Source organism: Shewanella sp. CG12_big_fil_rev_8_21_14_0_65_47_15, from assembly GCF_002783505.1.
GTDB lineage: Bacteria > Pseudomonadota > Gammaproteobacteria > Enterobacterales > Shewanellaceae > Shewanella.
Genome location: NZ_PFGL01000033.1, coordinates 1 through 57,671 on the forward strand (window position 1 = coordinate 1; position 57,671 = coordinate 57,671).

The 57,671-nt window shown below is 45.8% G+C and carries 54 protein-coding genes (1 of these 54 running past the window's edge); 23 read left to right on the forward strand and 31 right to left on the reverse strand.

What is annotated here, in order from left to right:
* Positions 1 to 12: 12 nt before the first annotated feature.
* The 5 genes from COW15_RS08975 to COW15_RS08995 are packed head-to-tail and all read right to left on the reverse strand — an operon-like array spanning position 13 to position 3,270.
* The gene (locus tag COW15_RS08975; RefSeq protein ID WP_293631921.1) at positions 13 to 906 is read right to left on the reverse strand and encodes an alpha/beta hydrolase; all 894 of its coding nucleotides are present in this window, start codon (positions 904 to 906) and stop codon (positions 13 to 15) included.
* The gene (locus COW15_RS08980) at positions 893 to 2,041 is read right to left on the reverse strand and encodes a hypothetical protein (protein ID WP_293631922.1); all 1,149 of its coding nucleotides are present in this window, start codon (positions 2,039 to 2,041) and stop codon (positions 893 to 895) included. Before COW15_RS08980 ends, COW15_RS08975 begins: the two co-directional genes overlap by 14 nt.
* The gene (locus COW15_RS08985; protein WP_293631923.1) at positions 2,004 to 2,927 is read right to left on the reverse strand and encodes a hypothetical protein; all 924 of its coding nucleotides are present in this window, start codon (positions 2,925 to 2,927) and stop codon (positions 2,004 to 2,006) included. Before COW15_RS08985 ends, COW15_RS08980 begins: the two co-directional genes overlap by 38 nt.
* 43 nt (positions 2,928 to 2,970) lie before the next feature.
* Positions 2,971 to 3,108, reverse strand: coding sequence for a hypothetical protein (locus COW15_RS08990; RefSeq protein WP_293631924.1), 138 nt, complete (start codon positions 3,106 to 3,108; stop codon positions 2,971 to 2,973).
* Positions 3,109 to 3,126: 18 nt separating this feature from the next.
* Entirely contained in the window at positions 3,127 to 3,270 is a 144-nt protein-coding gene (locus COW15_RS08995; protein ID WP_293631925.1) for a hypothetical protein, read from the reverse strand.
* Positions 3,271 to 3,677: 407 nt separating this feature from the next.
* On the opposite strand from COW15_RS08995, the gene COW15_RS09000 reads away from it, so the two are divergent.
* Both COW15_RS09000 and asnB read left to right on the forward strand, forming a co-directional pair.
* Positions 3,678 to 5,354, forward strand: a complete 1,677-nt coding sequence (locus COW15_RS09000; protein WP_293631926.1) for a M28 family metallopeptidase — start codon at positions 3,678 to 3,680, stop codon at positions 5,352 to 5,354.
* A 555-nt stretch (positions 5,355 to 5,909) separates the two neighbouring features.
* Complete coding sequence (gene asnB, locus COW15_RS09005) at positions 5,910 to 7,574, forward strand: asparagine synthase B (RefSeq protein WP_293631927.1); 1,665 nt, start codon at positions 5,910 to 5,912, stop codon at positions 7,572 to 7,574.
* Positions 7,575 to 7,635: 61 nt separating this feature from the next.
* Here asnB and COW15_RS09010 read toward each other — a convergent pair whose 3' ends face one another.
* A complete protein-coding gene (locus COW15_RS09010; protein WP_293632154.1) occupies positions 7,636 to 9,882 on the reverse strand; it encodes a TonB-dependent receptor in 2,247 nt (748 codons plus the stop codon).
* Positions 9,883 to 10,274: 392 nt separating this feature from the next.
* Complete coding sequence (locus COW15_RS09015; RefSeq protein ID WP_293631928.1) at positions 10,275 to 12,065, reverse strand: acyl-CoA dehydrogenase C-terminal domain-containing protein; 1,791 nt, start codon at positions 12,063 to 12,065, stop codon at positions 10,275 to 10,277.
* A 246-nt stretch (positions 12,066 to 12,311) separates the two neighbouring features.
* Here COW15_RS09015 and COW15_RS09020 point away from each other — a divergent pair, with 246 nt between their 5' ends.
* Entirely contained in the window at positions 12,312 to 13,160 is an 849-nt protein-coding gene (locus COW15_RS09020; protein WP_293631929.1) for a D-hexose-6-phosphate mutarotase, read from the forward strand.
* Positions 13,161 to 13,312: 152 nt separating this feature from the next.
* On the opposite strand, the gene COW15_RS09025 is transcribed toward COW15_RS09020, so the two are convergent.
* From COW15_RS09025 to yceD, 10 genes are all read right to left on the reverse strand, one after another.
* The gene (locus tag COW15_RS09025) at positions 13,313 to 14,188 is read right to left on the reverse strand and encodes an NAD(P)-dependent oxidoreductase (RefSeq protein ID WP_293631931.1); all 876 of its coding nucleotides are present in this window, start codon (positions 14,186 to 14,188) and stop codon (positions 13,313 to 13,315) included.
* A gap of 307 nt (positions 14,189 to 14,495) precedes the next feature.
* On the reverse strand, positions 14,496 to 14,975 hold the full coding sequence (locus COW15_RS09030) for an acyl-CoA thioesterase (protein WP_007647435.1): 480 nt from the start codon (positions 14,973 to 14,975) through the stop codon (positions 14,496 to 14,498).
* 184 nt (positions 14,976 to 15,159) lie between these two features.
* Complete coding sequence (gene fabF, locus COW15_RS09035) at positions 15,160 to 16,398, reverse strand: beta-ketoacyl-ACP synthase II (RefSeq protein WP_293631935.1); 1,239 nt, start codon at positions 16,396 to 16,398, stop codon at positions 15,160 to 15,162.
* A 208-nt stretch (positions 16,399 to 16,606) separates the two neighbouring features.
* On the reverse strand, positions 16,607 to 16,840 hold the full coding sequence (gene acpP, locus COW15_RS09040) for an acyl carrier protein (RefSeq protein ID WP_006081231.1): 234 nt from the start codon (positions 16,838 to 16,840) through the stop codon (positions 16,607 to 16,609).
* 163 nt (positions 16,841 to 17,003) lie between these two features.
* Positions 17,004 to 17,750, reverse strand: a complete 747-nt coding sequence (gene fabG, locus COW15_RS09045; RefSeq protein ID WP_293632045.1) for a 3-oxoacyl-ACP reductase FabG — start codon at positions 17,748 to 17,750, stop codon at positions 17,004 to 17,006.
* Between the two features lie 9 nt (positions 17,751 to 17,759).
* On the reverse strand, positions 17,760 to 18,686 hold the full coding sequence (gene fabD, locus COW15_RS09050) for an ACP S-malonyltransferase (RefSeq protein ID WP_293632047.1): 927 nt from the start codon (positions 18,684 to 18,686) through the stop codon (positions 17,760 to 17,762).
* Positions 18,687 to 18,776: 90 nt separating this feature from the next.
* Positions 18,777 to 19,736, reverse strand: a complete 960-nt coding sequence (locus COW15_RS09055) for a beta-ketoacyl-ACP synthase III (RefSeq protein WP_037458426.1) — start codon at positions 19,734 to 19,736, stop codon at positions 18,777 to 18,779.
* 9 nt (positions 19,737 to 19,745) lie between these two features.
* The gene (gene plsX, locus COW15_RS09060; protein WP_293632048.1) at positions 19,746 to 20,774 is read right to left on the reverse strand and encodes a phosphate acyltransferase PlsX; all 1,029 of its coding nucleotides are present in this window, start codon (positions 20,772 to 20,774) and stop codon (positions 19,746 to 19,748) included.
* 15 nt (positions 20,775 to 20,789) lie between these two features.
* A complete protein-coding gene (rpmF, locus tag COW15_RS09065) occupies positions 20,790 to 20,960 on the reverse strand; it encodes a 50S ribosomal protein L32 (RefSeq protein WP_006081226.1) in 171 nt (56 codons plus the stop codon).
* Between the two features lie 17 nt (positions 20,961 to 20,977).
* On the reverse strand, positions 20,978 to 21,502 hold the full coding sequence (gene yceD / locus COW15_RS09070; protein WP_198783072.1) for a 23S rRNA accumulation protein YceD: 525 nt from the start codon (positions 21,500 to 21,502) through the stop codon (positions 20,978 to 20,980).
* A 265-nt stretch (positions 21,503 to 21,767) separates the two neighbouring features.
* On the opposite strand from yceD, the gene COW15_RS09075 reads away from it, so the two are divergent.
* Positions 21,768 to 22,352 (forward strand): nucleoside triphosphate pyrophosphatase, encoded by a 585-nt coding sequence (locus COW15_RS09075; RefSeq protein ID WP_293632049.1) that lies wholly within the window; start codon positions 21,768 to 21,770, stop codon positions 22,350 to 22,352.
* A gap of 174 nt (positions 22,353 to 22,526) precedes the next feature.
* Here the strand turns inward: COW15_RS09075 and COW15_RS09080 are convergent, their stop codons facing one another.
* Complete coding sequence (locus tag COW15_RS09080; RefSeq protein WP_293632050.1) at positions 22,527 to 23,264, reverse strand: HAD-IA family hydrolase; 738 nt, start codon at positions 23,262 to 23,264, stop codon at positions 22,527 to 22,529.
* A 44-nt stretch (positions 23,265 to 23,308) separates the two neighbouring features.
* Complete coding sequence (gene rluC / locus COW15_RS09085; protein WP_293632051.1) at positions 23,309 to 24,271, reverse strand: 23S rRNA pseudouridine(955/2504/2580) synthase RluC; 963 nt, start codon at positions 24,269 to 24,271, stop codon at positions 23,309 to 23,311.
* A 596-nt stretch (positions 24,272 to 24,867) separates the two neighbouring features.
* Between rluC and rne the strand changes: the two genes are divergently transcribed.
* Together rne and COW15_RS09095 are read left to right on the forward strand one after the other, a co-directional pair.
* Positions 24,868 to 28,119, forward strand: a complete 3,252-nt coding sequence (rne, locus tag COW15_RS09090) for a ribonuclease E (protein WP_293632053.1) — start codon at positions 24,868 to 24,870, stop codon at positions 28,117 to 28,119.
* A 165-nt stretch (positions 28,120 to 28,284) separates the two neighbouring features.
* Positions 28,285 to 29,844 carry a SulP family inorganic anion transporter gene (locus tag COW15_RS09095; protein WP_293632054.1) on the forward strand — a complete coding sequence of 520 codons (1,560 nt, stop codon included), beginning with the start codon at positions 28,285 to 28,287 and terminating at the stop codon, positions 29,842 to 29,844.
* A gap of 322 nt (positions 29,845 to 30,166) precedes the next feature.
* Here COW15_RS09095 and COW15_RS09100 read toward each other — a convergent pair whose 3' ends face one another.
* The 3 genes from COW15_RS09100 to COW15_RS09110 form a co-directional block, all read right to left on the reverse strand.
* Positions 30,167 to 30,376: a cold-shock protein gene (locus COW15_RS09100; protein ID WP_011789734.1), complete on the reverse strand. Its 210-nt coding sequence runs from the start codon at positions 30,374 to 30,376 to the stop codon at positions 30,167 to 30,169.
* A 306-nt stretch (positions 30,377 to 30,682) separates the two neighbouring features.
* Positions 30,683 to 31,498 carry a 23S rRNA (guanine(745)-N(1))-methyltransferase gene (rlmA, locus tag COW15_RS09105; RefSeq protein ID WP_293632059.1) on the reverse strand — a complete coding sequence of 272 codons (816 nt, stop codon included), beginning with the start codon at positions 31,496 to 31,498 and terminating at the stop codon, positions 30,683 to 30,685.
* Positions 31,499 to 31,552: 54 nt separating this feature from the next.
* Positions 31,553 to 32,359: a hypothetical protein gene (locus COW15_RS09110; RefSeq protein ID WP_293632061.1), complete on the reverse strand. Its 807-nt coding sequence runs from the start codon at positions 32,357 to 32,359 to the stop codon at positions 31,553 to 31,555.
* Between the two features lie 176 nt (positions 32,360 to 32,535).
* Here COW15_RS09110 and sbcB point away from each other — a divergent pair, with 176 nt between their 5' ends.
* Both sbcB and cdd read left to right on the forward strand, forming a co-directional pair.
* Positions 32,536 to 33,948 carry an exodeoxyribonuclease I gene (sbcB, locus tag COW15_RS09115; protein WP_293632063.1) on the forward strand — a complete coding sequence of 471 codons (1,413 nt, stop codon included), beginning with the start codon at positions 32,536 to 32,538 and terminating at the stop codon, positions 33,946 to 33,948.
* 207 nt (positions 33,949 to 34,155) lie between these two features.
* Positions 34,156 to 35,046 carry a cytidine deaminase gene (gene cdd / locus COW15_RS09120; RefSeq protein ID WP_293632065.1) on the forward strand — a complete coding sequence of 297 codons (891 nt, stop codon included), beginning with the start codon at positions 34,156 to 34,158 and terminating at the stop codon, positions 35,044 to 35,046.
* A 45-nt stretch (positions 35,047 to 35,091) separates the two neighbouring features.
* Here cdd and COW15_RS09125 read toward each other — a convergent pair whose 3' ends face one another.
* The 3 genes from COW15_RS09125 to COW15_RS09135 form a co-directional block, all read right to left on the reverse strand.
* Positions 35,092 to 35,304, reverse strand: coding sequence for a DUF1289 domain-containing protein (locus COW15_RS09125; RefSeq protein ID WP_293632067.1), 213 nt, complete (start codon positions 35,302 to 35,304; stop codon positions 35,092 to 35,094).
* Entirely contained in the window at positions 35,279 to 35,629 is a 351-nt protein-coding gene (locus COW15_RS09130; protein ID WP_293632068.1) for a VOC family protein, read from the reverse strand. The genes COW15_RS09125 and COW15_RS09130 overlap by 26 nt, the downstream gene beginning before the upstream one ends.
* A gap of 79 nt (positions 35,630 to 35,708) precedes the next feature.
* Positions 35,709 to 36,413 (reverse strand): DUF445 domain-containing protein, encoded by a 705-nt coding sequence (locus tag COW15_RS09135; RefSeq protein WP_293632069.1) that lies wholly within the window; start codon positions 36,411 to 36,413, stop codon positions 35,709 to 35,711.
* A 477-nt stretch (positions 36,414 to 36,890) separates the two neighbouring features.
* On the opposite strand from COW15_RS09135, the gene COW15_RS09140 reads away from it, so the two are divergent.
* From COW15_RS09140 to COW15_RS09150, 3 genes are all read left to right on the forward strand, one after another.
* Positions 36,891 to 37,271 (forward strand): VOC family protein, encoded by a 381-nt coding sequence (locus COW15_RS09140; protein ID WP_293632070.1) that lies wholly within the window; start codon positions 36,891 to 36,893, stop codon positions 37,269 to 37,271.
* A 275-nt stretch (positions 37,272 to 37,546) separates the two neighbouring features.
* Positions 37,547 to 40,789, forward strand: coding sequence for a DUF748 domain-containing protein (locus COW15_RS09145; RefSeq protein WP_293632071.1), 3,243 nt, complete (start codon positions 37,547 to 37,549; stop codon positions 40,787 to 40,789).
* 276 nt (positions 40,790 to 41,065) lie between these two features.
* Positions 41,066 to 41,422, forward strand: coding sequence for a glutathione S-transferase N-terminal domain-containing protein (locus COW15_RS09150; RefSeq protein WP_293632073.1), 357 nt, complete (start codon positions 41,066 to 41,068; stop codon positions 41,420 to 41,422).
* 54 nt (positions 41,423 to 41,476) lie between these two features.
* On the opposite strand, the gene COW15_RS09155 is transcribed toward COW15_RS09150, so the two are convergent.
* Positions 41,477 to 42,166 carry an energy-coupling factor ABC transporter permease gene (locus COW15_RS09155; protein ID WP_293632075.1) on the reverse strand — a complete coding sequence of 230 codons (690 nt, stop codon included), beginning with the start codon at positions 42,164 to 42,166 and terminating at the stop codon, positions 41,477 to 41,479.
* A 150-nt stretch (positions 42,167 to 42,316) separates the two neighbouring features.
* On the opposite strand from COW15_RS09155, the gene COW15_RS09160 reads away from it, so the two are divergent.
* Positions 42,317 to 42,781 carry a hypothetical protein gene (locus COW15_RS09160; protein ID WP_293632076.1) on the forward strand — a complete coding sequence of 155 codons (465 nt, stop codon included), beginning with the start codon at positions 42,317 to 42,319 and terminating at the stop codon, positions 42,779 to 42,781.
* 71 nt (positions 42,782 to 42,852) lie between these two features.
* Here COW15_RS09160 and COW15_RS09165 read toward each other — a convergent pair whose 3' ends face one another.
* Genes COW15_RS09165 through COW15_RS09180 form a run of 4 tightly spaced genes read right to left on the reverse strand, consistent with a single transcriptional unit; the run spans position 42,853 to position 48,198 of the window.
* A complete protein-coding gene (locus tag COW15_RS09165; protein ID WP_007647343.1) occupies positions 42,853 to 43,032 on the reverse strand; it encodes a Trm112 family protein in 180 nt (59 codons plus the stop codon).
* Positions 43,019 to 44,032 (reverse strand): tetraacyldisaccharide 4'-kinase, encoded by a 1,014-nt coding sequence (gene lpxK, locus COW15_RS09170; protein ID WP_293632079.1) that lies wholly within the window; start codon positions 44,030 to 44,032, stop codon positions 43,019 to 43,021. Before lpxK ends, COW15_RS09165 begins: the two co-directional genes overlap by 14 nt.
* The gene (gene msbA / locus COW15_RS09175; protein ID WP_293632081.1) at positions 44,033 to 45,841 is read right to left on the reverse strand and encodes a lipid A export permease/ATP-binding protein MsbA; all 1,809 of its coding nucleotides are present in this window, start codon (positions 45,839 to 45,841) and stop codon (positions 44,033 to 44,035) included.
* A gap of 32 nt (positions 45,842 to 45,873) precedes the next feature.
* Positions 45,874 to 48,198: a DNA internalization-related competence protein ComEC/Rec2 gene (locus COW15_RS09180; RefSeq protein WP_293632082.1), complete on the reverse strand. Its 2,325-nt coding sequence runs from the start codon at positions 48,196 to 48,198 to the stop codon at positions 45,874 to 45,876.
* Positions 48,199 to 48,230: 32 nt separating this feature from the next.
* Between COW15_RS09180 and COW15_RS09185 the strand changes: the two genes are divergently transcribed.
* The 6 genes from COW15_RS09185 (at position 48,231) to COW15_RS09210 (ending at position 52,192) form a co-directional block, all read left to right on the forward strand.
* Positions 48,231 to 48,740 (forward strand): DUF2062 domain-containing protein, encoded by a 510-nt coding sequence (locus COW15_RS09185; protein ID WP_293632084.1) that lies wholly within the window; start codon positions 48,231 to 48,233, stop codon positions 48,738 to 48,740.
* Positions 48,741 to 48,955: 215 nt separating this feature from the next.
* The gene (locus tag COW15_RS09190) at positions 48,956 to 50,128 is read left to right on the forward strand and encodes an NnrS family protein (RefSeq protein WP_293632086.1); all 1,173 of its coding nucleotides are present in this window, start codon (positions 48,956 to 48,958) and stop codon (positions 50,126 to 50,128) included.
* Positions 50,129 to 50,252: 124 nt separating this feature from the next.
* Complete coding sequence (locus COW15_RS09195; protein WP_007647335.1) at positions 50,253 to 50,657, forward strand: phosphate-starvation-inducible PsiE family protein; 405 nt, start codon at positions 50,253 to 50,255, stop codon at positions 50,655 to 50,657.
* A 158-nt stretch (positions 50,658 to 50,815) separates the two neighbouring features.
* Positions 50,816 to 51,118: a PilZ domain-containing protein gene (locus COW15_RS09200; RefSeq protein ID WP_293632092.1), complete on the forward strand. Its 303-nt coding sequence runs from the start codon at positions 50,816 to 50,818 to the stop codon at positions 51,116 to 51,118.
* Positions 51,119 to 51,195: 77 nt separating this feature from the next.
* The gene (locus COW15_RS09205) at positions 51,196 to 51,864 is read left to right on the forward strand and encodes an AAA family ATPase (protein ID WP_007647331.1); all 669 of its coding nucleotides are present in this window, start codon (positions 51,196 to 51,198) and stop codon (positions 51,862 to 51,864) included.
* The gene (locus COW15_RS09210; protein WP_293632094.1) at positions 51,851 to 52,192 is read left to right on the forward strand and encodes a replication protein RepA; all 342 of its coding nucleotides are present in this window, start codon (positions 51,851 to 51,853) and stop codon (positions 52,190 to 52,192) included. The genes COW15_RS09205 and COW15_RS09210 overlap by 14 nt, the downstream gene beginning before the upstream one ends.
* A 39-nt stretch (positions 52,193 to 52,231) precedes the next feature.
* On the opposite strand, the gene COW15_RS09215 is transcribed toward COW15_RS09210, so the two are convergent.
* Positions 52,232 to 52,474, reverse strand: a complete 243-nt coding sequence (locus COW15_RS09215; protein ID WP_293632095.1) for a YecH family metal-binding protein — start codon at positions 52,472 to 52,474, stop codon at positions 52,232 to 52,234.
* A gap of 128 nt (positions 52,475 to 52,602) precedes the next feature.
* Here COW15_RS09215 and COW15_RS09220 point away from each other — a divergent pair, with 128 nt between their 5' ends.
* From COW15_RS09220 to COW15_RS09240, 5 genes are all read left to right on the forward strand, one after another.
* Positions 52,603 to 54,285: a sensor histidine kinase gene (locus COW15_RS09220; RefSeq protein WP_293632097.1), complete on the forward strand. Its 1,683-nt coding sequence runs from the start codon at positions 52,603 to 52,605 to the stop codon at positions 54,283 to 54,285.
* On the forward strand, positions 54,282 to 54,992 hold the full coding sequence (btsR, locus tag COW15_RS09225) for a two-component system response regulator BtsR (RefSeq protein ID WP_293632099.1): 711 nt from the start codon (positions 54,282 to 54,284) through the stop codon (positions 54,990 to 54,992). The genes COW15_RS09220 and btsR overlap by 4 nt, the downstream gene beginning before the upstream one ends.
* A gap of 180 nt (positions 54,993 to 55,172) precedes the next feature.
* Entirely contained in the window at positions 55,173 to 56,621 is a 1,449-nt protein-coding gene (locus COW15_RS09230) for a carbon starvation protein A (RefSeq protein WP_293632101.1), read from the forward strand.
* A gap of 141 nt (positions 56,622 to 56,762) precedes the next feature.
* Positions 56,763 to 57,146 (forward strand): VF530 family protein, encoded by a 384-nt coding sequence (locus tag COW15_RS09235; protein ID WP_293632103.1) that lies wholly within the window; start codon positions 56,763 to 56,765, stop codon positions 57,144 to 57,146.
* A 173-nt stretch (positions 57,147 to 57,319) separates the two neighbouring features.
* Positions 57,320 to 57,671, forward strand: partial view of a FlxA-like family protein gene (locus tag COW15_RS09240; protein ID WP_293632105.1) — the 5' portion only. Its footprint extends 101 nt past the window's final position; only the first 352 of its 453 coding nucleotides appear in the window; it begins with the start codon at positions 57,320 to 57,322; its stop codon lies beyond the right edge, outside the window.

The following is a 57,671-nucleotide window of genomic DNA, read 5'->3' on the forward strand; positions in this document are numbered from 1 at the left end:
CTGTTATTCCTGTTATTCCTGCAAGGGTTTTACATCGCGATCTTCAGTGAAATTTGTATATTTTTCTTCAACGGAAACGCTTTCAATAAATTGTTTAATGCGAGGCAAATAACTTTTTTCATCTTTAATAAAAGTATCGCAATGCCCGCCTTCGGCTACAGGATAAAACGAACTCAGTGTATTGCTAGATGCCAAATAAAGGGCTTTGCCCATACTAAAAGGAATGTTGCTGTCTTTTTCACCGTGAATAACCAGTACGGGTTTACTAATTCCTTTTATCATTGAAATATTGTCAAACTTTAGTTTGTTATCAAGCTCAATGTTAACCAGACCACCAAACAAGTTGCGTGACCGATACAAATCCACCATTTCAGCAACATCGGTAATTCCACCTTCAATAATCAGACCCGCGACGCGATCATCTTTAGCTATACTGGTTGCCATCACAGATCCAAGTGATAGGCCGTACACATAAATTTCTTCATTTTTGCTTAATGCGGTTATGGCAAGCTGTGTGTCACTTAACATATTGGAAAAGCTAGCTTCGCCATCACTAAAACCATAGCCCTGGTAATCAATAGCCAGAATATTGAAGTTCGTAGCTGCAAGCGATTCTAGAACGCCAAACCAAGGTTGCAGGCTCATATTCAAAGCATTGCCATGTAAGACCAGCAAGGTTGTTGTTTGGCCTTCTACTTTTCTGCTCAGTGCATAAACTTTTTTGCCTGTTGCTGTAACCAGCCATTGCGGACTGTAACCATGCACCTCAGTTAACTGCTTCAGATTGTTATCATCTATTTGTTTTGACGGCGACACGACCATACTGTCTTTCACCACAACTGAGCATGATGCTAATAATAAACTCATCACTAACACTATGTAATTTAATGTTTTAACTTGCATCATTTTTATTAATTCCTGTTGGTTCTTGAGTTTTAAAGACAAAACCTAAAGCGGTTTTAGCCAAAGCATAAAAAAAGAAAAAAATAGCAATGTAGTGAATAACTAGTAAGGTCGATTTAAGTGCAATTGAAAAATCAATTTCAGATACGGAAAGTATTTCGTTGAACATAGTTGGCCCGCTGTAAATTAGAAAACGCAATACCAGCACGGCAACCAGCAAAGACGAGAATACAAAAAACAGGCTGTAAAGTATATCAAGAGCAGTGGCAGTTTTTTTTCGGCGGATAACAGCCACTGAATCACTTAGCAAATCGTGCCTATTAGTTAAATCATTGATAAACCAATAACCGTCATTACGGTAAACCGGTAGTAACGAAAAGATGAAACCCATGAAGTAAAGCGTAATAAATTTATCAAGCTGTCCATACCAATAAGCAAAAACCATGACCACACTGCCAAATAGCATTTGAAAGTACAAACCTGAAATCGAGACTATAGCCTTCTTTCTGCGGGTTAATGTATAAATATTGGATACATTGGCAAAAAATACCGGGACCAGCATATTAATTCCTGTACCTATTTCTCCGGCTCTGCCAGCAAAATGATGGCAGGCAGAAGCATGACCAAACTCATGGATTAGTGAACAGAAAAGAGATAAAGCTAACACTAGAAGTAAATCGGTTGCACTATAGGTAAATATGTAAGTATAGGAGAAGTTCCCTATGTGCTGGCCTATGTAGATCGTGTGCACAACTATTGCAACTGCCAACAAAAAAACTGCAAGCAGAGGTTGAAAAAAACAATGTAATCTTCTGCAAATACGGTTCACTAGTGATGCAGTAAGTAATGTTTGGTGAATACTGAGTGCAGGTTGCTTTTTTTCGAACAACTGTGGGTTGGATGAATCGCGATAAATACCTTTTTCAACTAATATCTGCTCGACGAAATGCTTTATTAAGTCTGGGTTCCGCTGCTGATAATCATTCGTTTCAAGTTCGCGTAACAGAGATACCGACATTTTATCGAAGTTAAAAAATCGATCATCTTCAGTACGCACTGTATATCTATCATCGACCTCTGAAATGAAATCAACCAGTGAGCTATATTGCTTTTCGAATATACAAACTTGTTTTGTCATAAATGAGCGCTCGTTTTTGCTTAATTTCTTCTTCAGATAGTCGACCATTTTTGATACTGCATATTTGTTCATACAAACTAGAGTTAATCTGCAGAACCTTGTCGCTCTTTACATCCAGTGCAAAATAGTTTCCAGCCAAAATAAAAGGAATGTATAGACCATCATTATGACCAGTGTAGAACCTTTTTAAATCAATAACTTTGTCCCAGTTGTGCGGCTGGTTTTTTATATAGCGCTCAAAGATGGAAAAAGCCTGTTCTGCCGAATCGACACTATAGCTATTCACAGGTACAGTGTTATCCTTGGGGTTGTAGCCAGAAATAATAAAACGTGGCTTTAGCCCCAATTTGTCTGCGAGTTTAAACAAACCCGTGCGAATGCGCATCTCACCGTTGAGGAAGTTAATTTTCATATCAGACTTTTCTGAAACTCCAAGCGGAATATCAATAAAAGATAAAAATATACAGTCTTCTCGCACAGCATTAAGGCATTTACGGAAGAACATAAAAGATTCACCTATTTCAATAAATCTGACATCTACATTGTTGTTGTGCGCCAACTGTTGGAGCAGTGGTAGCGATTTTTGTTTACCCACAAGGCAGACGATCTTTTGTTTAGGTCTGAGTGTGGCAAGATAGCTAATCATCAGTGGATATAGACCAAAATGCACAGAAATAAAAAATCGGCCTTGTAGATCTTCTACTCGGTTTGGCGTAGTGCCGTGTTTCAGCGTACCTAAATGACCATTGAGTAAGCACCCCTGCAGGGTTTTCTGGTAACCTAACCATTGTCGCATTACCGAATACAAACGAGGTTCGTTGTCTTTGTGCAAACCTAAGGATGCAAAACCAGATAACGCTTTTATTTTTACTGTTTTTGGAATCATATTCTGCTAAGCAGCAATCCGTAGATTACTGCTTTCTCTCTTCTTAGAACGTTACTTCGTAGCGGCAGAACCAAATTACTGATTCGTTTTCATAACGAACTTGTAACTCTTCAACACCACATAAAGTGTTTATAATTTCGAGGTTGTCAGCTTCGGTTAGTGTACTTTCTTCTACTTGCATAACTTTGCAATCCTTTACTTAGTTAAGGTGCCACTCGTAATGGCAGATGCTAACGTTAGTGTCGTATTCATAGCGCTGTTCTAGCTCTGAAACGTCCATGGTGCTAATAATTTCACAAGCCAATTCTGTGTCTTTAACTTCAAAGATTTCGTTATTTTTCATATTAATGCTTCCTTGTATTTAGATTTCCGGACCAATCGTCCGAGCCATACATTGTTGCTTTTGTGTTTTTTTTTGCAACCAAACGGTTTCATTATTTACATAAATCAAACTAAATTATGAGATAAAATGAGAATTAATCTCATCAGCCGGTTATACATCACCACCAACATCAACCCTGACTTTGTGATTATCGGTGAAACCCGCTCCTATAATTAGGAAACATTACCCATGCAATACGCCCAGCCCAGTCCAAAGGCGTATTGCATAGGGTAAAGCAACATTAAGTAACATATTCACCTGCCACTCCGCCTTGTGGCTCGCTGCGGCTTGCTTCATGATAAGCCTCGCTTCTGATTGATTAACAGAAATCTAAAATTCCTTAATTAAAACAACAGTAGGATTAACCTATGCGACGTCTGTATCCACTCTGTGCGCTGGCTATGCTCAGTGCCTGTAGTCCGAATGCATCAGAGCCCGGTGGCAACAGCAACTTGGCTGAACTTAAACCCGTACAGTTTAATGAAGCGCGCTTTAGAAATGATATTAAAGCCCTGTCATCCGATGAATTTGAAGGTCGTGCGCCGACCACTCACGGTGAAAAACTCACCTTGGACTATTTGGCCAAAGCCTTTACAGAGATGGGGCTCAAGGGCGCATACCAAGGCAGTTTTTTGCAACCTGTGCCTATGGTGAGCTATACCGCGGATGAAGCGCAGCAAGTCACGCTGGCAGGATTAGCCTTTAAATACCGTCAAGATCTGGTGCTCAGCAGTCGTCACGATAACGGTGGCATTAATATTGAAAACGCGCCATTAGTCTTCGTTGGCTATGGGGTGAACGCACCTGAATATGGTTGGAATGATTACCAAGATCTCGACATGAAAGGCAAAATCGCGGTGATCTTAGTGAACGATCCCGGCTTTGCCCGCCCTGACTCGGGTAAATTCAATGGTAAAGCCATGACCTATTACGGCCGCTGGAGCTATAAGTTTGAAGAGGCCAGCCGTCAAGGTGCCCTTGGTGCACTGATCATCCATGATACTGAACCCGCCTCTTATCCTTGGTCTGTGGTAGAAAATAGCTGGACTGGGCCACAGCAAGATCTGGTGCTGAGTAAAGCCGAACAAGATAGTCGCATCCAAGTCGAAGGCTGGTTGACATTGGACGCAGCTACCCAACTGTTTGATAAAGCGGGTTTATCACTGCCGAGCTTGATGGCGCGCGCCGCAGACAGCCCAATCAATGTCCCCCTTGAGCAAACGGCCAGTATCGCCTTTAACAATAAAGCCGGATACGCGAATAGCTACAACGTAGTCGCCACACTTCCCGGCAGCACACAAGCCGAGGAGCAGATCCTCTTTACCGCCCATTGGGATCACATAGGTAAAGACGAGACGAAAGCAGGCGATCAGATTTACAACGGTGCTATGGACAATGCCTCGGGCACTGCCGGCATCCTCGAAATCGCCAGACAATTAGCCGACAATGCGAAACAGGGCCACGGTTTAGCGCGCTCGGTCACCTTTATTGCCACCACAGGCGAAGAACAGGGCCTACTCGGTTCGCGCTATTACGCCGCCAATCCACTTTATCCTATCGATAAAACCGTGGCGGTATTAAACCTCGATAGCACCAATATCTATGGCAAAACCAAGGACTTTACTATCGTCGGCAAAGGAAAATCCGAGTTAGAAACTTACCTTATCGATGCGGCTAATCAACAGAACCGTATTTCAATGGGTGAGAAAAATCCCGCTTCGGGTGGTTTCTTTCGTTCAGATCATTTCAGCTTTGCCAAACTTGGCGTGCCAGCGGTATTTGCCGACGGCGGTAGCGACCCCGTTGATGAGGCCACGGCTGCCTATAAAACCCAGATGCAAGCCACGATGAAAGGCTGTTATCACAATGTCTGCGATGAATACCGTGAAGACTGGGATTTGAGCGGCGCACTGCAAGACTTACAAGTCTACTACCAAGTCACGCGCACATTAGGCAACAGTAAAGATTGGCCGGGATACTATCAAGGCACAGAGTTTAATAGCCTGCGTCCAGCCCAAACAACCTTAGAGACGGCGGCTAAATAACCGAGATAAACGGCTAAATAACTCAGTACCGCCTGTTAAGACAAGGCTCGCTTAGAACCCGATTGAAACGCAGGATAAAGCGAGAACAAAGATTAAAAAGCATATGATCTATTCATGTGCTTTTTTGTTTTCAGGGTATAAAACCCGCAGTTAGCACCAAATATCCATGCACCAATATCGTTAGCGCAGGACTATGCCGTATTTTGATAATAAGCTCTGTAGACTAATTGATTAAAAATAAAACACTTAAATGAGCCAACTCATTATTTATGGTCTTTTTTAGCCTTTTTCTGTCATCGACACTTTTTTAAAACACATTGTGAATTCCCCAAAACCCTTCGCGCCAAATCAAGCAATAAAAACAAATATTCAAAAATAACTAAAATTTATTAAATTATTCTCAAATAAAAGCATTAAACATAAACATCTAAATCAACAAAAACACCAATAAACAGATAAAACATCAAAAATAGTGTTTGGCAAATACCTAAATTACTGGCACATTAAACCTCAATTGAGACATCCTCAAATGACAGACAGTGTGGGAGTTGTACTATGTGTTCAATCTTTTCGATTTTAGATATCCAATCCGATGCCAAAGCACTGCGCCAAGTCGCGCTAGAAATGTCTAAGCTCATGCGCCACCGTGGCCCTGACTGGTCAGGTATTTATGCCAGTGATAAGGCAATTCTTGCCCACGAACGTTTAGCCATTGTTGACATTGAACACGGTGCTCAGCCACTGCTGACCGAAGATGGCAGTTTGATCCTTGCGGTCAACGGCGAAATCTATAACCACAAAGAATTGAAAGCCCAGCTAGGCGATAAGTACAGCTATCAAACCAACTCTGACTGCGAAGTAATCTTGGCGCTGTATCAAGAATACGGCACTGAATTTCTTGATAAATTAAACGGTATCTTCGCCTTTGTGTTATATGACAAAGCCCAAGACAGCTACCTAATCGGTCGCGATCACATGGGTATCATCCCGCTATACACGGGCCGTGACGCTGCGGGCAACTTCTATGTTGCCTCGGAAATGAAAGCCCTGATGCCAGTATGTAAAACCGTAGAAGAATTCCAACCTGGCCAGTATCTCTATTCAAAAGATGGTGAAGCCGTTAAATACTACACTCGTGATTGGCAAAGCTATGATGCGGTTAAAGATAACCCAGCCAGCCAGGAAGAATTACGTGACGCGTTAGAAGCGGCGGTTAAACGCCAATTAATGTCTGACGTGCCCTATGGTGTGTTGCTGTCGGGTGGCTTGGATTCATCGGTTATCTCAGCTATTACTCAAACCTTTGCCAAGCGCCGCATCGAAGATGACGGTGAAACAGGCGCTTGGTGGCCGCAGCTACACTCCTTTGCCGTCGGCTTAAAAGGCGCGCCGGATTTAATCGCCGCCAAAAAAGTCGCCGATGCGATTGGCACCATTCACCATGAGATCCATTTCACCTTCCAAGAAGGCTTAGATGCGATCAAAGAAGTGATCTACCACTTAGAAACCTACGATGTCACCACTATACGTGCCGCGACACCTATGTATTTAATGGCACGTAAAATCAAAGCCATGGGCATTAAAATGGTGTTATCGGGTGAAGGGGCTGACGAGCTATTTGGCGGCTATTTATACTTCCATAAGGCGCCAAACGCACAGGCATTCCACGAGGAATTAGTCCGCAAACTCGATAAACTGCATCTGTTCGATTGTCTGCGTGCCAACAAAGCCATGGCCGCTTGGGGATTAGAAGCTCGCGTGCCCTTCCTCGATAAAGAGTTTATGGATGTGGCGATGCGCATCAACCCTGAAGCGAAAATGTCTAAGGATGGCCGTATCGAAAAACACATTCTGCGCCAAGCCTTTGAGCACAAATTGCCAAAAGAAGTGGCATGGCGTCAGAAGGAGCAATTCAGTGACGGCGTAGGCTACTCTTGGATTGACGGTTTGAAAGAACAAGCTGCGGCGCGGGTGGATGATTTACAATTGGCGAACGCGAAATTCCGTTTCCCCTACAACACGCCAGAAACCAAAGAAGCCTATTTCTATCGCTGCTTCTTTGAGGAACATTATCCACTGAGCGGCGCCGCAGAAACGGTTCCAGGTGGTAAATCCGTCGCCTGTTCAACGCCAGAAGCACTGGCTTGGGACGAAAGCTTGCGTGGCATTATCGACCCATCGGGCCGCGCCGTACGCTCAGTACATACCGCAAGTTATTAATTAGATGTTTATTTACTACTAAATAAACAATTTAAAAGCCATCCTAGGATGGCTTTTTGTTTTAGAACTTATGACTCAGTTCAAGGGTGATATTGCGCGGCTCACCGGGGAAATGACCATTACGCTCACTAAAGCCACTGACGGCATATTCCTTATCGAAGATATTTTTAAGATTTAAGCGCACTTGAGTTTGATCCCACTGGGTCGTCCAGCTCATGTCAAAAATCGTATGGGGCTTCACCGTTTGACCATCGAGGCTGAACTGTTCACCCACATAGTCCACACCAAAGGCAATCGCCGAATCGAGTGCATTGATATCGTAACGGGTCCATATCCCTGCTTGATGGCGCGGAGCATTGGCAAAGTGCTTACTATCAAAAGTATTGGTTAAACTGTCGTTCGTTACCCCTTTAACCACTTCGGTCTCGTTATAGGCATAGTTTGCCGTGACGGTCAGGTTATCGGTTAAATCCCCCACCAGCGTCCATTCAAGGCCTTGACTGTGTACTTCACCCAAATTAAGTAAAGCGGGAATGCCATCGTCATCGCCAGTATTTAAAGGGTTAGCTTGAGCGACATTTTGTTTTTCAATGCGATATACCGCGAGCGTGGTCATAAACTGACCATCAAGCCACTCATTTTTCATCCCAAGTTCAATTTGATTGCCCGTTTCTGGATCGAGGAAACCGTCAGTAATATCTTGTGCTTGATCGGTTAAAGATGCTGGATTAAAGCTCTCAGAGTAATTCAAATAAAAGGACATTGAATCGATTGGGCGATAATTCAGCCCAGCCCTTGGCGTTATCGCGTTATCGCTGAAGGAGAAACCGGTCTTTTTATCATAGTCATCAAACTGGCTGAAACGCAGACCCGCAATCAATGACCACTGTTCATTAAAGTGCAGATGTTCCTGCACATACACGCCATAACGGTTAGCGCGAGTGCCATCGGTATCCTTATCTTGCAGCGTGTAAGTATTAGGGTCAGTTTCACCATAATTAAGGTCAAAAATATTCAGGTTGCCGACGCCCGTTTTATCCGTCGCCAGCTTGTAGCTGTATTCGGTTTCAACATAGTGGTAATCGCCACCGAACAGGAACTCATGTTCAAAACCTAAGGCATCGAAAGCGTAGACAAAATCATTAGTTAAACTGATTTCATCATTAGCACGGGCTTGCACTCGGTATTCTCGCTTAATGGTGCCATCTGCACTATTGGCTTCACCATCACCATTTACATCGACCCAACCTCTCGATTCATGATATTGCTGCGTGGAATCATTATTCAGATAACGGATCTGCGTCTTGACCGAGAAATTATCGCTAAATTGATGATCGAGAATCGATTGCAGCACCAGCGCATCCATCTTTTGGAAGTCACTCTTCTCATTGGCATTATAGGATGGCGCAACGAGGAAATTACCGTCATTATCGACAGGCACTCCGCGCAGTCGATTGCCACCTAAATCCTGCTTAATAATATCGAAGGTGGTGGTGAGCTTAGTATCATCACTGATTTCGTAGAGTAATCCACCCGCCACTTCGGCATTTTGGCTATCGGCATTATTGCGAAAGCTATCTTCCTGCTGATAGTAGGCGCCAAAGCGATAGGCGAGATTTTGAGTTAGGCCACCAGTTAAATCCAGCGAGCCACCCATCATATCCTCGCTGCCCGTGCTTAATGTCAGCTCCTTGCTCTCGACAAAGGTCGGTTTTTTAGTGACATAGTTGATCATGCCGCCGGGTTCACCGCCGCCATAGAGTGCCGATGCAGGGCCTTTTAACACTTCAACCCGCTGCACATTAAAGAGTTGTGGCACAGAAAATCCCGAATAGGGATCGCCCCTTACCCCATCATAAAAAACGTTGGCATCGTCGCGGAAACCGCGAAAGGTCACGCCCGAATAACTGAACTCACTCACGCCCGCGATAGAACGGTATAAATCGGTAATATTGCGCGCCGCTTGGTCAACGATTAACTGCTCGGTCAGCACTTGCACCGACTGCGGCAATTCCATCACATTAATGGCCGTCTTAGTGCCAACCGTCGTTTCTTTATCGACGTACATTTGCATCGCGCGGCCATGCACGGCAATTCGCTCAGGTGCTGTGAGTTTTACCTCCTCATCGGTCGTGGCTTGAGTCGATGCAGGACTTGCAACGGGTGAGCTCGTCGACAAGCTCTGCGGTGGAGCCTCTTTATCGAGTACGGTTTCAGCGGCCAGTGCCGACTGATGTTGAGCGAGTGCAAGTGCAATTAATGAGTAGGCGAAACGAGTCTTCACAGTATGTCCCCAGCGCGAGCGCATAAAAATGGCATAAACCAAAGGGTTTACAAATGTATTCAAACGAATTGGCCGTCATTATAAAGAATGATTTACGAATGACAACGATTATCATTTGAATTTACCTAATTGTGAAATGCGTTAGATAAATCCTTAGCGTTAGCTCGCATAATCCTTGTTATGTTTGGTTATGACTAAAACGAAAAGAGCGTCAGTAGCACGGACCTTCGATGGAAGTTTTAATGCAGAATCAGAAAGAGACTCACTCTATCGAACTGAACCTTAGCGTGGAATAGAGGCATGACAACAACTAAAGATTTAGAGAGGATAAAAATAAAAACCAGCGCAGTGCGCTGATTTTAGGTTGTTCTCGAACTGTTCTTAAGCTGATTTAACTCAGCCTATAAGGTGAATGCTTAAAAGATAGCTTCATCTAATTGCGTTAGCATTTCACTCGCCTGCTCGATTTGCTTACGCAGACTGCGACCTTGTACCGCCCAGTAAGCCATGTAGAAATCGGCCGTTTTCAATTTGGCCTGATAAAATGCAGTTTCTTCAGTGCCCTGCTCCAGCGCCGCTAATGCCACCGCGGCACTTCTGGCCCACATCCACGCCAGTGCCGTCACCCCAAACAACTCCAGATATGCCATAGAGGCTGCGCCGATAATGTCAGGATTGGTCGCAGCATGGGTCGCTAAATAGCCACTGGCCTTTTGCAAATCACCCGCACAATCCATTAAGCCACTCACATAGGGTTGCATCGCCGCATTGGTGCTATGTGACTTAATAAACTCAGTCACTAACGCCGACCATTGCTGCATCGCCGCGCCGCGGTCGCTAAGTAACTTACGCCCCACTAAATCCAATGCCTGAATGCCGTTAGTGCCTTCATAAATCAGCGCAATACGGCTATCACGTACAAATTGCTCCATGCCCCACTCATGGATATAACCATGTCCACCAAAGACTTGCTGCGCATCGACACAGGCATTAAAGCCGCGATTAGTGATAAAACCTTTCACCACGGGCGTAAACAGGGCCGCTAACTGAGATGCAGCTTTGGCCTTGGCAGGATCGGTATGACGCTCGGCTTCATCGAGCCATAAAGCTTGTTGTCCAACTAAGGCTCTTGCGCCTTCATTAAAGGCTTTTTGCGACAGCAACATGCGACGCACATCGCCGTGAACCAAAATCGGATCGGCGGCTTTTTCGGGGGCTTTGGCACCGCTTAAGGCACGGCTTTGTAATCTGTCTTTGGCATAGGCCAGCGCATTTTGATAGGCAATCTCAGAGACACCCAGCCCTTGCACGCCAACCCCTAAACGCGCTTGGTTCATCATAGTAAACATAGCGCGCAGTCCTTGGTGTGGCTCGCCGACAAGCTCGCCCAGTGCGCCTTCAAACACCATCACACAGGTTGAGTTACCGTGAATACCCATCTTATGCTCAAGGCCGCTGGCATATAAAGTGTTCGGTGCGCCTAGGCTACCATCGTTATTCACTAATACTTTAGGCACGGCGAACAGGGATATACCCTTCACGCCTTCAGGCGCATCCGGTAAACGGGCTAATACGAGGTGCACTATATTGTCGGTAAGTTGATGATCGCCTGAGGAGATAAAAATCTTCTCGCCGGTAATAGCAAAAACGCCTTCAGAGACCGGCACGGCTTTGGTGCGCAATAAGGCTAAGTCAGTACCGGCGTGGGATTCGGTTAAGTTCATGGTCCCAGTCCATTCACCGCTAACCAATTTGCCTAAATATTTTTGCTTGAGTGCATCACTGCCGTGGGCATGAATAGCGGCATAGGCGCCATGGGTCAACCCCGGATACATAGCAAAGGCCATATTCGTTGCCGTTTGTATCTCAGTGGCAAAAATTCCCACCACTTCGGGTAAACCTTGGCCACCATATTCGGGATCGCAGGTCAGCGTCGGCCAGCCATTATCAACAAACTGCCGATAGGCGTTATCAAATCCTTCGGGGGTAATCACCTTGCCATCGACCAACTTACAGCCCTGCAGATCGCCGACACTATTAAGCGGCAGCATAACCTCAGTGCTAAAGTCGGCCATACCTTGGAGAATAGCATCGACAAGGTCTGGGTCGATTTCATCGAATCCCTTGAGCGCATCTTGCTGATAAATATGTAACATTTCATCGAGGATAAATTGATAGTCGCGCAGCGGCGCTTGATAAACTGGCATAATCGCTTCCCTTTTCTTGTTAGACTGCAACTCAACTAAGTGATCTGACCACTTCGGTGCTCTGACCACTTTAGCTAAATCTGTTGAAAAAGGAAGCACTAGAACCTAAGGACAGTGACTTTTGTTTACACAAACGAACAGCAAAACCGTAAATTGATCGCAACAAAGCCTTATGTTATCGCGGAAAACTTTGTAAGCTAACTGCCTGTTTTTCTGATATGCAGCAGAGTTAAGGATATTGCGACTATGGGTTCTGTCACTACTAAAAAGCACGCCAACGGGCTCGATTATGTCGAGGTCAACACGGCCTTATGTCAGGCAAGAATTTTTTTGCAGGGCGCGCAAATAGACTATTTCCAACCCCTAGGCAAACCACCTTTGCTGTGGGTTTCATCGGCAGACGATTATCAACCCGGTAATGGGATCCGTGGCGGTGTACCCGTATGTTGGCCATGGTTTGGCATGAGTGGTGAAGCAAACTTCCCCCAACACGGTTTCGCCCGCACCCGCATTTGGGCGCTGGAATCGGTAGAAATGCGTAACCAGCTAGTCGATTTACGTTTTAGCTTAAAGATCAGTGAACAAGATAAAATCTATTGGCCCCATAACACTGAGGTCAGCGTGTTATTCACCCTAGGCGATACCCTAAGCATTAGCCTAGTGAATACCAACCTAGGCGATGAAACCATCACCCTTACCCAAGCGCTACACACTTATTTCCCGATTGATGATATCCACCAACTCAAAGCCAGTGGTTTTAGTGGCGCTAAATACATCGAATTTGCCGAGGGGCCTTATCCGCAAACCACGGATGAAGTACTGTTTGATCGCGAGACGGATCGTGTCTATACCGAACTCGGCCCTGTGCAATTATTGCACACGCCGCAGGGGATCATTGAAGTCAGCCGCGAGAACAGCCAATCGGCGGTATTATGGAATCCATGGATTGAAAAGTCACAACGCCTTGGCCGCTTTAATCCAGAGGATTATCTGACCATGGTCTGCCTAGAAGCCGCCAATGTATTAGAAGATAAAGTCGTGCTCGCCCCAGGTGAGACCCACAGTTTAGTGACCCACATTCGCTGGCAAGACTAACGATTTAATATCCTATTTCTTAAAATCTAGAGCTTAATATCTAGTTCTAAATCCTAGTCAAAAAACGATACAAACAAAAATGCCCAGTCCTATTTGCAAACGCAATCGGGACTGGGCATTTTTATCAGTGCGAAACCTGAGTTTTTATAAGCTTATTTCGCCGATTTTTCTAGGCGCGCTAACAGGCTAGACGTGTCCCAACGGTTACCGCCCATGCCCTGCACTTCTGAATAGAATTGATCGACTAACGCGGTCAATGGCAAGTGTGAACCGTTACGGCGGGCTTCTTCTAGGGTAATACCTAAATCTTTACGCATCCAATCGACGGCAAAACCAAAATCATAGTTCTGGCCCCACATGGTTTTATAGCGATTTTCCATTTGCCAGCTCTGCGCCGCGCCTTTACTGATCACTTCAATGACTTTCTCGCCATCGAGTCCGGCCTTACGGGCAAATTGTAATGCTTCCGCCAAACCTTGCACCACACCCGCGATACAGATTTGGTTCACCATCTTAGTTAACTGGCCAGCACCGACTTCACCTAAACGCTCGGCGCAGCGGGCAAAGGCTTCAATCACAGGTTTAACACGGGCAAATACCGCTTCATCGCCACCGACCATCACAGTCAACACGCCGTTTTCGGCACCCGCTTGGCCACCAGATACTGGCGCATCGAGGAAATCAATGCCCTTTACTGCTAGCACTTGATGAAGCTCACGGGCGACATCGGCCGAAGCCGTTGTATGGTCAACCAGCACTGCGCCCTCTTCCATGCCATGAATAACGCCATCGGCCCCTAATACCACTTCACGCAGATCGTTATCATTGCCCACACAGGTAAACACAATATCCTGACCCTCTGCCGCTTCCTTTGGCGTTGGACAGCAGCGACCACCATAGGTGTCGACCCAAGTTTGTGCCTTGGCAAAAGTGCGATTATAAACAGTGACCTCATGGCCTTTGTTCAATAAATGCCTCGCCATGGGATATCCCATTACGCCTAAACCAATAAATGCGACTTTTGCCATAAAGTGATCCTCAAATAGGTAAACAAGGTGAATCAATTAGAAATTGTTAAATCGGGTTGTGTTTCATCTGCCCAATATGTTACCGCTAAACCCTCATCAACCAATACTAAAAAAGTGCCACTGAGTGTTTCAATCTATGGGGTCAATTACGGATGTTTATTTAGGGGAATGGGCAGTAAAAATAATGGCGGCAGTGTAGCATTCATCCCGCATAGCGTCAGGTTGAAATCGGACCGACAGGCAAACGCACTTTTCGGCAGAAACAACAAAGGCGCCATAAGCGCCTTTATTTGTATTAGTTATGGTGCTATTTCACCACATGGGCTTCCATTTCGGCGCCAATCTTTTTACGCATTTCCATCAAGCGCAGTGCAGAATCCCGCAAATGAATATCATGTTCAGTCTGTGGTATCCACTCAGGTACTGGTGTAGGCTGGCCGTTTTCATCCACCGCCACCATGATCACAATACAGTGAGTGGTGAGATGACGCTCGGAAACCTTAGGGTCGCCCGCCCGCACATCGATACCGATATGCATAGAGGTCTTGCCCGTATAGATCACCTTAGCGCTGACTTCGACTATGTTGCCCACTAAAATGGGTTGCACAAAACGAATACCGCCCGCATAGGCGGTAATACAATATTTACCGCTCCAACCCGCAGCGCAGGCATAGGCCGCAAGATCGATCCATTTCATCACCGCGCCGCCGTGGACCTTACCACCAAAATTGACATCCGCAGGCTCCGACAAAAATCTCAGGGTACTCTGTCTATCGATACCAGCCATATAACCTCAACTTATTTAGCCTCTGTAGCTAATGTTTTCGTGCAATAAGCTGAGTTTACGATAGAAGTACCCCTTAGCGTAAAGATAATTATGATTAGCCTTACCAAAGAGTTCGGTTTAACCCATAAAAAATGCGCCCTACGGCGCATTTTTTCACTGTCTTCTTACACTACCAATCCGTGTTTTACACTTTCTTGAACAGTAATGAGCCGTTAGTCCCACCAAAGCCGAAGGAGTTACACAAGGCGTAATCTAACTTCACATCACGGGCAGTATGGGCAACGAAGTCTAAGTCACAGCCTTCATCAGGATTATCCAAATTGATGGTCGGTGGCACGGCTTGGTCGCGCAGCGCAAGCAAGGTGAAAATCGCTTCAACCGCGCCTGCAGCACCCAACAAGTGGCCAGTCATTGACTTAGTCGAGCTGACGAGCAAGTTATAGGCGTGATCGCCAAATACAGACTTAACCGCTGCAGCTTCGGCCTTATCACCCGCGGGGGTCGACGTACCATGGGCATTGATATAACCAATTTGTTCCAGTGATAACTTAGCGTCATGAATAGCATTGACCATAGCCGCAGCAGCGCCAGCACCATCACTTGGAGGCGATGTCATGTGGAACGCATCACCGCTCATACCAAAACCGACCAACTCGCCGTAAATGGTTGCACCGCGTGCTTTAGCGTGTTCGTACTCTTCCATCACGATCACGCCAGCACCATCACCGATGACAAAACCATCGCGATCTTTATCCCAAGGGCGGCTCGCCGCGGTGGGGTCGTCATTACGGGTCGACAACGCCTTAGCGGCACCGAAACCACCCACACCCAATGGACAGGTGACATCTTCGGCACCACCGGCAACCATCACGTCCGCATCACCATAGGCAATGGTGCGCGCCGCAAAACCAATATTATGAACACCCGTAGTACAAGCTGTCGTGACGGCAAAGTTAGGCCCAGTCATGCCGTACATAATCGACAGGTGGCCCGCAATCATATTGATGATGGTGCTCGGCACGAAGAACGGCGATATTTTGCGAGGACCACCATTTATCAAAGCGCTGTGGTTTTGTTCAATCAACCACATACCACCCATGCCAGCACCAATAGCAGTACCCACTCGGCTAGGGTTTTCTTTGCTCATATCCAGACCCGAATCTTGGATAGCTTGGATGCCGGCCGCCATACCATATTGGATAAAGAGATCCATCTTGCGGGCGTCTTTTTTGGTTAAGTACTGCTCCACATCGAAATCTTTTACTGAACCACTAAAACGAGTTGTAAACTCACTGGCATCAAATTTGGTTATCGATGCAATACCACTCTTACCAGAAAGCAGGGCTTTCCAAGAAGTATCGACAGTATTACCCACGGGAGTTACTAATCCTAAACCGGTTACCACTACACGACGTTTAGACACGGCAGTCACCTTTTGAATGCTAAATAAATTAAGTTATGACAGATAAATGCGTTTCTATCATGGAAATTGTTCGCCAATCTGCGGCGAGCATCTCATGGATAAAGGTTAAACGGGATCCAGAGACGATTGAATGGCACTACTGCAGAGTTTAGCGGGGATAAAACAAAAACAGGCGGCATATTTGCCGCCTGTTCTCAAGAATTCAGAATTACTGATTCTTAGAAACGTAATCGATCGCTGCTTGAACAGTAGTGATCTTTTCAGCTTCTTCATCAGGGATCTCGGTATCGAACTCTTCTTCCAGAGCCATAACCAACTCAACAGTGTCCAGAGAATCTGCACCCAGATCGTCAACGAAAGATGCCGCTGGTTTAACGTCTTCTTCTTTAACGCCCAGTTGCTCTACAATGATTTTCTTTACACGTTCTTCGATGTTGCTCATTAGTTTTCTTTCCTATTCAAATTACGCACTTGCGTAAGATTGCGAGTAGTTTATTAGATTTGGCTGACAATGCAAGCTTAGTTTTCGTGGTCTAACCACGAAATTTAGCGACCAATTGATACAGATCACTACTCAGTTGCGACAGTATCCCTGCCATCCACCCTTAAACCATGTACATTCCGCCATTCACATGCAAAGTTTCGCCTGTGATGTAAGCAGCAGAATCCGAGGCCAAAAAGAGCACTGCATTGGCGATTTCTTGCGCCTGCCCTAATCGTTCCATCGGAACCTGAGACATGATAGCTTTTTGCTGATCTTCGGTCAGCTCATCCGTCATATCGGTCTGGATAAATCCAGGAGCGATAGCATTAACCGTAATTTGACGAGATGCAACCTCTCTTGCAAGAGATTTTGTAAATCCAATCAAACCGGCTTTTGCTGCCGAGTAGTTAACCTGACCTGCATTACCCATAGTGCCTACCACTGAACCAATATTGATGATACGGCCGAAGCGCTTTTTCATCATGGTACGCATTACAGGTTTTGATAGTCTGAATAATGATGTCAGGTTGGTATCTATGATATCTTGCCATTCATCATCTTTCATTCGCATCAGCAGATTATCACGGGTGATACCCGCGTTGTTGACTAGAATATCAACATCACCCGCTTTTTCTTTGATCGAGGCGAATAAATTTGTAACAGATTCACTATCTGTGACATTAAGCACTAAACCAAAACCTTTGTCACCCAGATATTCTTGGATAGCCGCAGCGCCCTTCTCACTGGTTGCGGTTCCAATCACAACCGCACCCGCCTCGACTAAGGTTTCGGCAATAGCACGGCCAATACCACGGCTTGCGCCGGTGACTAGGGCCACTTTACCGGTTAAATTCAAGCTAAAACGCATACAAACTCCTTACTCAGTTAATGCTGCAAATGAAGCGACATCATTAACCGCTTGGGATGATAGTGATTTATTAATTCGTTTTGCAAGTCCCGTCAATACTTTACCAGGACCACACTCCACCAGTTGAGTAATACCTTTCTCGGCCATCAGTTCAACGGTTTCGCTCCAACGGACTGGACAATACAACTGACGTACTAATGCATCTTTAATTTCATCGACTGACGTTGGTGAAGCCACATCGACATTATTAATCACAGTGATTTTAGGTGCATAAAACGGCACATCGTTCAACGCAACCGCGAGTTTATCTGCGGCAGGCTTCATCAATGCGCAGTGGGATGGCACACTGACAGGTAAAGCCACCGCCATCTTAGCGCCAGCCGCTTTACACGCCGCGGCGGCACGTTCAACCGCGTCTTTTTGACCTGCAATCACGACTTGGCCAGGGCTATTGAAGTTAACTGGGCTCACCACGTCACCTTGGGCCGCTTCGACGCAGGCATTAGCGATACCCTCGTTATCTAAACCAATAATGGCATACATGGCGCCGGTACCTGCAGGAACCGCTTGTTGCATCAGTTGGCCGCGTAACTCAACTAGCTTAATTGCGTCTTTAAAATCCATGACTCCGGCACACACTAAAGCCGAATATTCACCTAGGCTGTGACCCGCTAACATTGCTGGCATGGCTTTACCCGATGCAACAAAAGCACGCCAAATGGCAACGCTTGCAGCCAAAAGTGCTGGCTGGGTTTTATCGGTTTCATTTAAGGTTTCAACGGGACCTTCTTGCACTAATGCCCACAGATCATAACCTAATACCTCACTCGCCTCGGCAAAGGTTTGCCCAACGACGGCGTGTGATCCGGCAAGTTCGGCTAACATGCCTAAAGCTTGTGAACCTTGGCCAGGAAATACAAAAGCGATATTTTCCATATTCAAAATTACCTATGGCGAACTTAATTTATTGAAAATGACTGACATCTCTAAGATAAACATAAACCTATGTTACTTAGATGAAAACGTTTAGAAACGCACTAACGCGCTGCCCCACGCAAACCCGGCACCAAAGGCTTCGAGCAGCAGTAATTGCCCGCGCTGAATACGACCATCACGCACAGCCTCATCGAGTGCAATAGGCACAGAGGCGGCGGAGGTATTACCGTGTCTCGCTAAGGTCAATACCACTTTATCGAGACTCATATCGAGCTTTTTCGCTGTGGCGTTAATGATACGGAAATTCGCTTGATGGGGTACTAACCAGTCAATTTCCGACTTGTCGATATTATTGATGCGCAGTGTTTCGGTCACCACATGGGACAATTGAGTGACCGCCACTTTAAAGACATCGTTACCTTTCATGGTCATAAAACCGACCGCTTCAGAGGTTTCGCCTTTACGCGGCGGGAAAGCACATTTCAATAAGTCGCCCTGGCGACCATCGGCATAAATGTGGGTAGAAATAATCCCGGGTTCGTCGGAGGCACCGATAACGGCAGCACCGGCTCCATCACCAAACAGAATAATAGTCGTGCGGTCCTCTGGCTCACATAGGCGAGACAGCACATCCGCACCAATCACTAACACTTTTTTTGCAGCACCAGTTTTAACAAATTGATCGGCGACTGAAAGTGCATATACGAAGCCTGAGCATGCTGCCGCAATATCGAAGGCCGGAATTGTATGCACCCCAAGCATAGCTTGGATTTCACAGGCGGCGGCTGGAAAAGCATTTGCCGCACTAGTCGTGCCACAAATGATCATGTCTAAATCTGATGCATCAATGCCCGCCATCTCTAGCGCCTTGAGTGCCGCTTGATAGCCCATAGTAGAAACGGTTTCATCGAAGGCCGCAATGCGACGTTCAGAGATACCCGTACGTTCAACAATCCATTGGTCAGTGGTTTCCACCATTTTTTCCAAATCTTGATTGCTACGCACCTGCACCGGTAGATAACTACCAGTTCCGAGAATTTTTGTATGCATAAGGAGGGATCAGTTATTTATATCTAAAAGAATCGACTCTAAACGATCTCTTATCATTTCAGGGAGTCGACGTTGAGCTTCAGTTACTGCCAAACTAATTGCTTGTAAATAGGCAGTTTCATCCGCATTTCCATGGCTTTTTACAACTATTCCGCGCAATCCTATCAGACTTGCTCCGTTATAGTGGTCGGGGTTCATCTGACTGAGGACAGCCTGAATGCGAGGGGCGATGAGTTTTGCCAAAAAACGCACGAATAAACCTTGGGTTAGTCCCCGTTTTAACTGATGTACCAATAACTTGGCAATGCCTTCAGAGGTTTTAAGCGTGATATTACCCACAAAACCATCACAAACGATGACATCCACGTTACCGGAATAGATTTCATCACCTTCGATAAAACCTGTGTAATTGATCTGATCGGTATTTTGCAGGATCTGCGCGGCTTGCTGAACTTGATCGTTGCCCTTAATCTCCTCAGTACCGACATTGAGTAAAGCCACTTTGGGGCGAGATTTTTTATCCACCGCTTCACAGAGCACTGAGCCCATTACGGCAAATTGGAATAAGGTCTCAGAATCACAGGAAATATTCGCACCTAAGTCCAGCAAATAGACGGGCTTTTGGGTGACAGAGGGTAAACAGCTGACAAGCGCAGGCCTATCCACACCTGGCAAGGTTTTTAATAACACCTTTGCCATGGCCATCAGCGCGCCCGTATTGCCGGCACTGACACACGCGGCCGCACGTTCATCCCGCACTAATTCGATGGCTAAGCGCATGGAACTTTTCTTGCGAGTACGTAAAGCATGCACGGGTCTATCCGTCATACTGACGACTTCATCGGTATGGATAACGTCTATACGGGAAAGTAGTAAAGGCTCGGCTTGGTGCAAATAGACATCAATTTCAGTCTTATCACCGACTAAAATGATTTTAAGAAAAGAGTGTAATTTTAGTGCCCGCAAGGCTGCAGGCACTGTGACGTGGGGGCCATGATCGCCACCCATCGCATCTAACGCAAGCGTCAGACTCGTCATTAGGAAACCAACAAATTACTTGTTGATTACCTTTTTACCGCGATAGAAGCCATCTGCAGTCACATTGTGACGCATATGGATTTCACCGCTGGTAGCGTCTACAGACAGCTGAGCAGTGCTCAGTGCGTCATGTGAACGGCGCATACCGCGCTTTGAACGAGATTTTTTGTTCTGTTGTACAGCCATTGGCCCTGTCTCCTAGATTACTTGCTCTTCAGTTTTTCTAACACTGCAAACGGATTTGGACGCTCCTCTTGAGCGGGTTCGATCTCGCCTACAACTATGTCTTTAGAACCCATATTACAATCAATTTCTTCATGCATTGGGATTATCGGCATAGCGACTATCAATTCATCTTCGATCAATTGATGCAGACGTACTTCGCCAATTTCATTGCACTCAATTGGGTCATACGCATCCGGGAGCTCATCGATTTCTGCCTTAGTCCGGCATGGACCGAAGCAAAACTCGACCGTAACCTCAGTGGTAAATAGCGTCATGCAGCGTTGACATATCAGAGTGAGCTCCGTCACAGCCTTCCCTTTCAGGTAGACTATCCCCTGTAAATCCACACCACATTCAAGCGACACTGCCACATCGGAACAGTCGCCGGCACATAACTCATTTAATCTTTTCAGCTGCACACCAGGAACTACGCCCTGATAAGTCATGCGACTCGAGGCGGCACGAAATGGATCAATTGAAACCGGTATCTTTACTGTTTGCATAAGGCGCGCATATTATAGTTTGAAAACGCTAGAGTCAAAGAAAAATTTCTAACTTAAGTCCCAGTCTGCAACTTAAGCCCTTCTCCAGCCCCAACATTGAAATTAACGGAAGCGAAATTTTACCCAAGCAAGCGAAGGCATACAAGCGTAAGCCGCCTAAAATAGCGACATTCATCGAAAAGAAACGCCGAAATACGAAAGGCTTGCTCTTTCTGGCCAAGATTCGCGACAATAACTCCCCATTTAAGCTGTAGACAGGTCCAATATGCCTCCCCATTTAGTGTTAGCGTCAACCTCTGTGTATCGACAAGCATTACTGCAAAAACTGGGGCTAGCCTTTGAATGCTGTAATCCCAATATTGATGAAACGCCGAAGGTGGACGAGTCAGCGCAGGCCCTAGTGCTACGGCTCGCACAGGCGAAAGCCCTCGCTGGGGGCGAATATTTCCCCAATAGCCTCATTATTGGCTCAGATCAGGTCGCAGTGATAGATGGCAGGATTATCGGTAAACCCCATCATTTTGATAATGCCGTCGCGCAGCTCACCCAAGCCTCTGGCAAGGCCATCACTTTTTATACGGGTCTTGCACTCTATAATGCCGCAACGGGCGCGATGACTGCCGAGGTTGAACCTTTTACGGTGCATTTCAGGCACCTTAGCCATGCACAGATTGTCGCATACATAGAAAAGGAAGAGCCCTACTACTGCGCGGGCAGTTTTAAGAGTGAAGGTTTAGGCATTGCGCTATTTACACAACTCGAAGGCCGCGATCCCAATACCTTAGTGGGTTTGCCACTGATATTACTGACGGAAATGCTGTTAGCCCAAGGTGTAGACGTTCTCGCTTAATGCGCTTATTCCTTTACTTAGGCTCTGCTCTGTTCGCTCAGTTTATAGGAACGATAAAACGCACGAACAAATATCGAGCCGCTGCGTCGTTTTATCGACGAGAAGATGAGACGTAAATAACAAAGAAGTCTCATGGGAAGCGGCATGTCTTGCCGCTTTAGCGTAGTTGAAGCATTAGAGGTATTGCAGCAATTGCGCTGGTGAGTCAATTAAGGCGATAGGTTTTGCCCGCAGCAACTTTTCGGCACTGTGGGCACCATAGGTGACGCCAACACTATCAATTCCGGCATTGGCCGCCATGGTCAAATCCAGCAGAGAATCGCCCACCATCAAGGCTCGGTTAGGGGCAACATTCAATTCACTCAGCAAGCTTGATATCATTTCAGGATGGGGTTTACTGTGCACTTCATCGGCGCAGCGGGATGCAACAAAATATCGACCTAAGCCTGTTTGCTCAAAGACACGCTCAAGCCCCGCACGGGCCTTACCCGTTGCAACGGCTAATTGGTAGCCTTGATTATGTAAGTCATCGATTAATACTGGCGCTTGTGCAAAGAGCGGCGTTGGCGTGGTGTCTAAATGCAAATATTGTGCTTTAAACTCGGCGCGCATCTGCAGATATTCATCCTCTTCGCCTTGGCTGAATGCATTTTTAGGATGTGGGCGCAGAGAATATACAGAAGCAGCGCAGGGATTGAGTCCCTGTGGAAACAGGACTCGAAGTGCTTCTGTCATAGAAAGACCGATGATATCGCGAATATCGCTTTCGGTTGGGATAGGTAAAGTGAGTACCCTCGCCATATTTTCAATACAGACGATGATTTTACCTATGGAGTCCATCAGAGTGCCATCCCAATCGAAAATCACTAAATCATATTTTCTGGCATCAAATCGCTTAGGTTGCACTCTCATAAAACATCATCGTCCGTAAAGCATAAAATATAGGTCTAACCGTTTTAGACGCGTTTAAGCCGACTCAAAACCAATGATAAATTGTCATCTAAGGGGGCAGAAACCCGCATCACTTCGTCGTTCTCAGGGTGAATAAACATCAATTCAGCCGCATGCAAGAATAAACGCTCAAGACCGAGTGCACGCATGCTGTCATCGAATCCCTGCTCGCTATACTTTTCATCACAGGCGATAGGATGCCCTGCATATTGACAGTGCACCCGAATTTGGTGAGTTCTACCCGTAACAGGACTGGCTTGAACTAAGGTACAGCCTTGATAGCGCTGCATAATTTTAAAACGGGTTTCTGAAGGCTTACCTTCCGCATTCACACGTACTATGCGCTCACCGGATTTTAGCGTGATCTTCAGCAGAGGTTGTTTGACGACTTTGTCCTGTGCTGACCACTCCCCTCTCACTAGTGCTAAATAGTCCTTTTGCATCTTTTTGCAGCGCAGTTGATCGTGCATATGTTTGAGTGCGCTGCGTTTTTTGGCAACCAGTAACACACCCGAAGTGTCTTTATCGAGGCGATGCACTAATTCTAAAAACTTTTGCTGTGGTCTTAAGGAACGCAGCGCTTCAATCACACCGTAATCGACACCACTGCCACCATGCACGGCAATGCCCGCTGGCTTGTTGAGTACAATTAAATGATTATCTTCATGTAAGATACGATCTTCGAGCTGCGACACCTTACTCAAATTAGCAGAAGGTGCGGTACGGTTATCCGGCTCCGCCACTCTGACGGGAGGGATACGCACTATGTCACCCATCTGCAACTTATACTCTGGTTTGATGCGTTTCTTATTGACTCGTACTTCGCCCTTGCGGACGATGCGGTAGATCATGCTCTTAGGCACGCCCTTAAGAGCCGTCATTAAAAAGTTGTCGATTCGCTGTTCGAAATGATCTTCATCGATAGTGATCAATTGAACCTGTTGCTGTGGGGTGGATACTGTATTCATGATGCGCCATCTGACTAAAACGGCCGCCATTGTACAACAACTGAGAAGAATTGTGCCTTTCCATTGCTGAATTTTTTGATTATTGCTATATTTCACCAGCGATTAGGGATAAGCCGTGAATAAAGTGTTCACAAGATCCCAATCCCAAGCGAAAAGTTTCTCGGATAAAAAAACATTTTCTTGATAGCAACTCATTGATTTGCAAATCGTATACTGAGTAAAAATACCACAAATGCGTTTTTTACGATTAAATCGAGAAAATCACCTTGTTTTGACGAGGTTTTCCTAGAGCTTTTCTCCCCGATTTCGAACAATATTTTAACTTGTCGTCAGACAAACCGATTCGACTTGGGCATTACCGGAACGAAACTAAAGAATTTATGGGGTTGGTTGATGTTTTACAACGAATTCCTTGTTTTTGTAATCATTAAAAAATAAGCCATAAATAGGATGCGACACGCAGCGACTGCGTCTAACAGTAATGCGCACCTTGCCTAGCCACACCAGCCGTGAGGCTCAGTCGACCACTGCTAGGCCCGTAATGCAGCGAAACGCGATTGTTTGATGACCTCTATTTAAAGAAGAATGACGTCATCATGAAACGTATGTTAATCAATGCGACTCAATCAGAAGAGTTGCGTGTTGCCCTTGTCGATGGGCAACAACTGTATGATCTTGATATTGAAAGTCCAGGTCACGAACAGAAAAAATCCAACATTTACAAAGGTAAAATTACCCGCGTAGAACCGTCTTTAGAAGCCGCTTTCGTCGACTACGGTGCCGATCGCCACGGCTTTTTGCCACTGAAAGAAATCGCCAGAGAATATTTCCCTAAGGGATATTCGTTCCAAGGTCGCCCCAATATCAAAGAAGTGGTCAGTGAAGGACAGGAAGTGATTGTCCAAATTGACAAGGAAGAACGCGGCAATAAAGGCGCTGCATTAACAACCTTCATCAGCCTTGCAGGTTCTTATTTAGTCTTAATGCCAAACAACCCACGTGCAGGCGGGATTTCCCGTCGTATCGAAGGTGATGAGCGCACTGAGTTAAAAGAAGCGATGGCCGATTTAGAAGTGCCAGTGGGCATGGGACTTATCGTGCGTACTGCCGGTGTAGGTAAAGAATCCGCCGAGTTAAAGTGGGACTTAAAAGTTCTGCAACACCACTGGGCGGCAATCACCGAAGCTTCACAAGTTAAAGGCGCTCCTTTCTTAATTCACCAAGAAAGCAATGTGATCGTGCGCGCTATTCGTGACTATTTACGCCGTGATGTGGGCGAGATCCTAATCGATCACCCCCGTATTTTCGAAGAAGCTAAGCAACATATAGCCTTAGTTCGCCCAGATTTCGTCGAGCGCGTCAAACTTTACGAAGCCGAAGTGCCGTTATTCACTCACTTCCAAATCGAATCACAAATCGAATCCGCCTTCCAACGTGAAGTACGTTTACCATCTGGCGGCTCGATTGTTATCGACCCAACGGAAGCCTTAACCTCAATCGATATCAACTCTGCCCGTGCCACTAAAGGCGGCGATATTGAAGAGACCGCGCTTAACACTAACCTTGAAGCCGCCGATGAAATTGCCCGTCAATTACGTCTACGTGACTTAGGTGGCTTAGTGGTGATCGACTTTATCGATATGACGCCTGTGCGCCATCAACGTGAAGTTGAAAACCGTTTACGTGATGCAGTGCACCACGACCGCGCTCGCGTGCAATTAGGCCGTATTTCTCGTTTCGGTTTGATGGAAATGTCGCGTCAACGTCTGCGCCCCTCTTTGGAAGAATCAGCGGCGCACATCTGCCCTCGCTGTCATGGCCAAGGTACGATTCGCAGTACTGAGTCTTTAGCACTGTCGATTTTACGTTTGATGGAAGAAGAAGCCATCAAAGAAAATACCTCACAAATCGAAGCGATTGTTCCTGTCGATGTGGCAGCTTTTTTGTTAAACGAGAAACGCAAAGCCATTCGCATTACAGAGCAACGTCACGATGTTGAAGTATATGTGATCCCCGATGCGCACATGATGACGCCAGATTACCGCGTGATCCGTCATCGTAGTGATGATGAAATCAGCGAATCTAGCTATAAGCGTATCGAACAGCCTGAAGCCAAATTGTATGAGCCACGTAAACTGGAACGTACCGCAGCACCTATTCCTGCATTAAAAGGTTTCGCAGCGCCACAGAAAGTGGAACAAGCGCCATCCCCAACGGTGAAAGTTGAAGCGCCACAACCCGGTTTCTTCAGTAAGCTAATGAGTGCGATCAGCGCTTTATTTGGTTCAAGCGAAAAATCTGAGCCAGTTAAAGCCGTTGAAACTAAAAACACCGATGCCAATACGACCAATGCGAATCGCCGTAATCGCCGTAATGACACCCGTCGTACTCGCACAGGTCAAGATGCCGATAAAGCCAAAGACGGCTCCCGTGAGCCACGCAGTCGCAATCCTAAGAAGTCGGCCGATGCCGCGGTAAGCACAAGCACTCAAGAACGCCCAGCGCGCGAGAAGGAAGATGCCGCTAAACGTCCAGCGAAAACGGAACCTAAACCACGAGTTCAAGCGTCTAAAGAAGTCGCAGCTGAAACTCAAGACGATGCACCTAAGCAGGAAGTCGCCCGTGAACGTCGCCAACGTCGTAATATGCGCCGCAAAGTGCGTATCGACAATGGTAACAACATGCCAGATAGCAGCCTTCAAGAAGAAGCCCTGTTAGCTGAAGTCGCGGCGGTTAATGCAGCTGTGGCAGCAGAAATAGCGCAGGAAGTGCCAGCAGAAGCCAAAGCTCCCCGTGCACGTCGTCAGCCACGTAAAGAAACGGTCCAGGTGAAGGAAGTATCCGACGTTGCCGTAGAACTCACCGAAACTCAAGCTAATGCGACTGAAACCGCTGCAGTGAGTAACGATGACACGATTAACACGCCCTTAGCCCCAACTGACAGTGCTGACCAAATCAAAGCCGATGTTGCCGAGATTACCCTTGATGCACAAGCAACTGAAACAGATGCGGATAATATCGACGCAGACGAAAAAGCCAAACGCGAATCCCGCGATGGACAACGTCGTAGCCGCCGTAGTCCACGTCATCTACGCGCTGCTGGTCAACGTCGCCGCCGTGATGAAGATGAGCAAGGTACTTCTGCGCCAGCCCAATTCATTCCTAACGATGAATTAGGTGCAGATCAAGAGTACCCAACCGAAGTGATAAGCACCCCCGTGGTAACATCGACTCCAGTGACAAATACCGAAGTCGTTGTAACTCCACCGCCGGTTGAACAAGCAGCAGTAGAGATGATTAGCCTTGCAGCTCCAGCGGAAGCAGCAACTACCGCAGCCAAAGAAACCGTTGCAGTTGTTGAAGCCGTTGCGGCTGTTGAAACCGAAGTTGCAATAGCACCAGAGGCTGCCGTTTCAAGCATCAAAGATCAGGTAACAGAACAAACTGTCGCCGCCCCAACCACCGAACATGCTGAAGCGACTGAGGTCAACGCTGATTCAGCGATAGAGAGCCTTGTTGCGGTAAAAGAAACCGCAAAAGACTCAGTCAAAGCTGTCGCATCGGCTCCTATGACAAAGCCTGCCGCAATCGCTAAACCACAGGCGAAAGCTCAAGTGGCTTCGACGACGGTTAATCCACAAGTGACGGATGCAGTGACGAGCAAACCGAAAGCAGCCAGCCGCTTTGGAGCTATGGTATCGTCGGATATGACGAAGCCTGTAGTTGAAGTGAGGGCTCAGGTCGAAGTGCCTAAGGGACGTGAATACGACACGAATACAACCGATGAAGCCTCTGCACCTAAGATAAAACTGGCAAACAGCGCAGAATCGGATATGGCGCGCCCATAAGCGTAAGCCATTCCCACAAAAAAAAAAGCCATGCAACTGCATGGCTTTTTTATTTCAGGACTAGACAACGGCAGAATTAACCTACATTTAAGGTGTAGCTTAATCTCATTTTTTGTTAGTATTCGCGGCTTATTTTTGCAACAACAATTGAGTAACAGAGGTTCCATGTTTGATCTCATTCGCCACAAAACGTCTAGCCATAAAGCCGATGTGCTTTCAGGTTTAACAGTCGCACTCGCCCTGATCCCTGAAGCGGTTGCCTTTGCCTTTGTCGCCCATGTAGAGCCTATGGTTGGACTTTATGCCGCCTTTATCATGGGACTTGTCACAGCACTGATTGGTGGCCGTCCAGGAATGATTTCAGGCGCCACTGGTGCAATGGCTGTCGTGATGGTCTCCCTTGTGGTGGAACACGGCGTACAGTATCTTTTTGCCGCTGTGGTACTCGCAGGATTGATCCAAATTGCTGCCGGCGTATGTAAACTCGGTAAATTTATCCGGATTGTGCCTTATCCTGTGATGATAGGCTTTGTAAATGGTCTAGCGATTGTGATTTTCTTAGCGCAACTTGGGCAATTTAAGGTTAAGGATGCCAGCGGCAACTTAGTCTGGTTACCACAGGAACCATTAATGCTGATGTTAGGATTAGTGGCTCTGACGATGGCCATTATTTATTTTTTACCTAAGATCACCACAGCGGTGCCTTCATCATTAGTCGCTATTTTGGCTGTGACGGCAATGACTGTCGGCTTAGACCTCGATACCCGTAACGTATTGGACTTTCTAAAAACCATGAGCGGCGATGAGCATGCGACTATTGCTGGCTCATTACCGAGTTTCGCCATTCCTGCCGTCCCATTTAATTTCGAAACCTTGTCGATCATCTTGCCCTATTCATTCATCCTTGCGGCGGTTGGGCTCATTGAATCGCTACTGACGCTGACCGTTATCGATGAAATGACCAATACCCGCGGCCGCAGTAATAGAGAGTGTGTTGGGCAAGGCGTAGGTAATATCACCAGTGGATTCTTTGGCGCCATGGGTGGCTGTGCCATGATCGGTCAATCGATGATAAACATTAATTCAGGTGGACGCGGCAGATTATCGGGCATTACTGCCGCTATCGCACTGCTGATTTTTATTTTATTTGGTGCTTCTTTCATTGAGATCATCCCCTTAGCAGCGTTAGTCGGGGTGATGTTTATTGTGGTACTCGGCACTTTCGAATGGGCCAGCTTTAAATTTATGGGTAAAGTGCCAAAACATGACGCCTTTGTTATCGTTCTAGTGACGACGGTGACAGTCTTTACCGATCTTGCCTTTGCGGTATTTGTCGGTGTTGTCGTATCAGCACTGGTATTTGCTTGGCAACACGCTAAACACATCAGTGTCAATGTGAACCAAAATTCACAGGGCTGGAAAGTGTACGAACTCAATGGCCCGCTATTCTTTGGTTCAATTGCCAACTTTTTAGAATTATTCGATGCATCCCAAGATCCTCAGGATGTGGTTATTGATTTCAAAAACTCCCGCGTAGCCGATCACTCGGCACTAGAAGCAATAGATACACTAGCCGAACGCTATGTTAATGCTGGTAAAAAATTGCACTTAATCCATTTAAGTGCCGACTGTAAAGCGCTGCTAAGAAAAGCGGGGGATCTGGTCGAGGTTAATCTGCTTGATGATCCACACTATAAAGTCGCAGATGATAAACTCGATTCATAAATACGAATATTCAGTATGATGTTAAAGCCTGAAATTTATTCAGGCTTTTTTATTTGCATAATGTTATCGCTTTACCCTATCTCGCCATCAAATAAAATTGGGATTACGGCTTTGTGGGTTAGCAGCCTGATTCATCTGAGCATAAGCCCGCTGATTGAGCATGATAGCGTTAAAAGAAGAGATAACTATCGGAAAAATTTGGTAGAAAACACGCGCGGGGAAAGATGAGAGGTATAAATTCGACACAAATAAAAAGAGCCATGGTATAAACCACAGCTCTTTAAATCCATTGCCATTAGCGCTTAGCTAACGACACTGAAAATTAACCAATGATGGTTACGTTTTCAGCTTGAGGACCTTTTTGACCTTGAGTCACAGTGAAAGACACTTTCTGACCTTCGTCAAGAGTTTTGAAACCGTCAGAGTTGATCGCACGGAAGTGTACGAATACGTCTGGACCTGATTCTTGCTCAATGAATCCGAAACCTTTATCAGAGTTGAACCACTTAACAACACCAGTAACTTGAGACATGATATAAATCCTGTAAATAAAAAATTAAAGCCTTAACGGCGGTGGAGCTGGAAAATGCCGGTATTACTTATGTTTACAGGACGAACTGGTCGTATTGAACACATAAATATAAGCCCAACCTTCAAGCTAGTAAGACTATAAACCATTCTAAAGATAAGTCAACATACTGCGACACTTTGAAATATTTATTTTGCCTAATTCAACTTAGGGTTTTGCAACCGGCTCGTAGAACGTGAGCGTTCATACGGCTTAGCTGTAACAGTTAAGCATTTTAAATAATTTATTTCAATAGCTTAAATCTGATTGTTATTTTGAAATGCGATGTACTTCAATTTGAAAATCGAGTTCACAGCAAAGCCCCTCTGCTGCAAAGCGCTGTTTCTGCTCAGCGGTAAACTTCCACGCATAGGGCGTCATTTCCAGAAAATAGGCAATATGCTCTCTGTCTTTTAGCTCAAGTTGCGACATAAGTCGCTCCTGATGTAGGCATTCAAACCCAGAGATGTTGGCATCAGATCTTGGATGCAATCTTGGCTCGGCATAAATTTGCTGTTTTAAGGCAAAGTGGTGCATTGGACCGGGGGAAACGGTAATGAGAATACCATCACTGCCCATCACCCGTTGCAGTTCCTCATTTTTTGAGGGGGCATAAATCCGAATCGCCAAATCAATGCTGTGTGATGCTATTGGCATCTCATAGGCACTCGCAACACAAAATTGTAATTCAGGATAACGTTTAGCGGCATACTTGATCGCAGACTTAGAAATATCCAATCCTTGAAAATGACAGGGATGATCCTGCATAAGCGCATGATATAGGCGATGGCTGTAATAACCTTCCCCACAGCCGATATCGAGGACTTGCTGCGCTCTGCCCGCGTATTCCAATGCCAGTTGGTTAACTCTGTCACTCAACCCTTGATAATAACCAGCATTTAAAAACTCCCGCCGAGCAAACATCATTTGTTTGTTATCACCGGGATCTTTAGAGTTTTTCTTTTGTACAGGCAACAGGTTCACATAGCCTTCTTTGGCTATATCAAATTTGTGTTGTCGCGGGCAGCCCCAAGTGCGTTCGGCCAGCGTAAGCGACAAGCCGCAGAGGGGACATAAGTATGACATATTCGGGCTCTATTATTTCTACTAATCTATTAATTTTACTGACAATAAGTACGTTTATGCTTCATCTTCCATTAATCGCTCGACCATTTGTATCAGCTCGGGGGTGGCAAGCAATTCGAAGCATTCCAGTTTTCTCAAGGATTTATCAACACTTTGTGCATCGTTAGAGGCACGGTTATAGTTTGGACGCTCAAACATATGAGTATAAGTTCGAAACATCCATTGGCGCTTTTGCTGCAATAAAGGATCGAGCCTAATCGCCTCTTCGGCCAAACTGGCATGATATTGCCCCAACTCTCCACGTAAAAAGGTTTGCAGTTCAGCTCTCACCTGTTCAATTTCGGTCATATATACTGCGAGAGCTTCCGATGACGCACCATAATCGTATTGCCTTGCCAGTATCGCTTTGGCCATAAGCAGCACCTGCGGTTCGTGCAGCACTCTTAAATCTGACTCTAATGGCACTAACTCAAATTTCGAAGCCGATTGTAGTGCCAAACACAGGCCGTTATTCAAATCTAATTTAAAAGAGACTCCGGTACGTAGCTCCGCAGCACAAAACTTAGGCGCCGTACCCATACGGCTGTAGAGACGCATTCCTTGCCCAAACGAGCGCTGAATTGGATTGGAAAATTGCAGCTTTTCGGAGGAAATCGAGTTTAATTTAAGCCCCATCAGTGGCTGAAAACGAATCGCGATTTTAGGCTGAGTCCCATCGGCAACCACAATCAACTCTAACAGAGGAGCGCTCATCGCTTGAAGCACAATAAAATCACTGATATCGGCAGGCAATGATAAGGTCATAATTGATGCTCTATCGGCATCGAGGACCATAGGTTCATTTAGATATTGATGATACATAAGACATTAATTCCCCTTTTCAGGTTGAATTGTAACGCTCAAACGAGGTAAAAATCACCTGTTAAGCGATTATCTTTTCAATATAATTCCTCGCCCTAGGCACAGGGCAAATATGCTTCCAAGGGGTTTCAGTGTTAAGATGCTATTATTCGACAAACTGTCATTTGATTTAAATTATGTCTACGCAATTCCAGCCAAGTATATTCTGGCACGACTATGAGACTTTCGGGACCCATCCTGCAAAGGATAGACCTGCACAATTTGCGGGTATTCGAACCGATTTAGCACTGAATATTATTAGTGAACCCGAGACCTTTTACTGTAAACAGGCCAGCGATTATCTCCCCTCCCCCGAAGCCATCTTAATCACGGGGATCACCCCGCAATTGGCCAATTTACGAGGCATTGCCGAAACGGAGTTTATGGGACGTATTCAGGCACTTTTTAGCCAGCCCAATACCTGTGTCGCTGGTTATAATTCCCTGAGATTTGATGATGAAGTGACCCGTTACGGCTTTTACCGTAATTTTATCGATCCCTACGCTCGGGAGTGGCAAAATGGCAACTCACGCTGGGATATCATTGACTTAGTTCGCGCTTGCTACGCATTTAGACCCGATGGGATTAACTGGCCACTTAAAGAAGATGGCTCACCTAGCTTTAAATTAGAGCACCTCACCCAGGCAAATGGTCTAAGCCATGAAAAAGCCCACGATGCTATGTCCGATGTTTATGCGACCATAGCAATGGCCAAACTGATCAAAGAAAAACAACCCAAGCTCTACCAATATTATTTTGATCTGCGTCGAAAACAAGCGGTTGCCGATCAGATTGATGTACTCAACATGCAGCCTTTGGCCCATGTCAGTTCAAAGATCAGTGCCCAACAGGGTTGTACTACATTAATTGCGCCCGTTGCCCATCATCCAAGCAATAAAAATGCCGTGATCTGCGTTAATTTAGCGATGGATTTAACTCCGCTATTTGAGCTTGATGTAGAACAAATTAAGACTCGAATGTACACCGCAAGGGCCGATTTGGCCGAAGATGAGTTACCTATTCCGGTCAAACAAATCCATTTAAATAAATGCCCTTTTATCACTTCGGCTAAAATCCTGGACGATGCGCAGGCAGCGAGACTCAATATCGATAAAGCCTTCGCAAGGGAGCAATATAAACGCTTGAAGAGTCATCCGGAGCTTAGGGAGAAACTGGCACAATTGTTTGAACTCGATGGGGAAAGTTCAACCACGGATCCCGATTTAATGCTGTATTCCGGTGGTTTTTTTAGTCCCGCGGACAAAGCCAAAATGGAAATAATCCGTCATACCCTACCGCAAAATCTAGCCGCACTCGAATTGCAATTTGACGATGCTCGCATCCCTGAAATGCTGTTTCGTTATCGCGCCCGAAACTACCCAGAGTTACTGGATTATCAAGAGTCACAGCGTTGGCGTGAGTTCTGCCAAGGCCGTTTAGCGGATCAAGATTATTTGCTGAAACTTGAAAATCTACTTCAAGATACTGAGGCCGATGAAATCAAGCAAAAATTGCTTACGGCTTTATGTCACTATTTGCGAGAACTGTAAGTAGCGAAATATATAAATAGTCTAAAATCAATTAGTTAAAAGCACTCACCATTTAGTGTAAGTAGTCGTAACGAAAAGAGTGTAGATCTTACAAAAATTCACTTCGTTACAGGTTTTGAGCCAATAAACGCGAGCTAACTCGCATTTATACTGTAACAAAATTACTAGAATGTTATTCCATGAACTTAACAAACAAGGAATCGGGAAATGCAAGATAGATTTATTCGCAGCATAACCCAGTTGCCAACGCCGTTGGCCGATGCACTTATTCCCTTATTGCATCAAAACTTTGCTGGACACATTGATGCACAACAACTCTCGGAGTTAACGAATGCCAGCAAGATGACTGAGGCAGAGGTTTTACTCGCATTATTGCCCATAGCAGCGGCACTGGCTAAACCGCCGATCAGTGAGTTTTACGTCGGCGCAATTGCCAAGGGCAAGAGTGGTGATATCTATATGGGGGCCAACTTAGAGCTACCCGGAGAAGCCCTGTTCCACTCAGTGCACGCTGAACAAAGTGCGATTAGTCATGCTTGGCTCAGTGGCGAAAGCCAAATCGTCGATATGATTGTTAATGCAAGCCCCTGTGGTCATTGCCGTCAATTTATGAACGAGTTGGTCGATGGTGCTAAGATAACCATTCACCTGCCAGCCCAAGACAGCCACTCGCTAGCCTATTATTTACCCTATGCTTTTGGTCCTATGGATCTGAATGTCACTTCACCTTTACTGGCAAAACACGAAACGGAATTTGCGCTAGACAGTAGCGATCCTATGATCATCGAAGGCTTAGATCACGCAGGCTTGAGTTATGCGCCTTACACCCAAAGTTATGCGGCCGTAGTGCTTGAAACGGCCGATGGTGCAACCTATTGTGGACGTTACGCTGAAAATGCCGCGTTTAATCCATCAATGTTGCCCATGCAAATGGCCTTATCGAATCTCACTCGCCATAATCGTGAGTTCGGTGAGATAAGCCGAGCCGTGCTTATCGAGTCTTCACAGGGGAAAATCAGTTTAGTGGGAGCAACCATGGATGCACTCCACACGGTAGCGGCGATTGAACTTGAACATATTGTTGTCGACCCTGTCTGAAAATATTTCCCCTAGCGCGGTGATAGAGTAAGCACTATCACCGCGCTATTTTTTAGTCATCCATTTCGCCTGCTGAATTTCCCTGCGTTCTGCCATCTTTACATAGCAACAACAACGCTCTTCTGCTGACATCGACCGCCAAGCTAAAATTTCATCGAGATGTCGAAAACATCCCAAGCAAATATCTTGCTCATCCAAACAACAGTTTCTGACACAGGGGTTTGTGAGCGGATCACTCGGACCAGACGGCATATTCATTACCGCAGGGCTCGGTGAAATGGAATCGCCTTCCCCCAGGAAAAGTAAATATCCCCGTGGTAATTTTTCCTCCTGCCGCGATAACCGAAGCTTGGGTACTCTCTAAATCATTGCTATATAAGACAATCAGTGGGCAACCACGCAAAAGTGTAAAATCAACATCCGCCTGATAAAATCCACCCGTTATCCCCGCATCTATAAAGCAGCTATACTCTGGGCCGTAATCTACATAACGCCAACCAAACACCTTATTAAAGAAGGCTTTGGAACTTGCAATATCGCGACTGGGTATTTCCAGATAATTAATACTGTGATGATGGTTCATAGTGCCTCTGTAAGTGAATAGAATTCTTCGATAAAAATGGAAACCTAAGCTCCCAGTTTTAGGGAGCTTTAAGCCCAGATTAGCCTTGGATCAAGGCTGCGACAAGTCCAATCATGCCGCCAAACACCCCGCCCCACACGACTAACCAGCCTAAATGTGTTTGGATCATCTCTTGCACTATTTGCTTCACCATTTGTGGCGTTAGCTCATTGAGGCGTTGCTCAACAATATTAGCAATCTTCATTTGCAAATCGGCCATCACATTGGGCTGTTCAATTTCCTGTTTTAATAACTCATGGAATTCATCACGTTGTGCCATCTCCACCAGTGAAGATTTCATTTTTTCGATAAAAGGTGCTTTCAGTGGCATCAGTGCTTCTGTGCCGCCAAACATAGATAACATTCCCCCAAAGGATGACTGTGCGACCGTAGTTACTAAGGCATCAAATGCCGGCGCTAAATCTACCTTATCAATCACAGGGGCTAAATCTATGTTACTTATCCCTTCCTTTTCGGAGAGGAAGCGATCGATATTCTCAGAGGTAAAAAACTGCTTCATCATGAGATGGGCAATACCCGCCTTGAACTCCTCAAAACGTGATGGCACAACCCCTGAGCCATACAAACCAGGCACTTTCTCAAACAGCATATACACGGCTAGCCAGTTAGTGATAGCTCCGGATAATGCAAATAAGCCCACATTGAACAAAATGGGCGATGCCAATCCATAACCCAACAGAATACAGACTGCCGCCAACACATTTGTCACTAAACTTTTATTCAATCTTAACTCCCCTTTTATTCATCAATAAGATGCAAAACTGCGCTATATTAGCAAGCGAATGGGATGTAGGTCTAATGGTCAGAGTCATAATAAAGCACAGAGAAAATACGGGCTAAAATCTTGTGTTCGGAAACCAACATAGTCAAACAGGCTGTACACTACAATCATTTATCATCTATTAAAACAATTAGTTAAAAACATTTATTTATATAAAAACAGCAGAATATTTCCACAACACCTTATGAATTATTGAAAAGCCTCAACTACACTCTAAGTGACTTTTCCGATCTAAGCTGCACTCATCACAATAAGCAGAGCTTAATAAGCAGTCCCTCACCCTAAGGTCGATGGGATAAAACACTATGGATGGTGCGTGTTAGGGTCGATAGCGGCGTAATGAACCTACGTCTTGGTCGGCAATTTAGGAAGGCACCCGACTTCTGTCCTAGATTTTTCTGTCATATTAAGGAAATGCTTATGGATTCTGCTTTTAACACTGCTGGAGCATTAAGCTGGCATGAACTCACGACAAATAATCCCGAAGAGGCAATGCGATTTTACGGTGAAATCTTTGGCTGGCAATTTAGAACCGTTAACATGCCACACGGTCAGTACCATATCATCGAGAATCAAGGCGCTAGTATAGGCGGTATAACCGATAATTTAATCCCCGCCTTCCCTTGCCACTGGACAGGTTACATTACGGTTAACGATGTAGACCAAGTGGCCATAAACGCCAAAAAACTGGGTGGAGAAGTCCTGTTTGGGCCGGAGAATATTCCACAGGTTGGTCGTTTTTGTTGGATAAAAGATCCACAGGGAGCCCTGATTGCGGCGATAAGCTATACCAAATCCTAAGCGTGGCTTTGTAACTCTCTGTTTCTGTCGCCTATGCCCTGAACACGGCTCATTTGGGGTTATTGCGTGATCACAAGCGTTAAAAAGTACAGCTGTAAAATAGAAGTTACCCTTTAATGTCAGTTTAGGGTTAGATGAGTAACCATAAGGTAATGCTCAGATTTTACTAGAAAAGATAGAAAACAATATGTGTAAAACTAAGTATTCTTCGCTAGAATGGCGGCATTTATTGATAGATTTAACGCTAGTTTGCGCATCGGAGCCTTGATCCTACTATGATGACCCAGCTCTCACGTTTAAAATATGTCTTCTTTAAACGCCCCAAATACCAAAGAATTTTTGCCTATTTGGCCACGGCCTATCTAAGCTATGTCATCACCCTAGGGCTCATTATCCCCTACACTATAGTGTCTTTCGCTCCAGAGAAAATATCGCAACTCTTAGGCCGCCCAGTCTCTGTGGGAGAGTTGCGACTCAATCCTTTTACTTATCAAGTAGAATTAACCCAGCTTACGCTAAAAGAGAAAGACAATAGTCCATTTGCCGGTATTGATGCGATTCAACTCGAGGTCAACTTTTGGCAATCGGTGTTTAATCGAGCGCTCGTCATTGAAAATGTTCATCTGCAAGGCCCATATGTTGAGATCCGTCGCACTCAACAGCAAGGCAAAGAAAGCTTTAATTTTGACGATATACTGACAACACTGGCGCAAAATTCGTCGCCATCCACAGCGGCAGAACCCAAGGAGCCCACTAAGCCCCTACGCATAATGCTTGGGCAATTCACCTTAACCGCAGGCAAATTTAGCTTCGATGATCATATCACTCAAGCCCGGGTTAATTACCCTAGTATCAACATAAAACTCAATCAGTTAGATACTGAGTACACTATGGAGACTAAGGGACAAGCGTTAAACACGACTGTCGCTCCGCCGGAGCAATCCGAGCCTAAAACTGAGCCCGCAACTGCAAATAACACTTCTAATATTCCCCCTTTGCTGGTCAATAACCACTACGCAGTGCAACTTAAGGATGAGCATGACGGGGAAATAAGCCTAGCGGGACAGTTTCAACTCTCGCCACTCAAGGTGATTGGAGATGTCCAAATTGCCAAGCTCAAATTGGCGCCTCTGTGGCAATTTATCGATGAGCAATTCTACGTCGCCCTGGACAACGGCGAAATCAGCGCAAAAACAGATTATCAAATTGACTTATCAGAGGATATGCCTTTACAGCTGCATGCTGAAGGTGGCCAAGTGATCCTTGAAAAACTCAATATAATCAACAAAGAGCAGCAAGTTATCCACCTTCCCCTGTTGGCCGTTGAGGGCATTGACACGGATCTGCAGCAACACACAATCCACATCAAACAGCTGCACAGTGAAGACTTAGCGCTGCATGCGCTGTTTAATGAACAAGGTATTGATCTCCAAAGGCTATTGACACCCAAATCCCAGATTGCATCACAGACCCCCAATCCAGACCAAAGCACGGCTCCAGATAACGAAAGTCAACGCCAGGATGCTGCCTCCAATATTGCCGAAAACACGGATGTTAAGCCTACAACCCAAGCTGAGACAGAGCCGACATGGCGAATCCAACTCGACGGGCTCAGCCTTAAAAATTACGATATCAATATTACGGAACACAAACTCAGCACAACAGCCCAGCAATGGCGCATCTATCCATTGGATCTCGCCACTCAAGCCATAGTGAGTGATTTAAAGGATCCCATTGATTATGAGGTCTCATTGGTCGTCAATGGCCAAGGCAAACTCGCCTCCCAAGGTCAAATCGATGCCACCGCTGGCGCAATTGCTGCAAAACTACAGGTGGATAAACTCGTATTAGCGCAATTTCAGCCCTACTTAGCCCCCTATGTAAATATCCAACTCAAGGGTGGCGCCCTTAGCACCGCGGGGCAGCTCAGTGCCGATGCTAAAGGTCAAGCCATCTATAGGGGCAGTGTTGAACTGGATGATTTAACCATTCTGGACAATTTGCGTAATGCTCCATTGGTGAAATGGCAAAAAATGCACATTAATCAGTTGGATTTTGACCAGCAAAAGAATCGAATCGACATTGATCATTTAGCCTTTAATCAGCCCTACGCTAAGGTTGTGATTGCGAAAGACAGAAGCACCAACATTAGCAATCTGATTGTTGAGGCGCCCGCAGTACAAAGTGCCACGACACAAAGTTCGACTATCCGTCCCCCTAATACTAAGACTGACACTAAAGCGGTGAAAACGGCCTCCGGCCCAACGGCACCTAATGATGTATCTGTGCAACCAGAGCTAAGTTTAAATATTCAACAGATAAGCTTTAGCCAAGGTTCAGCCTTTTTTGCCGATAATTCCTTAACGCCAAACTTTGCCTCGGGCATTGAACAACTAGAAGGAAATATCAAGCATTTATCGTCAACGCCGGGGACAAAAGCTTCAGTCGATATTAAAGGCAAGATTGATAAATATGCCCCCGTCACCCTCAAAGGTGATATTAACCCATTGTTAGATATGCCTTATCTTGACCTTGATTTAGTCTTTAAAAGTGTTGAACTCACCTCGGTCAATCCCTATTCGGGTACCTATGCGGGTTACTATATCGATAAGGGCCAACTTTCACTCGCACTCAACTATCAGCTCGAACGTAACCAACTTAAGGGCAGTAATCACTTAGTGATCGATCAGCTCAAACTTGGCAAACCGAGTAATAGTGATTTAGCAACCAGTTTGCCTATTACTTTAGCCATCGCCCTGCTACAGGACCGAAATGGCGTCATCGACTTAGGTATGGAAGTCTCTGGAGATTTAGACTCTCCCAGTTTCAGTGTCGGCAGTATCATTATGACGGCGCTCACAAATGTAATCACTAAGGTAGTAACCGCGCCCTTCTCCTTCCTCGCGGGCCTCGTTGGTTCGGATGAAACCTTAGATAAAATCAGTTTTAGCGCGGGTAATGTTACCCTCGATAGCAAGGCCCAAGAAAGCCTAGATAAACTTGCCAGTGCCTTAACCGATAGGCCTATGCTAAAACTCAGCATTGAAGGTAGCGTCGATGCCATTAACGACAGTCAAATCATAGTCCAGCGCATGATGAAGCGTAAGTTAGCCAAACTGGCCAACATCCAGTTTAGTGAATTACCGGCAGATTTAAGCCCCAGCCAATTTCCAACCCAAGGGCCTCTGGCCGAGGCATTAATCAAGCTCTACGAGCAGGAAGTGGCAGCGGATCCACAGTTGATTAAGGACACTGTCATCAATGACGCCAAAGACACTCCACTAACGGATGATGAAATCACGACCCGTTGGCACATTGCACTCTATAACCTGTGCGTAAAAGCCCAGAATGTCACCGACGGTATGCTTGGGGATCTCGCTCAAGAAAGGGCAAAAACAGTCAAAACCTATCTCGTTGAGTCGAAGGGCATAGCACCTGAGCGGATTTTCTTGCTCGAGAGCCGAGTGACACTCAGCCAAAATGCCGCACAAGTTAATATGACGATAGATGTGCCATAAATTGTTTAACTAAACTGTCATCCTTTATTCAATAAATACCTTAACGCCCAGCCATTGCTGGGCGTTAAGGCATCTAACAAAAGGTATGCTACTTAACTGTTGGTCAGCCTAGTGGCTTAGGTTACACTTTGGCGCCCTAGGCAAAAGCGAGCCAACCAATCCCTTTCGCACGGGGATTTGCCCTAGGCACGCTAAAGATGGCAAAGTTGGATTGCAAAATAGCTTGACTGCAAATGCCGATGACAATCCCTATTTCCCTTATCATTTGAGGTAACCATGTTTATTATTCGTTGGATTTTAGGCCGGATCATTTTATTGTTAAACGTTGTTTTTGCGCCTAAAAAGCGTCATCGCCCCGTAGCTGAACAACAAAAAATCGATGCCCAAACGCAATCTCTAATCCTCTACCAATATCCAGCCTGCCCTTTTTGCGTCAAAGTCCGCCGCGCGATGCGCCGTCAAGGACTCAATATCCAAACACTCGACGCTAAAACATCGCCACACAAGGATGAACTCACCACCCAAGGTGGCAAACAGCAAGTGCCTTGTTTACGTATTGAGCAAGGTGATAAGGTGCAATGGTTATATGAGTCTAAGGATATTATCAGTTACTTAGACCAACGTTTCGCATAGCGTCAAAGGCGCGCAGTGAATACTGCGTGCCTTTGCTATTCACATTCACTGCCTTTATTTACGCCACAAATATTCACGATCAGAATAGTCAAACAACCATTGGGGTTGATACACCACCAGCAATGTTACCGCCATCCCATTTAATAAGGCCTCAGGAAACGCCAGCAAAGGGATTAACATCAAATAATTATCGACTAAAACGCCCCAATCGTAATCGGCAGCTAACCACAGCCAAGCCGCCCAACTCAACTGATGAAATACCGTCGATAACCCCGCATTGATAAAGGCGCCCACAAAGATAAAGACAAAAATATGTTTAGGGAACAGATGGTAACTGCGACTATAGAGCATAAAAGATAAAAACAGCGGAATGGCCATGGAAAATAAGCTAAATGCACCAAATGCCCCCGGTTGCTTCAACACAAAAATACTAAAAAAAGCACTCGGGAGGAGTAAAGCCACTGTGGCTAAGCGCCAGCCAAACATCAACAAACAGGTCACTAATCCTAAAAAGTGCAAATGCAGTCCAATTTGAATACTGGCATTTAACATCCACAGGGTATTAATCACCACCAGGACAAGCAACAATCGCCACTGTAATCCTTTATTTTTAATAACTTGTTGTAACTCCTCTTTCGGCCAAATGGTATAAACCCATAGTCCTAACAGCACCAAAGCCATCAGTTGCACTGGATTTAAGGTCCATTCAATTTGCGTTAATCGGTTTGACCAGAACTCCCACATTGATGTAAATCCCTTATTGACGACACTAGCGACTCAGTAGAGCTTAAACGGCCTAGGGGCTGTAGGCAAAAAGTACCATAAATCTATGATATTTGCCGCCATATTAAGGTATTCTTCTGGGAGTTAATAACCTAAGAGTTAACGTTTATTATGTCTATAAAATCACTCAGTCTCGTCATCTTCAGTTGCTTTACCCTTATTGCCTGCAGTAGTGCCCCGATAGACCCCGCGGAATTGGCGGGTAAGTTAAAAGATAAATTAACCACAGATATCAAAGCCGATGGCCTAAAACTGTTTACCTATCAAGCGAGTTTGGTCGAAGATAAATCGAATCGTGATAAGGCTGAACGCCCACTGCCCCATGAAGAGCGTATGCGGCAGATGGATCAAGATCCCCGTGAGCAGCGTCGAAGCCGAAAAGAGCATGAAGACATTCTCGAAGTTTGGGGGGAACAGGTCGTGCTCGGCCTCACTAAAACCTTAGAAATGACGGGTTACTGCCGTGAGGGCTATTTCGAACTGAGTCGGGTGATTGAATCTGGGCGGGGGGAGATCCGCGGCGAATGTAAGGAAGGGGCAACAGCAACTGACAGGCAAAAATTTGTGAATTTTTAATCTACAGAATTGATACGATTGGTATAAATGCGATGCGCGCAAACCTAGGGACGCGCATCACAGTCTTGAGATTAAACGGCTTCAGTGAGCGGAATCGCACGATTCTCCAGCAACACAGGGATACCTTCGGTGATAGGGTAAGCCAATTTATCGGCTTTACAGATCAACTGCTGCGCTGCCTTATCATACTCAAGTTTTCCCTTGCAAACTGGGCAAGCTACTATATCTAAAAGTTTTTTATCGAATGCCATGGAAGTTTCCTTGTTTCGCTGCGACCACATCATGAAGACGGTTTAACAGCTGCTCATCAAATTGTGGGGATAGCTTGGCATTGACCGCCAAATACCACCAGTTTTCTTGTGCAAAATCGCGACATTTAACCGCATCTTTTTCGGTCATCATCAACGGAAAATCTTTCGCCAAATCACATAACTGTTTTTTATCATAGGCTTGGTGATCATCAAACCCGTGGGATAAAGCCAACTGATAACCCTCGGCTTGCAAAGAGTCGAAGAAACGAGCGGGATTACCAATTCCAGCCATAGCGATCAGAGGCTGAGATTTATCAAACAACCCAGTTACAGCGTTCCCTTTTACCGCCCTCACCTCTGTTGGGAGCAGTTGCATCGCAAATTGCCCGTCATTGGCAGGGCCGCCATTAACCACCACAAAATCCACTTGTTTGAGCCGCCAAGCGCCTTCACGGAGTGGACCTGCGGGGAGCAGATGTTGGTTACCTAATCCCCTTTGACCATCGATCACCACCAGTTCAATATCTCGCCCAAGAGCATAGTGCTGTAGGCCATCGTCGCAGATGATCACATCGACACTAAACTCGCTGATCAAGGTTTTAGCCGCCTCAACCCGTTTGCTCCCCACCACCATAGGCACCCCAGTGCGGGCCACTATCATCGCCGGTTCATCCCCAACCTCAGCAGCACTTGCTCCGGTTGAAACGACTCTGACGCCTCGAATATCCGCGCCATAACCCCGGCTAATCACCCCAGGGTTAAATCCCTTTGCTCTGAGTAACTCGATCAGATAAATAACAGTGGGTGTCTTGCCACTGCCGCCGACTGTGATATTTCCAACCACAATCACAGGCACTGGCAGACTTGTTTGGGATTTAATGCCAATACGAAATAAACTGCGGCGAACCGCAGTGATCAGCGCAAATAACCCCGAAAACGGCAGCAATAGCCACTGCAGTGGATGACCGTGATACCAGATTTTATTGATGAGTGCCTGCATCTAGTGACCAAATTGCATTTGATACAACTTGGCGTACATACCACCCAATTCCAATAGGGACTTATGGGTGCCACACTCAACGATACGGCCTTGATCGACCACCAGAATTTGATCGGCGCTCTCAATCGTGGAGAGTCTGTGGGCAATCACCACTGAGGTACGATTTTGCCGTAAATTATCTAAGCCCTGCTGGATAGCCTTTTCAGACTCAGTATCCAGTGCCGATGTCGCCTCATCGAGGATAAGCACAGGCGCATCACGTAGCATGGCGCGCGCGATGGCAATACGCTGCCTTTGCCCACCGGAGAGTAAGACGCCATTTTCACCCACTTGGGTATCGAGCCCCTCGGGCAGATGCTCGATAAACTCCATCGCATGGGCTAAGGTTGCCGCTTGGATAATCTGTTCGCGGGTCACTGAACCTGGATAGGCATAGGCAATATTGTTGGCAATAGTGTCATTGAACAGGGTCACCTGCTGGGAGACTAAGGCCACCTGATTTCGAAGGGATTTTAATGTGTAATCGTAGATACTGATGTCATCGAGTAGAATATCACCGGACTCAAGCCCAGTATAAAAACGCGTCACTAGGCTCGCAATGGTCGATTTACCCGATCCAGAACGACCGACTAGGGCTAAGGTTTGCCCTTGTTTTACCTCAAAATCCACTTTATCTAGGGCGAGTCGCTCCTGTCCATCGTAGCTAAAACTCACCCCTTCAAAACGTAAATTCCCCTTTGCTCGCTCAACGGTATAAGTACCAGTATCGGATTCGGGCTGGGTATCTAGCAGCTCAAATACCGTAGTACAAGCGGCAATGCCCCGTTGAAATTCAGCATTGACCTTAGTCAGGTTTTTGATGGGTTGTAACATGGCCATCATTGCCCCTAGGATAGTGGCAAAGGTCCCTGCGGTCAGATCGGCTTTCATGCTATCTAAACTGGCCGCATACAATACAAATGCCAATGCGAAGGAGCCTATCACCATGATCAACGGCTGGCTGATTGCCTGCGCTACGGCTAACTTCATATTTTGATGGCGATTTTGATCATTTACCTTAGCAAAACGTGCCACTTCGGTTTCTTGCCCACCGAAGGCTAAGACGTTTTTATGGCCTTTGATCATCTGCTCTGTGGTGGCACTCACGCCGCCCATGGCCGTTTGAATTTGCTTAGAGACTTTACGGAAACGACGACTCACCACAGTGATCACTAATCCCATAATTGGGCCGATCACCAGAATGCACAGGGATAATTTCCATGAGTTATAAAACATCAACACTAGCATCCCCATCACAGTCACACTGTCGCGGACGATGGAGATCAAGGCGCTACCCGAAGCTCGGGCAATTTGCTCAGTGTCAAAGGTCACCTTAGAAATCAAATTTCCGGTGTTTTCCTTATCCATATAACTCACAGGCAAACTGAGATAATGCTCAAATACTTGCTGACGCATATCCATGATCAACCGCGCACTCATATACGAGATGCCGTAGGTCGACACAAAATTGGCAAAACCGCGCAGGGAAAACATTAAAATAACAACGATGGGCGCCATCATCAGTATATTGTTGTCGGCATGGAAGCCTTGGCTCGTTGGCAAGGCAATGCCATTACTGATGGCCGCAGGCGTTCCACTAGAAAAACCCTTATCGATAAAAGGGCCGATAAAAGCGATAAAAGCCGCATCGACGAGACCATAGATGATAAGTCCCGTAACAGAAAGCAAAAACATGCCCTTCATCGGTTTAAGATAGCCCAGTAATCGTTTGAAAACTGTCCACATTTCGTCTTTAGGAGATGCTGTCATTGATAACACTAAATTATGGCAAAGTAGCCATTCTACTCTGGATTAATCAAGTCACCAAATCTAAACAAGCGGTTGTACCAAAATGGCGCTAAATCCCGCCTGTAGGTTTTAACGAACTGTTCATTCTGCTGAAAAATCACACTAATTTGCCCCTCTTCCCCTGTTGTTAGATACATAATATTGCGTCGTTGATATCGCTCGATAACCGCGGGTTTAGGGAATCCATATCGATTAGCGAGCCCTGCTGGAAACAATACGAGTTCCGGTGCAACGGCATCAATAAAAGCATCGGTCGATGAGGTTTTACTGCCATGGTGTGGTGCGACTAGCACCTGATTCGCTAAGGGTGTCGACTGCATCTGTGCCTGTGTCACTAATCTTGCCTCCGTTTCCTTCTCGATATCGCCGGTCAATAATATGCTCTGCTGACCATCACCGATCCGCAGCACACAGGAACCATTATTCCCCGCGATGGCTGTGTCAGGTGACAGAACCGACAAGTTAAGCGATTGCCATCTTATTTTGTTAGGGCGACAAGCCTGCCCGCCCAAATTAGGCACATCGGTTATCCACTGAGCCTGCGGATAAGCTCGAGCGAGTACGGCAGCGCCTCCTGCATGGTCATTATCACTATGGCTAATAAAAATATAATCAATCTCTTCAATACCTTTGGCGCGCAAAAACGGCACAATCACCCGTTCGCTATAGCTAAAATCATCACCAAATGCAGCGCCAGTATCATAAATAAGTCCCCTACCATCCTTTTCCACCACAACGGCGAGTCCTTGGCCAACATCTAATAAATGCACTGTCCAAGAGGATGATTTAAGTGGCAACCATTTTAATAACATAATAAATATCAGTGGCATAAAGAAACATCCCATCACGCCATACCAGGGCCAGTATTTATGATGGTGAGGGATATAACGCCAAAGTATTCCCCCTAACAATGCAAAAAGCCCTATTGCCAAGGCGCTATCTGGCACAGCTTGCCAGTGGGCTGGCAAGCTGCCACTGATATCTAATAATTTGTCATAGGGCATTAACATCCAATCGCTTAGGCGCAATAACCCTATCCACGGGGCTCCCCAAAGCGTACTCAGCCACCAAAGCGCAAAGCCCGCCATGGCCAGTGGAATAACCACAAAACTAAACCAGGGCACGGCCAGCATATTCATCCATAAACTGTGGATGCTCATCCCCCCAAAAAGGATCGCTTGCACTAGCCCAAGACCGAGGCTCAGCCGCCACTGAATTGACCAGAACTGCCTTAAACCAGCCCCAAAACGTACTGCAAGATTGACATTCTCAGTCAAAGGCCGAGGTTTGGGTGCCGTTTCTAGGGTGTATAAAATAATCGCTAATGCGCAAAATGACAGCCAGAATCCAGCACTTAAACAAGATAATGGGTCAATCAACAACACCACAAATAAGGCAAATAATAGGCGCTCCCATGGGCTAGAAAAACGCTTTAATAGACTCAACAACATCAGCAGTAATATCATCACAAGTGCACGTTGAGTCGATACGCCAAACCCTGCTAGATAGGCATAAAAAATGGCCCCCACGCCCGAGAATACTAAGGTGAAGAACACATTTCGACGACTCGGATTGGGGGCGTAACGGGTGAGCGCAAACAAGGTGCACGCATAAATCCATGCGGTCACCACAGACAAATGCAAACCAGAGATAGCGACGAGGTGACCCGTCCCCGTTTGCCTAAGTGCTTGCCACCTCGTTTGGGAGATAAGCCGCTTATCGCCTAAAATAAGTGCTAACAGTATGTCACCCTGTGGCAATGTCGATAACTGCGGGCTTAGTTGTGTAATGAGCCGATTTCGTAATGAGGGGCGGGATTCGAGCAACTCAGCTTTTATAATTCTTCCTTTCCCGACGATATGCTGGCTAATCAATTGCTTTTGTTCGTTATATCCACCTTGATTTAAGACACTCGAGATGCTCTTAGGCGCCAAAGTAAATAGCCAAACCTGCCCGACTTCGACCTCTAGGGGCGCTTTCCAAGTCAACCTTAGCTTAGCCTGTGGCCCCAAGATTAAATTTGGTTTAATGATTGAGATATCCAAACTTAGCCAGTCGCTGTTTTGACTAACTAGTGATATGATTTCGCCCCTCACCTGAATAGGTTGTTGTAACACTGGAAGATCCTGCCTAGATAATCCTAAGCAAAAACCAGTTAGCCATACCATAGCAAAGAGTCCACCCGAATAGATGGGGGCTTTTTGATATAGGATTATGGCCCCAACGAAAAGATAGGGTAAATAACTGACTGGCGGCAGCGATGGCCACAACATCGCTGACAACAAGGTGGCACTAAAGCCAAAGATGAATCGATTCATAGTGAATTAAGTTAAGACAGCAATTTCAGCCTATGCCAAAAAAATTAATAAAAAGATTTATGCCAAAGCCTGAAACTTTGCGTGAGCATAAACACTTACGCATGTTCGGACAATTACTACACAATCCTAATCTGTGGGCACTGAACAGAAAATCAGCCCCAGGCGCCTTTGCTGTTGGTCTATTTGTGGCTTGGATACCTATGCCATTTCAAATGGTCGTTGCTGCTGCATTTGCTATTTTCTTTAACGTCAACATCCCCGTTTCGGTCGCTTTAGTATGGATCACGAATCCCTTAACTATGCCCGTGATGTTTTACGGCGCTTACTTATTAGGCGCAAAAATTCTCGGCCATGCCCCACAGGAATTTGCCTTTGAGGCAAGTTGGCAATGGATTGAAGCCTCGCTTACGACTATTGGCCCCGCCTTTTTATTAGGCTGTCTGGTGTTAGGTGTAATTTTTTCGGCGACGGGTTATTTATTGATCAGTAACTTTTGGAAGTACTCCATCATGTTTAAGTGGCAAAAACGTAAGAATAAATAATTCACTCGCTTACGCTAAGAATGTAGAGCCCAGACGATGCTTCTGGGCCTAAGTTGGCTTGACGTTAACACAGTATCAACTCCCCCCTAAATCCCGCCCTAAAATAGCTGTAATACCCAACCTGGTTAGTCAAGTACTCACTATGGGATATATACATTCATTTAATTTGCAGCTTAAAATATGGCAAGTTTATACCCTAAATTAAGCCATATTTTATGTTAAACATCGACGAACCCGCACACCTCCAACCTAAAATGGCCCTTTTTCGGCTAGGCTTTAGACCCTTCTTCCTCTTTGCCAGTGTATTTAGCGTGTTTGCATTGATTATCTGGGGGAGCTTTCTCGCTGGGATAAATGTATTACCTAGCACACTTAATCCGTTATGGTGGCATGGCCATGAAATGATCTTTGGTTTTGTGTGTGCCGTTGTCGCAGGTTTTTTGCTCACCGCAGTGCAAAACTGGACAGGTCGGCCAGGGCTAAAAGGCTTAGCCTTACTCGGACTCTTTTGTGTTTGGCTACTGCCACGGATTTTATTGTTCGCCCCCTTTGGAATACCATTTCCCCTGATAATGGTACTCGATTTACTCTTTTTACCCCTTACCGCCTTATTACTCGCCATTGCAGTTATCCAAGTGCGTCAATGGCGTAATTTTGTCTTTATTCCGATTTTAAGTCTGCTCACAATACTTAATGGGCTAAGTTATTACGGACTACTCACACAACAGTTTGAGTGGATCAACAATGGCTTATATGGCGCAATCCTGATGATCAGCGTTATCGTCGCCCTACTCGGTGGCCGCGTGATCCCCTTTTTCACTGAACGGGCAACCCAATGGCAGCGCCAAAGCTCACTTGCTTGGCTTGAGTGGTTAAGCTTTGCCAGTTTACTCACTTTAACGATAAGCCTCTTTTTACAACATGAACTCAGCATAAGAATGATTGCAGGGTTGGCGAGCCTAGTGCTCTTACTCCGTTGGAATCGCTGGGGATGGCGGGCAAGCTGGGGAGTGCCATTACTATGGTCGCTACACTTAAGCTATTTGTGCATTCCCATGGGACTGGCATTAATTGCCATAGGGTTACCACTCTCGGTAGGTATGCATGCCATCACGGTAGGCGGTCTAGGCGGTATGATATTAGCGATGATGTCACGGGTCTCCTTGGGCCATACTGGTCGACAACTTAAACCACCTCGTCCTGTGGTGTTCGGGTTTATTCTCATCTTATTAGCAACGCTCCTTAGAGTATTCGCTGGGATACTCACCCAATGGTCAAGTGAGCTACTGCTAGGGGCAATTAGTGGCTGGATCTTAGCCTTTAGCTGTTTCTGCTACTGTTATGGCCCAATGCTCTGCCAACCAAGGGCGGATGGACGCCCAGGTTAAGCTTGCCTTCTTTTCTGTGACCAATTCATATCTTGTGAATTGAGTCACAGAGAATTCCCGCACTTTTCCCTACTAACGTATTTTTACTGTTACTATTTATAAAAATATTTAGTAGGGAGTTGCTATGCCATTTTATCGCCAATACGGTGCCAAAGGGCTAAAAGCCGTAGAACATTTGGTATTAATCATTATTGCCATTGCCACCGTCGTCGCCATCGGACAAGAAATTGTTCACATTTTCTCAGTCGGAGCTGTCGCACTCGCTGACTTGCTATTGTTATTTATTTATCTCGAAGTCTTAGCCATGGTGGCTAACTATGCAGAGTCAGGCAAACTCCCTGTACGTATGCCTCTCTATATTGCTATTGTCGCCTTAGCCCGTTATCTGATCTTAGACATGAAAAGCATGGATGATTGGCGCATTGCGGCGATTTCGATTTCAACCTTGATCTTAGCGGGAACAGTGATCGTCATCCGTTGGGGCCAATTAAAAATGCCTTATCCTAAAAATCAAGAATACGACAATTAATCAGCCACCTGAGTTGGTGCTATTGAAGGATCATTCACTGGCACCTGCAGTCCTCGTTTTAAAACTACTATCAAAGACCTAGCTTTCACATTGGTATTCTGTGAAAAAGCAATTATGCTAGTTTTACTGGGATCAATTATTTACGGGGCAATCGAGTTATGGGTCACCATCCTACTGGTTTTGAAGAAAAACGCACGTCACTGCGAGTGGATATGGAAGCGGAACGTGTCCTCCTGCATTGGAGCGATCAACAGGGAGTCGAACACACAGATGAAGGCGTTTGTATCGATTTAGCCAGAAGAGGGATTTTATTCGACTATAAAAAACCTTTCGCGCTGGGTGAATTAATCGAAGTCACTTTTAATCCCAACACCTCCCAGCAAAATACCGTCAAGGGCCAAGTATGCCGTTGCTCGCAATGCCACGAGCAAAGCTACCATATCGCCATGCAATTGCTTTAATTTAACTTAAGCTACGCAGGGTAAGCCGGGCTGTTCTACACTGAATTAATTGAAAGATCCACGCAGGGGACGTCACTATGATTTTGTTGGTAGGTGGTGAGAAAGGAGGAAGTGGCAAGAGTTGTCTCGCGCAAAACCTCGCGGTTTATATTAAGCAAAAATTCGATGCAAACGTCCTTATGGTCGATTGTGATCCACAGCGGACCACATCCGATTGGATCCAAGCCCGAAACAATGATCCTAGTTTACCCGCCATCAACTGTATTCAGCTCTATGGTAAAATTCGCAATGACTTACTGAGCCTAAATGAACGTTTCGAGTATGTCATTGTTGACTGTGGTGGCCAGGATAACCTCGCAATGCGTGCCGCAATGTCAGTAGCAACTTATGTGGTGATCCCACTTAGGCCTAAGAGGCGAGATCTTAAAACCCTGCCCCATATGGAGGATATGCTAAGTACCTGTAAAATGGTCAATCCTAAAATGGTGGCTACCATAGTGTTGACGCAATGCCCTGCTCTGCCAACACAGTTTAAGCGTATTTTAGAGGCAAAAGACGTAGTGCAATCCTTTGGGCTAAGGGTGCTCAACTCAGTGACCTTTTGCCGTAACATTTATGATGACAGTGAGGAAAAAGGCTCTTCGGTCATCGAAATTGAGCCGGATGGTAAAGCCGCTGATGAAATTCGCGCCATAGTGGATGAGCTATTCACTTTACCACCAGAAAATAGCTATGAGCTTAACTGATCTTAAACGCAAGAAACCCAAACAAATCATCACGCCAGTTTCTGTCGATGATTTTATTGAGGATGCCAATAACTACGCCTTAGGTAAGGCGAGTCTTTTAGCTGCACCACCAACAAATGTCCAACGGGGTTTAGATAAAAAGTCGGCCAAAATTTACCGGCACGCCACTTTTACGCTGACAGAAACCAGTATCTCCCAACTCGATATACTGTCAAAGGACACTAAAATAGCTAAGTCTCGCTTATTGCGGATTTTAATTGAGGAGTTCAGCCAACGCACTGCCGCCGAACAACACAGAATCGTCCATAAAGATGAGGATGAGCGTTAATCAGCAGCAATTATCTTCCTTTAAACTTATTTAGTGCTCTCAATGATGGCACTGCCGTCCAGCAACGAATGTCATTCCCAGCTCAGTTTCTTGAAGTTTCTCTTTACTCGTGAGTAAACTTAGCAACTCAATTGCAGTGAGATTTTCAGCACTACAAGTATGGTAACGCGCAGTATTGCCAAATTGCCGCGCCATAAGAGTGATCAATTCATGCTTTAAAATGGGGCTTCCTTGAGCTACCATCAGCGCCATAACGTCATGACCGTGAACAGAGTCGGACATGTGTCCTCCAAAAGATGCAATTAAGATTGCTCTTTATAGCCGAACTGTTGAATTTGAACCCTGATCTCGCGCACATACTGTTCATTTGATTTGCTGCGTCGACCTCTGTGACGAAAATGTGAGCCTCTATGTCCCTGATCCTCTTACTCACCCAGCAGATGTCACTGTACTTAGTGATTGTTTACTTAGTCAGTAAAACACCGCTTTTTAAGCTATTTGCTGAAACCTCACCCCGCTTACCCCACAAAATTTTTATCTATTTCATTTTTTCCAGCTTCTGCATTATGGCAACCTACTTTGGCGAGCAAACCTCAGGTGCGATTGCCAATACCCGCGCCATGGGGGCGGTATTGGGAGGATTACTCGGCGGTCCAGTGACCGGATTGTTAGTCGGAGTGACAGGGGGATTACATCGCTACAGTATGGGTGGCTTTACCGATGTCGCCTGCGCCATATCGACAACACTGGAAGGCCTTTCGGCGGGGATGATCAGTTTTTATCTACGCAGAGCGGGCAAGAGCGAACTTATCTACAACCCACTGCTGGTGTGTTTAGTCACCTTCTACGCTGAGATGATGCAAATGAGCATTATCCTGTTGATTGCACGCCCATTTGACGATGCATGGGAACTTGTTCGTCAAATTGCGCCGCCGATGTTACTCGTTAATTCTATTGGTGCGGCGCTGTTTATGAGCATGATCCGCGATCAAAAGACGATGTTCGATAAACTCTCCTCCAGCTTTTCGACTAAAGCCCTCAAAATTGCCGAACGTAGTGTGGGTTTACTCTCTAAAGGTTTTAATGAGGAAAGCAGCAGCAAGGTGGCGCAAATTGTGATTGAAGAAACCAATGTGGGCGCTGTGGCTATTACGGATAGGGAAAAACTCTTAGCTTTTATTGGGATCGGCGCCGATCACCATATCCCAGGCACGCCTATTTCATCAAAAATCACCCTCGAGGCCATTAATCAAAATAAGGTGATGTTTGCCGATGGCGTCGAAACACCCTATGCCTGCTCAATTTCGAACCAATGCAAACTCGGCTCGAGTCTAGTGATCCCCTTGCGTAGTGACACTGAGGTCATAGGCACCATTAAATTGTATGAACCTAAAAATAAGCTGTTCTTGAATATTAATCGCACCTTAGGTGAAGGTATCGCACGCTTGCTATCTAACCAAATTCTGTATGGGCGCTTCGAACAACAGCAAAACTTACTCACACAAGCGGAGTTAAAACTGCTGCAAGCCCAAGTCAACCCGCACTTTTTATTTAATGCGCTCAATACTATCAGTGCAATTATCAAACGCGATCCTGATATGTCCAAACAGCTATTACAGCAGTTGTCACAATTTTTACGGATAAACCTAAAGCGCACTACGGGTCTAGTCACTCTCGGGGATGAGCTAGATCACATCGCCTCCTATCTCACCATTGAGAAGGCCCGTTTTATTGATAAATTACAAGTTAACATTGCCATACCTGAGTCACTCTACCATTGCAAAGTGCCCGCATTTACCCTGCAACCCATCATAGAGAATGCCGTCAAACACGGCACATCACATATGATAGAGCAAGGGCAGATCAAAGTAACAGGCAAGCTAGATGACAATATTTTAGCGTTAGATGTCACTGATAATGCAGGTTTATATCAGCCAGTCTCGGGTTCTGAAGGACTTGGAATGAACTTAGTCCATAAACGGATCCAAAACCTATTTGGCGAACAATATGGCATCACAGTAGAATGCGAGCCGGACGAATATACTAAAGTCACCATTCGCCTACCCATAGAACCAACGGAAACAAACACGTGATCACTTGTTTAATTGTGGATGATGAGCTGTTTGCTCGTGAGGAACTCGCCGACCTCCTCGGTCAAGAAGCCGATATTGACATTATCGGCCAATGCGCTAATGCCATCGAGGCATTGCAAACCATTGCTAAGGAAAAGCCCCAACTGGTTTTCCTCGACATTCAAATGCCGCGGATCTCGGGGATGGAATTAATTGCCATGCTCGATCCCGATACCTTACCTAAAATCGTGTTTGTCACCGCCTATGACGAGTTTGCCGTGAAGGCCTTCGATAGCCATGCCTTCGATTATTTACTCAAACCCATAGATGCCGACAGACTCAACCAAACCCTTAAGCGTGTTCGCAAAGATCTTACACCACAGGCTGTCAATGCCATCGCACCATCCAGTCTCGAGCATTTGCCCTGCTACAGCGGAAGCAAGTTAAAAGTCATTCCCATCCAAGATGTGGAATATGTGTTTAGTGATTTAAGCGGTATCCATGTCGCCTGCACTAAGGGAAAAGTCCACACCCAACTCACTCTAAAAGTGCTAGAGGAAAAGACGCCACTGGTACGCTGTCATCGCCAATATCTTATCTCACCTAAAGCCATCGCCGAGATTGAGCTACTCGATACTGGCGCCGAAGTCACCACCTTACTCGGAGATAAAGTGCCCGTATCACGCCGTTATCTTAAGAGCCTTAAGCAATTGTTTGGTTTTCAATAGCTATTTGAACCGTTTAACCGCACCAGAGCACAGCTTAGGGCGATGCATACATACGTATGTAACCGCTCACGCCATCCTATTGCCGCTGACGCTGCATTATCGACCTCTTAACCAAATCCCCCGGTTTTAGGTAAACAACTTGTTTACACTCTGTTTAACTCAAATGGGGAGATAACAAATATGATGTGGTTCCTACTCTGTGTCGGTCTTTTGATCGGCGGCTATTTTATCTATGGCGCCTTTGTCGAAAAAGTCTTCGGCATTAACGCTAAACGTCAAACACCGGCTTACAGCCAAACGGACGGCGTCGACTACGTGCCAATGTCCAAGGGTAAAGTCTATCTAATCCAATTGCTTAACATCGCTGGTGTGGGTCCAATCTTTGGTCCTATCCTCGGTGCTCTCTATGGTCCTGCAGCTATGCTGTGGATTGTGATCGGTTGTATTTTTGCAGGTGCGGTTCACGATTATTTCTCGGGAATGTTATCCGTTCGTAACGGTGGCCAATCCGTGCCTAACCTCGCAGGTAAATACCTAGGTAAGAGTGCAAAACATTTTATGAATGTGTTTGCAATCATATTGTTACTGCTTGTAGGTGTGGTGTTTATTTCGGCGCCAGCGGGCCTGCTTGGCAAACTCACAGGCTGGGATGTCAGCATTTTTGTGGGTATTATCTTCGTTTATTATCTGATCGCGACTGTGGTACCTGTCGATAAGATTATCGGTCGACTCTATCCATTTTTTGGCGCCCTACTGTTCTTTATGTCCTTCGGTCTTGCCTTCGCCATTATTCTGTCGAGCGAGCATACCTTACTACCCAATGTACAAGCTGGCGATTTCTTCCAGAATTTAAATCCAAATGATATGCCACTTTGGCCTGCATTATTTATCACCATCGCTTGTGGTGCCGTTTCAGGCTTCCATGCAACTCAGTCCCCCTTAATGGCGCGTTGTGTTGAAAATGAAACGAATGGCCGTTTTGTGTTCTTCGGTGCCATGATTGGTGAGGGCATTATCGCGCTACTTTGGTGTGCTATTGCATTGTCATACTTCGGTGGAGTTGAAGGTTTAAGTGCTGGTATGTCAGGCAACCCTGCCAACGTCGTATATGAGGCTTCTACTGGCCTGTTAGGCGCTGTCGGTGGCTTTATGGCTATCTTAGGTGTGATTATCCTGCCCATTACTTCAGGTGATACTGCCTTCCGCTCAGCCCGTCTGATTTTGGCTGAATTCTTTAAAATGCCACAGGTGGCCTTACCTAAACGCTTAATGCTTGCGCTACCTTTGTTTGTGATTGGTGGTCTGCTGACTCAAGTCGATTTTGGGGTGATCTGGCGCTATTTCGGTGTAGCGAACCAAGCGACTGCAGTACTGATGCTGTGGACGGCTTCAGCCTACCTGCTACGTCATAATAAACTGCATTGGATTTGTACTATTCCAGCGATGTTTATGACCACAGTCGTCATCACCTTCTTACTCAACTCTGCAACCTTAGGTGCGGGTTTACCTATGACCTTATCTACCGTTGCAGGGGTAATTTCTACCTTAGTGATTACAGGGCTTTTAATTGTCAAAACCAAAGGTAAAGGCGAAGTCGATAGCGACGCTGAATTACCCGACGAAGCGTAAACGTCTAACAGTCTTAGACTGAGCAAATGGTCCCAAACAGGCACTTTCAATAGTGCCTGTTTTTTTATGACCATAAATAGGCTCTAACTTCAGCCACTAAACTGCTATAATCCCGCCATAGCTCACTGCAATATGTAAAATATGACTCAAGCCAATAATCCGCTGCATGGTATTAAATTAGAAACCATTATCACTGACCTCGTTGAGCGTTATGGCTGGGAAGAATTGGGCGAACGGATCAAAATCCGTTGTTTTACCCATGATCCTAGCATTAAATCGAGCCTGCGCTTCCTAAGAAAAACCGACTGGGCAAGGGAAAAAGTGGAATATTTATACTTAAAAGCCAATAAACTTCCCCTCCCCCAAAGATCAGAGGCGAGAGCTTCATCCCCCCACAGGAGTAAGACGACTCCCCTTAAAAACATTGCTTCAAATACAGCGGTTAATACCCAGACGCCCAAAGCGCAGGAATCGACGACCACTGATGGCAATGTCAACAGCCATATTTGGGGAACGCGGGACTAACGCCCCTCACACTGCCCTGTAAACAGCGAAGGGCTGTGTTCCCATAATAACGCAACCTGACGGTAGCCAATTGCCGACAATTTATGTGGAAATCGGCTTTAGTTTTTTAGATCGCCGCCGATATAGGTAAGATTCTATATATCACGCGTTAGTATTAGTGAAAGGGGTATCCGATGAACATTAATGGATTAAACATCGCGGCCAATAGTACGGCATTTAAATCCGTCTCAAGCGCTTTTATCGCCCCCACTCAAACTGCAACCTCACCAGATAATGCTGATCCTCAAAGCGAAGATACTCAAACAAATGTGTCAATATCCGATGCAGGGCGCGCAGCTTTAGCAACGGAAGTGGGCGCAGCATTGAGAAGCAGTAACGCGGAGAAAAAACAACAAGCCGAAAGTACCGATGCTGAAGAGCCCACATCCCTCATAGACGAACAAATCAAACGTATAAAAGAGCAAATCAAGGCACTCCAAGAAATGCTCACTAAACTCGAAGGCGATAACTCGAAGACGGCAGAGC

Excerpts from the sequence above, each read along its gene's own strand:
- yceD (WP_198783072.1), bottom strand. The coding sequence starts at position 21,502 with ATGCAAACAGTAAAGATACCGGTTTCAATTGATCCATTTCGTGCCGCC.
- COW15_RS09095 (WP_293632054.1), top strand. The coding sequence starts at position 28,285 with ATGTTTGATCTCATTCGCCACAAAACGTCTAGCCATAAAGCCGATGTG.
- rpmF (WP_006081226.1), bottom strand. The coding sequence starts at position 20,960 with ATGGCTGTACAACAGAACAAAAAATCTCGTTCAAAGCGCGGTATGCGC.
- COW15_RS09140 (WP_293632070.1), top strand. The coding sequence starts at position 36,891 with ATGGATTCTGCTTTTAACACTGCTGGAGCATTAAGCTGGCATGAACTC.
- COW15_RS09220 (WP_293632097.1), top strand. The coding sequence starts at position 52,603 with ATGTCCCTGATCCTCTTACTCACCCAGCAGATGTCACTGTACTTAGTG.
- COW15_RS09145 (WP_293632071.1), top strand. The coding sequence starts at position 37,547 with ATGATGACCCAGCTCTCACGTTTAAAATATGTCTTCTTTAAACGCCCC.
- COW15_RS09155 (WP_293632075.1), bottom strand. The coding sequence starts at position 42,166 with ATGTGGGAGTTCTGGTCAAACCGATTAACGCAAATTGAATGGACCTTA.
- COW15_RS09075 (WP_293632049.1), top strand. The coding sequence starts at position 21,768 with ATGCCTCCCCATTTAGTGTTAGCGTCAACCTCTGTGTATCGACAAGCA.
- COW15_RS08975 (WP_293631921.1), bottom strand. The coding sequence starts at position 906 with ATGATGCAAGTTAAAACATTAAATTACATAGTGTTAGTGATGAGTTTA.
- COW15_RS09015 (WP_293631928.1), bottom strand. The coding sequence starts at position 12,065 with ATGCCAGTTTATCAAGCGCCGCTGCGCGACTATCAATTTATCCTCGAT.
- COW15_RS09165 (WP_007647343.1), bottom strand. The coding sequence starts at position 43,032 with ATGGCATTCGATAAAAAACTTTTAGATATAGTAGCTTGCCCAGTTTGC.
- COW15_RS08990 (WP_293631924.1), bottom strand. The coding sequence starts at position 3,108 with ATGCAAGTAGAAGAAAGTACACTAACCGAAGCTGACAACCTCGAAATT.
- COW15_RS09235 (WP_293632103.1), top strand. The coding sequence starts at position 56,763 with ATGACTCAAGCCAATAATCCGCTGCATGGTATTAAATTAGAAACCATT.
- COW15_RS08995 (WP_293631925.1), bottom strand. The coding sequence starts at position 3,270 with ATGAAAAATAACGAAATCTTTGAAGTTAAAGACACAGAATTGGCTTGT.
- plsX (WP_293632048.1), bottom strand. The coding sequence starts at position 20,774 with ATGACGAGTCTGACGCTTGCGTTAGATGCGATGGGTGGCGATCATGGC.
- COW15_RS09130 (WP_293632068.1), bottom strand. The coding sequence starts at position 35,629 with ATGAACCATCATCACAGTATTAATTATCTGGAAATACCCAGTCGCGAT.
- COW15_RS09125 (WP_293632067.1), bottom strand. The coding sequence starts at position 35,304 with ATGAATATGCCGTCTGGTCCGAGTGATCCGCTCACAAACCCCTGTGTC.
- fabG (WP_293632045.1), bottom strand. The coding sequence starts at position 17,750 with ATGCGTTTTAGCTTGAATTTAACCGGTAAAGTGGCCCTAGTCACCGGC.
- COW15_RS09185 (WP_293632084.1), top strand. The coding sequence starts at position 48,231 with ATGCCAAAAAAATTAATAAAAAGATTTATGCCAAAGCCTGAAACTTTG.
- COW15_RS09215 (WP_293632095.1), bottom strand. The coding sequence starts at position 52,474 with ATGTCCGACTCTGTTCACGGTCATGACGTTATGGCGCTGATGGTAGCT.
- COW15_RS09200 (WP_293632092.1), top strand. The coding sequence starts at position 50,816 with ATGGGTCACCATCCTACTGGTTTTGAAGAAAAACGCACGTCACTGCGA.
- rlmA (WP_293632059.1), bottom strand. The coding sequence starts at position 31,498 with ATGTCATACTTATGTCCCCTCTGCGGCTTGTCGCTTACGCTGGCCGAA.
- COW15_RS09025 (WP_293631931.1), bottom strand. The coding sequence starts at position 14,188 with ATGGCAAAAGTCGCATTTATTGGTTTAGGCGTAATGGGATATCCCATG.
- asnB (WP_293631927.1), top strand. The coding sequence starts at position 5,910 with ATGTGTTCAATCTTTTCGATTTTAGATATCCAATCCGATGCCAAAGCA.
- COW15_RS09010 (WP_293632154.1), bottom strand. The coding sequence starts at position 9,882 with ATGCGCTCGCGCTGGGGACATACTGTGAAGACTCGTTTCGCCTACTCA.
- lpxK (WP_293632079.1), bottom strand. The coding sequence starts at position 44,032 with ATGCAGGCACTCATCAATAAAATCTGGTATCACGGTCATCCACTGCAG.
- COW15_RS08985 (WP_293631923.1), bottom strand. The coding sequence starts at position 2,927 with ATGATTCCAAAAACAGTAAAAATAAAAGCGTTATCTGGTTTTGCATCC.
- COW15_RS09195 (WP_007647335.1), top strand. The coding sequence starts at position 50,253 with ATGCCATTTTATCGCCAATACGGTGCCAAAGGGCTAAAAGCCGTAGAA.
- COW15_RS09080 (WP_293632050.1), bottom strand. The coding sequence starts at position 23,264 with ATGAGAGTGCAACCTAAGCGATTTGATGCCAGAAAATATGATTTAGTG.
- cdd (WP_293632065.1), top strand. The coding sequence starts at position 34,156 with ATGCAAGATAGATTTATTCGCAGCATAACCCAGTTGCCAACGCCGTTG.
- COW15_RS09030 (WP_007647435.1), bottom strand. The coding sequence starts at position 14,975 with ATGGCTGGTATCGATAGACAGAGTACCCTGAGATTTTTGTCGGAGCCT.
- COW15_RS09000 (WP_293631926.1), top strand. The coding sequence starts at position 3,678 with ATGCGACGTCTGTATCCACTCTGTGCGCTGGCTATGCTCAGTGCCTGT.
- COW15_RS09100 (WP_011789734.1), bottom strand. The coding sequence starts at position 30,376 with ATGTCTCAAGTTACTGGTGTTGTTAAGTGGTTCAACTCTGATAAAGGT.
- COW15_RS09150 (WP_293632073.1), top strand. The coding sequence starts at position 41,066 with ATGTTTATTATTCGTTGGATTTTAGGCCGGATCATTTTATTGTTAAAC.
- acpP (WP_006081231.1), bottom strand. The coding sequence starts at position 16,840 with ATGAGCAACATCGAAGAACGTGTAAAGAAAATCATTGTAGAGCAACTG.
- COW15_RS09190 (WP_293632086.1), top strand. The coding sequence starts at position 48,956 with ATGTTAAACATCGACGAACCCGCACACCTCCAACCTAAAATGGCCCTT.
- fabD (WP_293632047.1), bottom strand. The coding sequence starts at position 18,686 with ATGGAAAATATCGCTTTTGTATTTCCTGGCCAAGGTTCACAAGCTTTA.
- COW15_RS09020 (WP_293631929.1), top strand. The coding sequence starts at position 12,312 with ATGGGTTCTGTCACTACTAAAAAGCACGCCAACGGGCTCGATTATGTC.
- COW15_RS09160 (WP_293632076.1), top strand. The coding sequence starts at position 42,317 with ATGTCTATAAAATCACTCAGTCTCGTCATCTTCAGTTGCTTTACCCTT.
- COW15_RS09210 (WP_293632094.1), top strand. The coding sequence starts at position 51,851 with ATGAGCTTAACTGATCTTAAACGCAAGAAACCCAAACAAATCATCACG.
- msbA (WP_293632081.1), bottom strand. The coding sequence starts at position 45,841 with ATGACAGCATCTCCTAAAGACGAAATGTGGACAGTTTTCAAACGATTA.
- rluC (WP_293632051.1), bottom strand. The coding sequence starts at position 24,271 with ATGAATACAGTATCCACCCCACAGCAACAGGTTCAATTGATCACTATC.
- COW15_RS09205 (WP_007647331.1), top strand. The coding sequence starts at position 51,196 with ATGATTTTGTTGGTAGGTGGTGAGAAAGGAGGAAGTGGCAAGAGTTGT.
- COW15_RS08980 (WP_293631922.1), bottom strand. The coding sequence starts at position 2,041 with ATGACAAAACAAGTTTGTATATTCGAAAAGCAATATAGCTCACTGGTT.
- sbcB (WP_293632063.1), top strand. The coding sequence starts at position 32,536 with ATGTCTACGCAATTCCAGCCAAGTATATTCTGGCACGACTATGAGACT.
- COW15_RS09180 (WP_293632082.1), bottom strand. The coding sequence starts at position 48,198 with ATGAATCGATTCATCTTTGGCTTTAGTGCCACCTTGTTGTCAGCGATG.
- COW15_RS09230 (WP_293632101.1), top strand. The coding sequence starts at position 55,173 with ATGATGTGGTTCCTACTCTGTGTCGGTCTTTTGATCGGCGGCTATTTT.
- COW15_RS09110 (WP_293632061.1), bottom strand. The coding sequence starts at position 32,359 with ATGTATCATCAATATCTAAATGAACCTATGGTCCTCGATGCCGATAGA.
- COW15_RS09055 (WP_037458426.1), bottom strand. The coding sequence starts at position 19,736 with ATGCATACAAAAATTCTCGGAACTGGTAGTTATCTACCGGTGCAGGTG.
- rne (WP_293632053.1), top strand. The coding sequence starts at position 24,868 with ATGAAACGTATGTTAATCAATGCGACTCAATCAGAAGAGTTGCGTGTT.